Below are 56,028 nucleotides of genomic sequence, written 5' to 3'. Positions count from 1 at the left end.
GCGTCGGCATAGCCGCCGGCAACGGTCTGGTGCTGGCCCTGGCGGACACGGTCGCAGCAGCCGAGGGCGAGGTTCTGTCGGTCGCGCTGCGGCCGGAGAAGATATCGGTGTCGCCAGCCGAGGTGGCCGATGCCAAGCGGACGGGCATGTCCGTGCGCGGCACCGTCGAGAGCTCCAATTTCCTCGGCGGCGCGGTGCTGTACCGCGTCGCCCTGGAGAGCGGACAGCACGTGCTGGCGCAACAGCCGAATTCCGGGGCTGGTCCGCTCCACGCGCCCGGTCAAACGGTCACGCTCGACTGGCGTCCGGCCGATCTCGTCATTCTCGAGGATTGATATTGTGAACGTTAGATTCTTATTCCCGCAGCAGTACCGTGCGCCGCAGTCACAGAGCACCGTCGAAGAGCTCGTGCCGTGAGCGCGGCCGGCATGGAGACGATCAGCCTCGACGACATCGAGGCGCTCGCGGTCGGCGCCTGGATCCTCGGCACCGGCGGCGGCGGCAGTCCCTATCTCGGCCTGCTCAACCTGCGCCGGCTCTATGCGGAAGGACATCGCGTGCAGATGATGTCGCCGCTCGACCTCGCAGACGACGACTGGGTCGCGGTGGTCTCCAACATGGGCGCCCCCTTGGTCGGGCAGGAACGGCTGGCCGACAGCCGCAGCATCGCGCGTGCGGTGCGCATGCAGGAGGAGATCAACGGCATCACATTTCGCGCCGTGATGTCGGTCGAGATCGGCGGCGGCAACGGCATGCAGGCGCTGATGGCGGCGGCGCATCTGAACATCCCCGTGGTCGACGCCGACTGCATGGGCCGCGCCTTTCCCGAGGCGCAGATGACGTCGGTCGCGATCGGCGACCTCAAGCCCTATCCCTGCACGCTCTACGATCCGCGCGGCATCGAGGCCGTCGTGACCAAGGTGCCGAGCTGGAAGTGGATGGAGCGCGCCAGCCGCAAGATCTGCGTCGAGATGGGCTCGATCGCCTCGACCAGCAAGGCGCCGCGCACGGGCCGCGAGGTCAAGGACTGGGGCATCCATTTCACCACCACCAAGGCCATCGCCATCGGCCGCGCGGTCGAGGCCGCCAACAGGAGCCACCACGATCCGATCGCGGCGATCCTCGATTGCGAGGGCGGGCAGCGGCTGTTCAGCGGCAAGATCGTCGACGTCGAGCGCCGCACCACCGAAGGATTTCTGCGCGGCAGCGCCGTGATCGAGGGCAGCGACGACGATCGCGGCACGCAGCTCAAGCTGTCGTTCCAGAACGAATGGATCGTGGCTTGGCGCGATGGCGAAGCCATCGCGATGTCGCCGGACCTGATCTGCGTGCTCGACAGCGTCAACGGCCACGGCATCGGCACCGAGACGGTGCGCTACGGTCAGCGCGTTACCGTGATCGCGCTGCCCGCACCGGCCGTGCTGACCAGCCCGCGCGGGCTCGAATTCGTCGGCCCGCGCGCCTTCGGCTATGACCTCGATTTCCGGTCGCTGTTTGCGACCCCTGGAGCTCCCTGAGAATGAAGCGGATTGGCATTGACGTCGGTGGCACCAACACCGACGCCGTCCTGATTGCCGACGACGAGGTCGTCCACTCCGTCAAGAGCGCAACCACCGCCGACGTCACCTCCGGCATTCTCGCCGCGCTCAAGGCGCTGCGAGAAAATCCCGCGGCGGCCGTGCCGGTCGACGCGGTCGTGATCGGCACCACGCATTTCATCAATGCGGTGGTGCAGCGGAGGCACCTGCAGAGGATCGGCGCCATCCGAATCGGGATGCCCGCCTCCGCCTCGCTGCCGCCGTTCTGCGACTGGCCGGCCGATCTCGCCGCGCTGGTCAGCGCCGAGACCTTCATGCTCGAAGGCGGCCACGATTATGATGGCCGCCCCTTCATGCCGCTCGACACGGCCGGACTGAGGGCCGCCGCGTACGCGATCAAGGCCAAGGGCCTGCGCGCGGTCGCGGTCGCCTCGTCGTTCTCGCCGCTCGACCCGAGCTGCGAAAACACTGCGCGCGAGATCCTCGCCGAGATCTGCCCCGAGGTCGCCGTCACCCTGTCGCACGACCTCGGCCGCATCGGACTGCTGGAGCGCGAGAACGCCGCCCTGCTCAATGCCGCGCTCCACGACCTCGCGGTCACGACGGTCGCCGCCTTCCGCAAGGCGATCGCGGAGTCCGGCATCGATGCGCCGCTGTTCCTGACGCAGAACGACGGCACCGTGATGCAGGCGGAGATCGCGACCGCCTTTCCGGTCATGAGCTTCGCCTCCGGCGCCACCAACTCGATGCGTGGTGCCGCGTATCTCTCCGGCCTCGACGACGCCATGGTGGTCGACGTCGGCGGCACCACCAGCGACATCGGCCAGCTGCGCCACGGTTTTCCGCGCGAGGCCAACGCCGTCGTCGAGGTCGGCGGCGTCCGCACGCTGTTCCGCATGCCCGATTTGCTCTCGATCGGGCTCGGTGGCGGCAGCCATGTCGAGCAGGATCCGGTCCGCGTCGGCCCGCTCAGCGTCGGATACCGGCTGACATCGGACGCGCTGGTATTTGGCGGCGACCGTCTGACCGCGACCGACATCGCGGTCGCGGCGGGGCTGATCGACATCGGCGACAGATCGCGCGTCGCGCATCTGCCGAAAGGCCTGATCGACGCCGCGCTCGCCGACGCCCACCGCAAGCTCGAGGGCGACATCGACCGCATGAAGACCGAGGCCGGCGACGTGCCGCTGCTCGCGGTCGGCGGCGGTGCCTTCCTGGTGCCGGAGCGCCTCGCCGGCATCTCCAACATCGTCCGCGTTGACCATGGCGACTGCGCCAATGCGGTCGGCGCCGCCATCGCCCAGGTCTCCGGCGAGGCCGACCAGGTCTTCCGCGACCTCACCCGCGACGAGGCCATCGCCGCCGCGCGCGGCATCGCCGAGGCACGCGCCGTGCAGGCCGGCGCCGACCGCGACACGCTCAAGACGGTCGACGTCGAGGACATGCCGATCGCCTACCTCCCCGGCAACGCGCTGCGCGTCCGTGTTCGCGTCGCCGGCGCCATCGCCGAGCCGACCATCGGCGCGGCGGCGTAGTCCATTGTCATCACGCCAGCTCGGCGATCCGCTCGACCCCGGCCTCCGCGCCTTGCGCCTTGGCCGCCGCCATCGAGCCGCCGAGGTCAATGCCCCGGCAGCCGTTGTCGACGACGATGGCCGCGAAGCCGAGCCGCCGCGCATCGACCGCCGAATAGTGCACGCAGAAATCGGTGGCGAGACCGACGAGAAAAACCCGCTTCAGGCCGCGCTCGCGCAGATAGCCGGCGAGGCCGGTGGGCGTGGTCTTGTCGTTCTCGAAGAACGCCGAGTAGGAATCGATCGCGGCACGAAAGCCCTTGCGGATGATGAGCTGCGCCTTGTCGGTCGCAAGATCGGCATGGAAGGCCGCGCCCGGCGAGCCTTGGATGCAATGGTCCGGCCACAAGGTCTGCGGTCCGTAGGGCATCGTGACGGACTCGAACGGCGTCTTTCCCGGGTGGCTCGAGGCGAACGAGCTGTGTCCCGCCGGGTGCCAGTCCTGGGTCAGGACGATGTGATCGAACTTCCCGCTCAGCCGGTTGATCACCGGCACCACGGCATCCCCGTCGGCCACGGCGAGCGCGCCGCCGGGGCAAAAATCGTTCTGCACATCGATGATGAGCAGCAAATCCTCGTTGGCCTTGATCTGCATTCCGGTCTGCATCCGTTTCACGCGTACTCCGTCAAGGATGGCCCCAGCCCGCGGCAATCTCAAGCCGGACCGCCGAACAATCCGCGGCAAGCCAGCCCCTCCATTTTGGAATCCCTGCCCTGCAGGATGGGCCTGGAAACACCCGCCGATTCATGGATTCTCCCGGCGGGAGAGCGTGGCCGATGCAGACTGCCGTCACACACCATTCCAAGAGCCAGCGTCTCGAGCGCTGGGCGGTCGCCACCCTGCGCGAGGCCGGCGCGATCGTCGAATGCGAACAGCACGGCTGGATGCGCGAGCGCGGCGATCCGCATGCGCTGTCTCTTGCGCTTCGCATCGCACGCGACGATCCGCCACGCGGCTTGTGTAGCTCGGAAGCGGTCGCGGCGATCGAGGACGTCCTGGCCGCGACCGGCGACACCTGCCCTGATTGTTCACGGCACGGAGAGCCGGAAGATCCGCCGCGATTCAAATAAGTGATTCCGCAGCTACCCCAAGATGCCCTAGCCTGAGGCCTCCAGCGGGAGACGCCATCATGCCGAATCATCCGGTCCCGTGGCTGCTGCGCAAGCCATGCCCGACCTGCGGTCGCGCGCTCGCGGTGCGCGAGGGCAAGGGCGGGCGCCGCGAGCTTACTTGCCCGACCTGCGATGGGCCCGATCCGCTGCACTCGCCCAAGGCGCTCCGCTGGGCGAGGGGATCGCTTCGGCCGCCGGAGCGGCCGAAGCAACATTGACGTCATTGGCGCGTAAGCTTGCGCTCGACTTTCTTCCGGCTGTTGCCGACCTTCTTGACCGCCTTCTTCACTGCGGACGCCGAGCGGCCGCCTTTCTTGGCTTCGTAGCGGACTTCGTAGTCCTGTCCACCCGCGACGCGGGCGCGATCCTGCTTGCGTCCGCGCGCGGACTTCGCGGTGGATGTCTTCTTCTTCGCTGCCATGGTGCATCTCCTTCTCAGCGCGCAACGCGCGACCCATCGAAGCGGTTCCGCCGACGAGGAAGGCCCATCGCATCGATCAGCCGACGTCGAACTTGACGCCCTGCGCCAGTGGCAGGCTGCGGCCGTAGTTCACGGTGTTGGTGGCGCGGCGCATATAGGCCTTCCATGAATCCGAACCGGACTCGCGGCCGCCGCCGGTCTCCTTCTCGCCGCCGAACGCGCCGCCGATCTCGGCGCCCGAGGGACCGATATTGACGTTGGCGATGCCGCAATCGGAGCCGCGCGAGGACACGAACAATTCGGCCTCGCGCAGATCATTGGTGAAGATCGACGACGACAGGCCCTGCGGCACGGCGTTGTGCAGCTCGATCGCGGCATCGAGATCACGATACGGCATCACGTAGAGGATCGGCGCAAAGGTCTCGCGCTCGACCGGGCCTGATTGCGCTTCGATCTCGACCAGCGCCGGCCGGACGTAATAGGCCTGCTCGAAGCCGCCGACGGCGACGCGCTCGCCGCCGAACACGCGGCCGCCGTGATCGCGCGCGGCGCTCAGCGCGTCCTGCATGGCGTCGTAGGCGCCGCGATCGATCAGCGGGCCGATCAGGGTGCCCTGCTCCAGCGGATTGCCGATCGCCACCGAGGCGTAGGCCTGCTTCAGCCGTGGCACGAGCTGGGCGTAGACGTCGGCATGCACGAACAGGCGGCGCAGGCTGGTGCAGCGCTGGCCCGCGGTACCCATCGCCGCGAACGCCACGGCGCGCAGGGTGAGATCGAGGTCGGCCGTGGGCGTGACGATCGCGGCATTGTTGCCGCCGAGCTCGAGGATGGCGCGGGCAAAGCGGCCGGCAAGGCAGGCGCCGACGACGCGGCCCATGGCGGTCGAGCCGGTCGCCGACACCAGCGGCACCCTGGCATCGTCGACCAGCATCTCGCCGACCGTGCGGCCGCCGAGCAGCAGGCCGGCAAGCCCCTCCGGCGCCTCACCGCCCTCGCGGCGATAACGTTGCAGCGCGCGCACCAGCAGCGCGTCGGTCGCGAGCGCGGTCAGCGGCGTCTTCTCCGACGGCTTCCAGACGACGCTGTTGCCGCACACCAGCGCAATCGCCGCGTTCCAGGCCCACACCGCCACCGGGAAGTTGAAGGCGGAGATCACGCCGGTGACGCCGAGGGGATGCCAGGTCTCCATCATGCGATGCTCGGCGCGCTCGGTCGCGATGGTCAGCCCATAGAGCTGGCGCGACAGGCCGACGGCGAAGTCGCAGATATCGATCATCTCTTGGACCTCGCCGAGCCCCTCGGAGACGATCTTGCCGGCCTCGATCGAGACCAGGCGACCGAGCGCAGCCTTGTGGGCGCGCAGCTCCTCGCCCAACAGCCGCACCAGCTCGCCACGCTTCGGCGCGGGCACGAGGCGCCACTGCAAGAACGCGGCATGGGCGCGCGCGATCACCGCGGTCGCATCCGCCCTGGTGTCGTCGTGCACATGGGCCAACACCTCGCCGGTCACGGGCGAACGCGCGGCGCGCGTCCCACCGCGCAGCCGATCCGGCGCAACGCCGAGCGAGGTCAGGATCTCGGCCGTTTCCGCAACGAGGGTCAGGGGCGATGCTTGGCTGGGCGACATATGCAACTCCGGATTGTCCCCCGCACCGGTGCGCGCGAGACGTCATGAATGGTCCATCATAAACGCCCCCGTGTAGATCAAATCCGGCTGCGGCGCGAGCACCCGCGCGCTGGGCAAACCGCCACTGGGCAGGTCGCTCGTCAGCGCACGGAGGCGTCCTCCCGCTCGTTCTGTTTCTCGCGCGCCGGCTGAGCCTTCTGGCGCGCAGCGGCGAGATCCCGCGACGCAACGCGCCCGGGCTGATGGGATCGATGAGCCCTCGCGAAACACGAGGGCGCAGGGAATGCCGGGAGCTGGCCGCCCCCATGGCCCGCCTGCGAAAAAAAATGCAGGCGGCAGGAACCACAGGTTCAGCCGAGACATCCCGGCATTCCCCGCGCGATGGTCTTCACGATTATATCGTGATCTCCCCGGTGTACGGCTCTTTAGCCACCGTCGCCCTCGGGATCATCGCCCGAAAGCTTGGCGCCAGCGTCGCGGCGCCAGGACCACACGACTTCTCGTCCGCCAGTTGCCGTTCGTCCGCGTGCAAGCACGCTGCGGCAGACAAGCGGCCATCGCCTCCCCGCCTCACGTGTCGTGACGATCGCGATACGCCCCTCGTGGCGAAGCAGGATGGACGCAGTAGAGCACATCTTCTGGAAAAGCGAAAGATAAATCTTCGGTGAGCGCGGGCGATGTTGGGCGCCGTGCTGACGTTGATGGCGGCGCCGTATCGGCTCGAACGGTCCGCACCGGCCAGGAGCAGCCGTCGGGGCCGACGGGCCGGACGTCACCCGCGCGTCATCAGACGATGCGTTCGGAGAGGCCACGCAGCCAACCGACGGCTCATCGCTGGAGTTTCCTTCGCATCATCACGTGCGGTATGCCCGCATCGTCGAATGCTGATCCTTCCGCGCTGTACCCCAGTCGTTCATAGAATCCGCGTGCTGTGACTTGCGCCCCGAGAACGATCTCGTCGGCACCGCGGCGAGATGCGGTCGCAGCCGCAAACTCCATCAACTCCCTCCCAACGCCCCTTTTTCGCGATGATGCCGATACCGCCATCCTGCCGATTTTCGCAGCGCGGTCATGAAGCAGGATGCGTAACGTCCCTATGACGAGGCCATCCGAAAGCGCGGCAAGATGGATGGCGCGCCTATCGTCATCGTCGACTTCAAGTTCCTCAGGGACTCCTTGCTCGACGACGAACACACGGCGTCGTAAGGCGTAAACCTCCGACATGAGCAGGTCTGTTGCTTGGACCTCGAAGATCGTACTCAATCCTGTCTCCTCGGACCGGAGCCGATGCATCCCATCGAACGCAAGCGGTAACTCTCTTTCCCTAACAATTGCACTGTCGACCTCGCCTCGTAGTTTCGGCGGCAGCGCACGAGCTCAGATGCGCCTGCGCGCTGCCAGCCGAATTTATTGTAATTGCACCAAACTCCCAAAACGATGCCTTTCCCGAACTGACGGTCGACGCGTTGTGCGTTCCAACATGTCCGTATTCACCGCCGAAGATTTGATGGCCCGAGTTTCGTCGAGTTTCGCGGAGAAGGCATGTAAGCTTCGCTATCCTCGACTCGGAGCGAACCGGACATGCTCGATCTTCACACACTCGCGCTGTTTTCCCTCGCGTGTCTGGCGCTGACCGTCACTCCGGGCCCTGACATGCTCCTGATCGCCAGCCGCAGCATCGCGCAGGGGCGGTCTGTCGGGTTTGCGACGCTGATGGGAATTCAGGCTGGGACCTATTGCCATGCGCTTGCTGCGGCCTTCGGCCTCTCCAGGCTGTTTCTACTGGTCCCCGTCGCCTATGACGCGGTTCGCTACGTGGGCGCCGCCTATCTCCTGTTTCTGGCGTGGCAGGCTTTGAGCTCGAATCGTCCGCTCGCGCCGGTCTCCGGCGAGAGCGACCGGCGCTCGACCTTGGCAGCTGTCCGGCAAGGGCTGGTGACGAACCTGCTCAATCCAAAAATGGCCCTGTTCGTTCTGGCGCTGTTCCCCCAGTTCGTCACGGCCGATGCCGGATCGGTCGGGCTCCAGATCATGACGCTCGCGACCGTGCTCAACGCTATCGGCCTCGTCGTGAATGGAGCCGTCATTGCTGTCGCGAGCCGCGTCGGCGCCAACATCTTCAGAGGTGGCCGCCTCGGCCGCTGGCCGCAATATCTGCTGGGAACGGTGTTCGGCGCGCTCGCCCTGCGGCTGGCGTTCGAGGGGAAACGTTAGTCGTCAGACATCCGCAACATTCGCTGAAGCGGGGACCCGACAGCCCCGGACGATCGTGTTGCGGAGCAGTCCGGCGCCGTCGCGGTCCTGACACCCGTCACGCCCGGTCAGCACAGAACCGAGGACGAGAACACGATTTCAGGCTCGACGAACCCGTATGCGATATGCGTTCATGATGGGGACGACAAGAGAGGGTCAGCATGACGATCGAGACTTGGCTCGCGTTTGCAGCGACGTCCATCATTCTCCTTGTGATCCCGGGGCCGACGGTTCTGCTGGTGGTCTCCTATGCGCTGGGCCAAGGATGGCGAACCGCGCTGCCGACCGCCGTCGGCGTCGCGCTGGGCGACTTCACCGCCATGACCTTGTCCATGCTGGGCGTCGGTGCGTTGCTGGCGACCTCGGCGCTGCTGTTCACCGTGCTGAAATGGATCGGCGCGGCCTATCTCGTCTGGCTCGGGATCAAGCTGTGGCAGGCCGGCGGCGCGCTGAACGCCGTGCCGCGGACCGACAGGACCTCGGCGCTGAAGATGCTCGGTCACGCCTGGATCGTCACGGCGCTGAACCCGAAGAGCATCACCTTCTTCGTCGCGTTCCTGCCGCAGTTCCTCAGTCCGAACGGCAGCTTCCTCAAGCAGATGATCGTGTTCGAATCGACCTTCGTCGTGCTCGCCTTCGCCAATGCCGTCGGCTATGCGCTGATCGCCTCGCGCGCCCGCGCGCTCGTAGGGAGCGCGACGGTGATCAGCATCTTCAACAAGGCGGGCGGCACCCTTCTGATCGGTGCGGGCGTCGCCGCCGCGGCGGCGCGGACGGCGCAGAACTGAACGGGCTGCGACCTTCGGCCGGGATTGTCGCCGGCCACATCGGATGACAACGCCCGCGAGGCGTCGTCCGAGTTTCTGCAACGCGCAGGTCAGGCTATATTGTCGCCGTCACCTGTTATCGAGCAGGCTTTGCCATGGCCGACACACACCCTTCCAGCCCCGAGCTCTGGCCGTCGATCCAGCACGAGGCCCGGCGCATCGCCGCGGCCGATCCCGTGTTCAGCCGCGCCCTGTCGGCTGCAATCCTCGACCATTCCGATCTCGGCAGTGCCGTCGCGCAGCAGATTGGCATCCGCCTCGGCAGCGGCGACGCCGCGCGCGCCCGATTTGCCGCGGTCGCGCGCGAGGCGTATGCCGTCGCGCCTGAGCTCGTCGAGGCGGCGGGTCGCGACCTCGGGGCGATCGCGGCGCAGGATCCAGCGACGACGGCGCTGCTGCCGCCGCTGCTGAACTACAAAGGCTACGTCGCGCTGCAGGCGCATCGCGTCGCGCACTGGCTCTGGAGCAACGGGCAGCCCGACCTCGCGCTCCTGATGCAGGCGGACTCGTCAACATCCCTGCAGGTGAGCATCCATCCCTCGGCGCGGCTCGGGACCGCGGTGTTTCTCGATCATGCCACCGGCATCGTCATTGGCGCCCACAGCAGCATCGGCCACGACGTCACCATTCTGCAGAACGTTACGATCGGGCGACACGACGCGCTGCCCGGCCGCGCCCCGCGGATCGGCCGCGGCGTGCTGCTCTCCTCGGGCGCGACCGTGCTCGGCGACGTCGCGATCGGTGATTTTGCCAAGATCGGCGCCGGTGCCGTCGTCACCACCGATGTGCCGTCGGGCTGCACTGCCGTGGGCGCGCCGGCGCGCCTGACGAACTGCCCGGAGCAGCCGATGGCCGTCGGCGCGTGAGGGCGGACGCGACAACCGGCCCCCCTGCCACTTCGTCTGATGTCCCGCGCGGCGCGCCGGATTGCCACCTCGACGTGAGGACTAGGCCGCGGGCTGAACCGCTGCGACGACGCGCGCCGTCAACTCCGGCACGGGACGCGCGCCATCGAGGCGCAGCACCGGACAGGGCAGCGTCGTCAGCCAAGCCTCGTGTTTCTCGCGTGTGCGGCTGACCCCGCCCCGGTCATAGCCGGCTGCCCAGGCGATGAACGCCTCGGCGTCCTGGTGGCGCGGGCCGCCCGGAGCCACTGCCTCGGCACCATAGCGCAGCGCCTCGCGCGCGCGCAGCCGCTGCAGCCGGAGATCCTGCGCGGTGGAGACGAACACCACGAGGTCGAAATGCGCGATCAGCGGATCGCCCCAGCCCTGCAGCGATCCGCTCAGGACCCACCGCGCGCGCGGCACGAACATCTCGTCCATCAGGCGCAACCGCTCCGCCGCCGCACGCATCTCGACGTAAGGCGGCTCGGTCGGTTGCCAGAAGTAGTCGTCCGTATCGTGATGCGGGATGGCGAGCGCAGAGGCCACGGCGCGGCCGAGCGTCGTGGTGCCGGAGGCGGAAGCGCCGGTGATGTGAATGCGGCAGGAATTCATGGCGAGCGACGAAGCGACAGGAGCGCGAGACCTGAGAGCGTAGCACGACGCGATGACGGCTGCATGCCGGCCTGCGCGGTACCGTATGCGCGAAAGCCGCCCATGGGCGGCTCTCGTGTCCTGATCGCGATCCGTGTTCGATCTCGTCGGCCTCTCCGAGACCGCAGGATCGATCTGAGGGTCAGGCCGCAGCGCTCGCCGGCAGGGCTCGGGCGCTCGGCTTTGCCTGCGCGAGAGGCGTCTTCCACGCCTCGATGGCGACAACGAGCGAGGTGATCGCCCAGAACACGGGATACTCGTAGCCGCCGGTGTTCCAGGTCCAGCCGAAGCCCTTCACGACCTGCAGCGCGTAGACCGCAAATAGCAGCAGCGCGGTCGCGCCGAGCGCGGCGAAGCGCGTGCAGATGCCAAGCACCAGGGCAATGCCAGCGGCCGACTCGGAGGCGGCCGCGACCGCGCCGGTCCCGGGCTGACCACGACTGCTCGGCCGCAAGGCTCTACGGCAATGTTTCGAGCTTGGCCGCGGTGACGGAGATCAGTTCACGGATCTTGTCGCATTCGGCCGCAAGCGATGCGAGAGCCGGATCCGACCTGATGCACCGGTCCAGATTGTCGACGGCGCTTCGCCAAGCCTCCAATTCGCGCCGCAGCCCTCTGATCTCGCTGGTGACCACCGCATCGGGCTGCCGCTCTGCTTTCGCGCCGATGATACGCAACGGGGCTTGCCTGCAACCGCGCGGCGGCCTGGATTGACAGGCCGCCGCGCGATCGGTGCTTCCGATCCGGCCTCAAGCCGCCGCGCGCTCGGCCAGCGCCTGAGCTTCGGCCGCGGCACGCGCCATGCTGGACGACATCTCGCTCGTGACGGTGCTCTGCTCCTCGACGGCGGCGGCCGTCGACGTCACATACTCGCTGACGTTCTGGATCGCCTGCTTGATCGAGCCGAGAGACGTGACGACGCCCCCGGAGATATTGTTGAGACTGTCGATCTCGGTCGCGATCTTGTCGGTGGCGGTCTTCGCCTGGGTGGCCAGGTTCTTGACCTCGGATGCAACGACGGCAAAGCCCCTGCCCGCTTCGCCGGCCCTGGCGGACTCGATGGTGGCATTCAGCGCCAGCAGATTGATCTGGCCGGTGATGTTGTGGATCATCTCGACGATGCCGCTCATCGACTGAGCGGCATCGGAGAGCCGCTGCGCCTGCGCGTCGGCTGCGGTGACCCGGTCCACCGCGCCCATGGCGGTCTCGCGCGACTTCGTCATCGCTTCGGAAATCTCGCGCACGGACGCGTTGAGCTCCTCTGCGCCCGCCGCCACCGATTCCATCATGGCCCGCACGCGCTCGTTGCCCATGCGAACGAAGACCTGCCGGGTGACGTCGGTCGCATATTTGACCACCTTGAACGGCTTGCCGTTGAGGTCGAGGATCGGATTGTAGGAGGCCTGGATATAGACTTCCCTGCCGCCCTTGCCGATGCGCTTGTACTCGGCCGACTGGTACTGGCCGCGGTTCAGGCTCGTCCAGAAATCGCGATAGGCAGCGCTCTCCCGCTCGGACGCTTCGACGAACATGCTGTGATGCTTGCCCTGGATCTCGGCCAGGGTGTAGCCGAGCGCGCGAAGGAAGTTGTCGTTCGCGGTGATGATCGTGCCGTCCATGTTGAACTCGATCACCGCCTGGGACTTGCCGATGGCCTCGATCTGCCCGGCGAGGTCGGCGTTCTTCAGCTTCTGCGCGGTGACATCGGTCGCGAACTTGACGACCCCGATCGGCCTGCCCGTCGCATCGAGCACCGGATTGTAGGTGGCGAGGATCCAAACTTCCTTGCCGCCCTTGCCGATGCGCTTGTATTCGCCGCCCTGGTATTCGCCGCGATTGAGCGCAGCCCAGAACTCGCGGTAGGCCGGGCTGTCGCGCAGCGCGGGTTCGACGAACATGCTGTGATGCTCGCCCTGGATCTCGTCGAGGCGGTAGCCCAGCGCATCGAGGAAGTTCTTGTTGGCACTGACGATGGTGCCGTCGAGCTTGAACTCGATCATGGCCTGCGCGCGATCGATGGCGGCAAGCTTGGAGCCGTCGGCCATGCTGCGCAGCTTCTTCTCGGTGACGTCGGTCGCGAACTTGACGACCTTCACCGGCTTGCCGGCGCTGTCGAGGACGGGATTGTAGGACGCCTCGATCCAGACTTCGCGACCGCCCTTGCCGATCCGCTTGAACTCGGCAGCCTTGAACTCGCCCTGGCGCAGTGCGGCCCAGAACTCGCGGTAGGCGGCACTGTCGCGCTCCGAAGGATCCACGAACATGCTGTGGTTCCTGCCCTGGATTTCCTGCAACTGATACCCGACCGCGTTCAGGAAGTTCTGGTTGGCGGTGATGATCGTGCCATCGAGCTGGAATTCGATCACGGCCATCGCACGACTGATTGCTGCAAGCTGCGCTTCGGCGTCCGAGCGGCTATTCGATCGAAACAACAAGGTGACCTCCAGATGATGAGTACGTTTTCAGATGATCGGCGACGGTGACGGTTGCCCATGCGACCGACGACATGTCTGCGCAAAGATTGATGCAACTTGTTCCACTCTCGTTAAAGCGCGTTGAGAAATCCGGTTTTTCCGTAGTTCTACCGTTGTGGCATGATGTCAGACATACAATGACGCCGCGCGGAAGCTGCGCTGCGGCGCCCCAACATCAAAGGTGAAGCGTACGATGCTGCATCCAGAGATCGCGGGCGGAAGGATCCGGCGATCCGCACTGACAGGGCGGACCGCCGCTCCCGTCATATTCATTTTGCAGGCGCACCCGGTCGGAAAGATTGCCGCAGCCCATCTCGTTGGCCCTTGGGCGCGTCAGGTCGGGATCGCGGCAGGCGCCGATCAGCGGATCGCCGCCGCGGGAGCGGACCTGGAACGTGCAGCAGATATCGCCCGCGTCGACGACCAAGCTGACGTCATGGTGACGGAGATGCTGGTTGGCGCCCTCGATATGGTCGCACAGCCACGAGCGGGCGGACGGCGGTGCGGATCACCCGGCGCCGTCCTGAAATGATAGATGATCAACTGGCTCCGTCCACCCGACCTGCATCGATCAGGTATTCCTCAGGAGATGTGCGCCTGCGACCAGACGTTTTCCATCTTCACCGCGTCGAGCGCGGCCGCCGGCTCATCGATGCGATACGGCTTCGACAGGATGCGGACGTCCCGCGGTGCCGGTGATGGTGTCACGCAGAGTCTGATGCTCCAATTCGGCATCGAGCTCGGCGCCGATCAGGATCACGATGGCGGAGATCCAGATCCAGGTCATGAAGCCGATGGCGGCGCCAAGCGAGCCGTAGGTCGCGTTGAAGCTGCCGAAATTGGCCGCATACCAGGAAAACAGCGCCGAGCCCGCGAGCCACAGCGCCGCCGCCAGCGCGCCGCCCCAGCTGATCCAGCGCCATCTCGGCTCCTCGCGGTCCGGCCCGTAGCGGTAGATCAGAGCCAGTCCGAGCGCGACGCAGATGAAGATGACCGGCCAGCGGCCGATCCGCAACACCAGGTCGCCGGCCTCGGACATGCCGAGATAGTTCAGCAGCACCGGGAGCACGACGACGGCTCCGATCGCGAGCAGCGCGAACAGGATCGCGCCTCCGGTGAACAGCAGCGAAATCGCGTTCAGCTTGATGAAGCCACGCCTCTCCGGCTCGCGATAGACGACGTTGAGCGTATCGAATAGCGACTTCATCGCGGCATTGGCGCTCCATAGCGAGATCGCGAGGCTGACCAGGAAAGTGATGCCGAGCGCCTGAGTGCCGTTGGCGGAGACGCGCGTCAACTGGTCGCGCGCGATGTCGATGGCGCCGCCCGGCATCACGCCCTGCAACTGCTCCAGATGTCCGGTGATCCTGGCCGGATCGGAAAACAGGCCGTAGATTGCCACCAGCGCGGCCAGCGCCGGAAAGATCGCCAGCAGGGTGTAGAATGTCATGCCTGCGGCGAGCGCAACGATTCTGTGCTCGGTGACGTTCTCGTAGACCCGGAACAAGACGTCCTTCCAGCTGCGCACGGGACTCTCCGAGGGCGAACGCGCCAACCGGCCGTGTCCATCGTCGACCCTGCTCGCGCGTCCCGTGCGCCCGGCCTGTTCGGGCCGCTGATCGAAATAGTGGATCAGGAACGCGAACCCGAGCAGAGCCAGCATCCCGCCGGTGCCAGGTGCGCGCGGGCTGCTCGCGAAAACGCTCGGGGAGTCGCGATGGGCGGCGTCTGACGTCCTGGATCGGCGAAACATGGGATCGGTCCATCACTAGCGGCGAAAAAGGCAACCGGGGCGATGGACGAATGTTCCGGCATCACGCATGACGCGCGTTGCCGAGCTCCGCGACGGTGGGGCTGCCTCAGATCTTCAAAAGGCCAACTCGGGCAAGCGCCAACATGCAGATATTTTCGTTCGTCGGTGAACGCGAAGCTGCGACGCCGACACAACAGTTAATGTTGCGCGTGAGGAACGGGCCTGCGCACCGTCGCGTTGCAACGGTACCTTTCAACGCAAGGATAAACGCATGCGCCGCCTGCTGTTTGCTTCGCTGTCTGCCACCGCCGTCCTCGCGGGCTTCGCCGCGATCTCGCCCGCCTCCGCCGCGCAGGACCGCTACTGCCTGCAAGGCAGGATCTGGGGCTATCCGGGCAACTGCCAATTCTCCACCTATCGCCAGTGCCTGGCTGCGGCCTCCGGCACCGATGCCGGCTGCGGTATCAACCCCACCTACGCCTATGCCCGGCAGCGCGGCTACGACCGACGCTATTGAGCGCGGGTCATTGCATCAGCCTCTCGCGCGGTGAACGGGCAGCGCCATCGATCGAGACATGGCTGCGATCGGAAGGTGGCTGCGATTGAAACATGGCTGGCGGCGACATCTCTGGCCGCCACGCCCCCTGGCCCTGCCCTATTGCGTCGCGCAACGGCACCATGATCCGTTAGCTGTTGCGGCAACTCCCATCTGAGGCCGGCAGCCGCGCGTCCTCTCCTCCTCCGCCGCTCCGTGCGCGGAACATTGCGCCTCGCTGTCGCTTATACGGCGACCAATGTCGAACCGGAGGAGGACCATCATGGACGGACTGATTTATCTCGTGGGGTTGATCGTGGTCATCATGGCCGTTCTGTCGTTCTTCGGCCTGCGCTGAGACGGCATCATGGCCATGGAAACCGCGCCGGTCGTCACGTCACCCGTTGCAAGCGCGACGGCCGATAGCTGGACCCTGCAATGGACGCCGGTCGTTGCAGGAGCCATCACCGCCGCTGCGGTCTCTTCGATCCTGATCGGCTTTGCCATGTCGGTCGGCCTCGGTGTCAGCTCCACCGCGCCGACGTGGCGCGACGCCTCGGTGGCGCTCTGGCTCCTGTCAGGGCTGTATCTGGTGCTGCAGGCGCTGATCAGCTTCGGCTGCGGCGGCTACATGGCGGGCCGCCTGCGCGCGCCGCACGGGCTTGCCGAAAGCGAAGAGATCGAAAAGCGCGACGGCCTGCATGGCGTCGCGGCCTGGGCGCTGGCGGTCGTGCTCGGCGTCACCCTGGCCGTGCTCGGCGCGTCCGCGGCGACACGGACCAATCCGCTGGCTGCGCCGGCGACGGCCAATGAGCCGTCGGTCCTGAGCTATGAGCTCGACCATCTGTTCCGCGCGCCGCGGCGGGCGCCCAGCCCGGATCTCGCACCCGCGCGCAGCGAAGCCGGACGCATCCTGCTCACGGCGTCGAGCCACAATGGCGTCAGCCCGGAGGATCGCGGCTATCTCGTGCAGATGGTCAGCGGCACGACCGGTCTCGCTGCTCCCGATGCCGAGCGGCGGGTGGACAGCGTGATCGCACAAGCCAAGAGCGCGATCTCGCGCACGCGCGCCGGCACCGTCATCCTGGCGTTCTCGGTTGCCACCGCGCTGCTGCTCGGCGCCGTCGCCGCCTGGGCGGCCGCGGAGAGCGGTGGCCGTCACCGCGACGGCAAGCCCGTCACCGGATGGATGCTGCACGCCAACCGCTTCAGCCGGCGGCGCGAGATGTGGCGCCGGCCGATGTCGATGCCGGAATAGAGCACGTCATGAACCGCAAGTGGCCCGGCCCATCGCCGGGCCGCTTCGCATGGCACCGCCGCCGCGAAAGAAGCGTGCAATTCAGGCGAGCCGCAGAATCATCAGGTTCGCGTCGCCGCCATAGCTGCCGGTCGGATCGGTGGCGGCGGCTGCCTTGTCGACTGCAAATCCTTGCCTCTCCCAGAATTGCGTCGAGCCGTTGACGGCGATCAGCGACAGCGACGTCAGGCCGAGCGCACGCGCGTGTCGGATCAGCTCCTCAACGATCACTGTCGCCGAGCCGCTGCCGCGGACCTCGGGCAGCAAGGCGAGATCGTGGATGTAGTAGGTCGATGCGGGCGACGGAATGCTTCCGATCAGCACGTTCAAGGCCGGCGGCCGGCCGAGCTGCCAGGGATGGCTGAGCACATAGCCGGCGATCCCGGCGCCAGCCGCGAGCAGCACGCGGCATCCATCGGGGTGGAGACGCAGGCGCTCCGCGAAAACACGCCTGTCCTCGGGATAGTTCGGGTGCAGGCGGGCCGCGATCCCATCGACATCAGCAAGATCGCCTGGCGCCATTGCACGCCAACTCATGCGGCCCGCGCCGGGCTGGTTCTCGCTCACTCGTCCTTGCTCACTTGTCGTTGCTCACTTGGCGAGCGCCAGCCAGCGCTCGCCGGCCGACAGCGCCGCCGGCCACAGCGCCTCCGTCGGCTGCCCGCGATGCAGCGCCTTGCCGACCTCACAGATCGACATGAAGGCCGCCGAGCGCGCCTCCTCCACCTCGAGCGGCTGCTCCGCGCTCGGGCTGCGGACCAGGCCCATCAGGCCGTTCAACGTCTGCAGGGCCGCTTCCGGCGGGCTCGCCTCCGCCGCCCTCAGCGCAGCCACGATCTGCTGCGCCTTTTCCGATTCGGTCATCACGTCGGTCATCGTCGCTTCGTTCGCCCGTGCCTCACGGGAGAACGCTAGCAGCCGGACGAAGGTCGGGCAATGCTTGGGCAGACGGCGCCCCAATGCCGAACGCGCAGCGCCGACGTGCTCCTCAGCTCAACCCTGCCGATGACGTTGGTGTCGATGACGCGCCGGATGTCCAAGAGGTTCTGATCGTGAGGGCGTAGAAGCCGATCGGCGGCGCGCCGCCGCGGGTCCATTTCGCCCCGCACGACCGAGAGCTCAGGGAGTGCGTGCATCCCCTCCGAGTGCCCGAGCCAGCACGCTGCCAAGCATGCCGGCCTGCGCAGCGCTCCCGCGCCAGGCCACGATCTGATCGGGACGGATCAACGCGAGGTCGGCCTCGTAGAGATCACGCAAGGCCCGCGGCAAGGTGACGATCTCGACGTCGGCACGCAGCGGCCCCATGGCCTCACGGAGTTGATCCTCATCGAGGTCGCTGCCCTCACAACGCAGCAGCGTCCATTCGAAGCCGAAGCGGTCGTACAGCGAGATACCGTGCTCCAGCCAGGCATGCGGCGCGCGGCCGCCGGGACAAGCGCTCGGCACGTAGACGTTGGCCGCATCCGGCGGCGGTCGAGTGCCATCGGGGACGATGATCGGTGAGCCGTCGTAGCGGCCGCCGAAGGTGATGCCGGGGATGTTGAACTCGGCGCGCGCATGCCGATCGAGATAGGCGCTGGCGATGCGCCGAGCCTCGTCGCCGGCCGCTGTCGCGTCCTCGATCTCGGGCACCGCGGCAAACAGGCCGAGCGAATCCGCAAATCGGCGTGCGTAGTCGGTGTTGCGCAGCGCCACCGGACGGCGCTCGGCCTCGTAGCTGTCGAGCAGCGAGACGGGACTCGTTCCCTTGACGACGCTCGCCAGCTTCCAGCCCAGATTGACCGCGTCCTCGATCGCGGTGTTGTAGCCGAGTCCGCCGGTCGGCGTGAACAGATGCGCCGCATCACCGCCAAGCAAGACCCGGCCGCGCTGCATGCTCTCGGCGACCAGCGCATGACCCGCGGTCCAGGTGAGGTGCGACAGCACCTCGCAGGGAATGGGCGCACCGCAGGCACGCTGGAACGCTGTCCTTGCGTCCTCGGCAGTGATCGCGCTTTCGTCCTCGCCTGGCCGCAGCTGGGTGTGGAAGGCAAACTCGTCGCGGCCGTTCACCGCGGCCATGAAGGCGCGGCGGTCGCGGTTGAAGCAGACATACATCCAGGCTCGCGCATGGGGGATGCTGGCGTAGAACTCCGGCGAGCGGAGATAGACCGCGAGCATGCGGCCGCCCATGAAATCGCGCTCTATTCCCGTCGTTCCGCCATAGGAGATTCCGAGCGATTGTCGCACCGGGGAGCGCGGACCGTCGGCGCCGATCAGGAAATCAGCCACGACCTCGCAGCGCGCACCATCGCTGACACGCTCGACGTCGGCGGCAATGCCGCCGTCATCGGCGACGTAACCGATCAACCGATGCCCGTAGTGCAGCTGAATGCCTGCAAGCCGCGCTGCGTGCCGGCGCAGGATCGCCTCGACGAACTTCTGCGACACCCGATGCGGCAGCTCGGCCGCGCTCCATGAGCCGGACAGACCCTTCACCAGTTCCGTCGCGCGTGCTGCGGACGGCAATTGAAAACGTGCCAGCTCATGCGCCGTGTAGCGCGTGAAATAGGCGACGTCGGTCGGATAGTCCGCGGGCAGGCCGGCGCGCCGGATCTCGTCGGCGAATCCGAGCCGGCGGAAATGCTCCATCGTCCGCGCCTGCGTCGCGTTGGCCTGCGGGTTGAAGGCCGTTCCCGGCTTCTCGTCGACCAGGATTGCGGACACGCCGCGGCGGCCAAGCTCGTTGGCCAGCATCAGCCCGCACGGCCCGCCGCCCACGATCAGCACCGAGGCGCTCAGACGTTCGATCACGGCGCTTCTCCTCGCAATGGAGGAAGGCTACCGCGCCCCGCAAAATAGTCAAGCAACCTGACTATCTGGCGTCGCTGAGCGTATCGAAGCGGGCGCCGTAGGCCTGCAATCCCTGCAGGATCGCGTCCATCGCCGCCTTGCCGAGCTCCTTGCGCATCTCGGCTTCGGCCACATCGACGGCATCGCCAAACGCCTCCAGCCATTTCAGTCCGGCCGGCGTGAAGCGGACGAGGCGCGCGCGCCGGTCGCTCGGATCGGCCTCGCGCGACACCAGCCCCAGCTCGGCGCATTGATCGACCAGTTCGCCCATCGCCTGCTTGCTCATCGAGGCCCGCCGCGCGAGCTCGGTCAGCCGCGTGCCCTCGACGTCGAGATTGCGCGTGAGGCTGATATGAGCGATCCGCGTTTCGCCGTGACCGCTCTCCGCCATCAGCTGGAGAACCCGGGATTCGAACCGGCGCACCGCATTGTTGAGCAACCGGCCGACATTGGCGTGCCGCCAGGCCGTTCCGGTTCGTCCCGCAAGCGGCGCCGTGCGTGGAGATCGCGCTGTCATGTCGGGAACACCTCGCTTCATCGAGCTACGCTGGACCAGGGTAGCAGGCGCAAGGTGACATCGGGAAAAGCGTGAGTTGTCACGCCAAGAAATGGTCGGAGCGGCAGGATTCGAACCTGCGACCCCTGCGTCCCGAACGCAGTGCTCTACCGGGCTGAGCCACGCTCCGACTTGGGAAGCCGGCTTATAGCGTTGGGTTTCCGTCTTCGCAAGGACACAAGGCAGGAAATCGCATCGAAATCGCTGATCGTCGGCAGAGGGGTTAACCGCTTGAGGCCGTGGGGCTTTGTCCGGCGGCCATGGCGCGAGCGCAATGCGACAGGCGATTTGCGCGCTTCATTCGAACGTCCGCGCCCGCTATAGCCGAGCGCGGAAGCCACTGCCGTCCCGTACCATCGATGCCCACCCCAGACATGCAAGCGATCGAGACCAGGATCCTGCCCGCCGACGCGGCTGGAATCGCGCAAGCCGCGGCGACGTTCGCGCGCGGCGGACTGGTCGCGTTCCCGACCGAGACCGTCTACGGCCTCGGCGCCGATGCGGCCAATGCCGCGGCCATCGCCCGCCTCTATCAGGCCAAGGGCCGGCCCGCCTTCAATCCGTTGATCGCCCATGTCGCCGATATCGCGGCGGCGCAGCGTATCGGCCGCTTCGATGCCACCGCCGAGCGTCTGGCCGCCGCGTTCTGGCCGGGACCGCTGACTTTGGTGGTGCCGCAGGCCGCGGGCTGCACGGTCGCAGATCTCGCGACGGCTGGTCTCGACACGGTCGCGATCCGCATTCCCTCGCATCCGATCGCGCGAGCGCTGCTCGCGGCGTTCGCCGGCGCCGTGGTGGCGCCCTCCGCCAACATCTCCGGTCACGTGTCGCCGACCACCGCGGCTCATGTCGCGGCAGATCTCTCGGGACGAATCGACCTGATCCTGGACGGCGGGCCGGTCGAGGTCGGTGTCGAATCGACCATCGTCGGCTGCTTCGACGAGCCGACCTTGCTGCGCCCGGGCGGGGTTCCCAGCGAGGCGATCGAGGCCGTGCTCGGCCGTGCGCTGGCGCGGCCCGCCGCAGAGACCGATACGTCCGAGCAGCCGCTGGCGCCGGGCATGCTGGCCTCGCACTATGCGCCGCGCGCCGCCGTCCGCCTCGACGCCAGCGAGGTCGCGGCCGGCGAGGCGCTGCTCGCCTTCGGACCCACCACCTTGCCCGGAGCCCACGAGGCCGCCGCGATCCTGAACCTGTCGCCCTCTGGCGATCCGGCAGAGGCGGCGACGCATCTTTTCGGCTATCTTCGCAGCCTCGATGCCAAGGGTGCGCGCAGCATCGCGGTGATGCCGATCCCGAACGACGGACTGGGCGAGGCCATCAACGACCGGCTGCGCCGCGCCGCCGCGCCGAGATAACACTGGAAGCGACTGACCATGAACATCAGCCAGCCTGCCCTGCCGCCGCTGCCGCCCGATTTGATCGCGCAATTCGCCGCCATCGTCGGCGAGCGCCAGGCGCTGACCGCGGAGACCGACGTCGCGCCTTACGTCACCGAGGAGCGCAACCTGTTCCACGGCCGCTCGCCGCTGGTGCTGCGCCCAGGCTCGACGGCCGAGGTCGCGGCAATCTGCAAGCTTGCCAGCCAGCATCGCATCGCGCTGGTGCCGCAGGGCGGCAACACCGGTCTCGTCGGCGGCCAGACGCCGCACAATGGCGAGGTGGTGGTGTCGCTGAAGCGCATGGACAAGATCCGCGAGGTCGACACCGCCTCGAATACGATGATCGCCGAGGCCGGCGTGGTGCTGCAGGTGGCCCAGCAGAAGGCCGCCGAGGTCGACCGCCTGTTTCCGCTGTCGCTCGGCGCGGAAGGCAGCTGCACCATCGGCGGCAATCTCTCGACCAATGCCGGCGGCACCGCCGCGCTGGCCTATGGCGTGGCGCGCGAGATGGCGCTCGGGGTCGAGGTGGTACTGGCCGACGGGCGCGTGCTCAACGCTCTGTCGAAATTGAAGAAGGACAACACCGGCTACGATCTGCGCAATCTGTTCATCGGCGCCGAGGGCACGCTCGGCATCATCACCGCGGCGAGCCTGAAGCTGTTTCCGAAGCCACGCGCGATCGAGACCGCCTTCGTCGGCCTCAAGTCGCCGGAGGACGCGCTCAAGCTGCTGGCGATCGCGCAACGCGAGGCCGCCGGCAACCTGACGAGCTTCGAGCTGATCGCCGCGATCGCGCTCGACTTCTCGATCCGCCACGCCGCCGGCAACCGCGCGCCGCTGTCGGGCGCCCATCCCTGGTTCGTGCTGATGGAATTGTCGTCGTCGCGCGACGATGCCCGCGCCACGCTGGAGACGATCCTGGAAAAGGGTCTCGAGGACGGCATCGTCGACGACGCCGCGATCGCCGACAGCCTCGCCCAGCGCATGGCGTTCTGGAAACTGCGCGAGGACATCTCTGCGGCGCAGAAGCCGGAGGGCGGCTCGATCAAGCACGACATCTCGGTGCCAGTCGCCGCGGTGCCCGCCTTCATTGCCGAGGCCAACGCCGCCGTGGTGAAGCTGATGCCCGGCGCGCGGCCGGTGCCGTTCGGTCATCTCGGCGACGGCAACATCCACTACAATGTCAGCCAGCCGATCGGCGCCAACACCGCCGACTATCTCGCGCGCTGGCACGAGGTCAACGCGGTCGTGTTCGAGATCGTGCTGCGCATGGGCGGCTCGATCTCGGCCGAGCACGGCATCGGCGTGCTCAAGCGCGACGAGCTGCCTGACGTGAAGGACCCGACCGCGATTTCGCTGATGCGCGCGATCAAGGCGCAATTCGATCCGCTCGGGATCATGAATCCCGGCAAGGTGCTCTAGGCTTTCGACGCTCCCATGGACAGTGCCCCTGCTCTCGCGATTTCCGACATCACCGATGCCGACGTGCCAGCCATCATCGCGCTGTGGCAGCGCTGCGGCCTGACGCGGCCGTGGAACGATCCGGCCGCCGACATCGCGCTCGCCCGCCGCGGCGACAATGCGACCGTCCTGGTCGGCCGCAGCGGCGGCGCGATCGCAGCCTCCGTCATGGTCGGCCATGACGGCCATCGCGGCTGGGTCTACTACGTCAGCGTCGATCCCGAGCATCGCGGCCGCGACCATGGCCGCGGCATCATGGCCGCCGCCGAAGACTGGCTGCGGGCGCGCGGCATCGCCAAGCTGATGCTGATGGTGCGCGGCGACAACACCAAGGTGCAGGAATTCTACCAGGCGCTCGACTATGCCGTGCAGGACAGCATCGTGTTCTCGAAATGGCTCGACGGGCGCCCGCCGACGCCCGGCATGAAATAGAGGTTCAGCATGAGCATCTCCGACCGCATCCGCGTGCACGAGACGCGCGTGCTCTCCGACCATTACGGCACGCTGACCTCGACCAGGTTCGAATGGCGGCGCGACGACGGCACCTGGCAGATGCAGAGCCGCGACGTGTTCGAGCGCGGCAACGCGGCGGCGATCCTCCCCTACAACCTCGCCCAGCGCAGCGTCATCCTGGTCAAGCAGTTCCGCTATCCCGCCTTCCTCAATGGCTACGACGATCTCCTGATCGAGGCCGCCGCCGGCCTGCTCGACGATGTATCGCCGGAGGAGCGCATCCGCCTCGAAGCCGAGGAGGAGACCGGGTTCCGGCTGCACGACGTCAAGTTCGTGTTCGAGGCGTTCATGAGCCCGGGCGTCGTCACCGAGAAGATCCATTTCTTCGTCGCCGAATACGAGCCTCACATGCGCGTCAGCGCCGGCGGCGGGCTCGCGCATGAGGGCGAGGAGATCGAGGTGCTGGAACTCTCGATCGACGAGGCGCTCGCGATGATCGCCGACGGCCGCATCCAGGACGCCAAGACCATCATGCTGCTGCAGCACGCGGCGCTGAGGATCTTTGGCTGAGCGCGGCCAACGCTCGGTCGCGGGTCGTGCTCCTCTGTCGTCCTCCGCGAAAGCGGGGGACCCAGTCTTCCACCGGCAGCCGTTTCAGTACGAGAGGCCACGGCGTACTGGATCCCCGCCTTCGCGAGGATGACGATCTTCTCTGTCGATATATCCCGCCTCAGAACAAGCTCCCCTGCCCGTCATCCGCGGGCGCAGGCGAAACTTTGCGGGATGCAACCTTCTTCGCCGGCTTGCGCTGCGCGTCCTCGGCGGCGCGCATCTCCGCGGTCATCGGCAGCAGCAGCTGCTCGTCGTCGTTGGCCACCGTGTTGACGCGCGTGGACACCTCGTACCACGCGAACTCGCCCTCGCGAGGCGGGATCAGCAGCCGCATGGCCTCGTCAGGATCATCGGAGCGGCAGTCGAGCCACAGCGCGAAATCATCCGGCCTGATCGTCACGGGAACACGATGATGCAGCGTGGCGAGATCGCGGCTCGCAGCCGCGGTGACGATCGCCACCGTATCGACCTCCTCGCCGTTCGGCCCCATCCAGGTCTCGGCGAGGGCCGCGAAACCGAGCGGCGCGCCGTCACTGCGATGGATGAAGAACGGCCGCTTGCGACCATCGATCACCTGCCACTCGTAATATCCATCAGCGGGCACTAGCACGCGGCGCCGCCGAATCGCATTCTTGAACGCCGGCTTCTCGCGTACGGACTCCGAACGCGCATTGATCAGCAGCGTGAAATTACGGGGATCCTTGACCCAGGCCGGAATGAATCCCCAGCGCATGAGCCGAAAATGCCTGATGTCCTGATCCAGAAGAACTACGGGAATCGGCTGCGTCGGAGCAATATTGTGCCGCGGCGGAAAGTTCGGCTGTTCCTCGTAGCCGAAAATCTGCCTGAGAGCCGCGGGTGGTGAAGTGATCACGAAGCGTCCACACATAATCTCACTCAAATCGTCGTGTGTTCAGCACCTTTTAACTTGGGTTGCCAACACTGCAGCGGATGACCGCAGCGGCGACCCATTCCGTGCCTACCGATCGCACGACCCAACGACCGGCGGGCAGCGCCATTGACCCGGCGCGGGCCGCGATGCTGCGCGCCGCCAACATCAATCCGCGCACCGGGCTCGCCACCGACTATCTGAATCATTTCAACGAAGCCGTGATGCTGCTCGAAATGATTCCCGATATTCCGGAATGCGCCGAGGATTTTCTGGCGTGGTCGCCGCTGACCTATCCAGAACATTTCACGCACACCAATTTCAAGGCCCGCGATCTCGTCATCGAGGCCTATGAGCAGGCCGACCCGGCGATTCGCGACAAGTTCGATCATCTCACGAAGACCATGACCGACATCCTGCTCGCGGTCGGCAGCGCGATGCGCGCTGCCAAGCAGGACGCCACCAAGGCCAAGCTCGCCGAGCAGGCCGCGGCGTGGGTCAAGCCGCTGGTGACGCAGGCCGGCGGCATCATCAATGGCGACATCGAGGTCGACCCTGACCCGGTCGACGAGGTCGACGCCGTCGACGCCATCATGGCAAGCTTCTGAGCAGCACGGGCTACCGGCCCGGTCGTCTTCACTCTACGGTGCAGACCACGCCTGGAGCCATTGGCATGACCGCCCCGACGCCGCCCCGCCACCCCCAACTCGCCGTCAGCGCCGCCATCTTCCGCGACGGCAAGCTCCTGCTGGTGCGCCGGGCGCGTTCCCCCGCCAAAGGCGTCTACACGCTGCCCGGCGGCCGGGTGGAGCTCGGCGAGACCCTGCACGAGGCCGTCGCGCGCGAGGTCATGGAGGAAACCGCACTCTCGATCGCAATTGTCGGGCTGGCCGGATGGCGCGAGGTCCTGCCGGCCCAGGGCGGCGGCGGCCACTATGTGATCCTTCCCTTTGCGGCCCGCTGGCAGGCCGGAGAGCCCCGGCTCAACCCGGAACTGGACGACTTTCAGTGGCGCCTCCCCGATGCGCTCGAGGGCCTCACGCTGACCGACGGACTGCCGGAGATCATCGCCGCCGCACGGACCCTGGTGTAGGCGCCTTGCGTCCGCCGTCCGGCAAAGGCATATGACGTCGGTGTTCCCCATGATCCCCAAGCGCCTCCTGGCCGTCCTCATGCTCGTTGCCGCCTGCGCCATTGTGCCCGCGCGCGCGCAGGATGCGGCGGCGCCGTTCGATGGCGATCTGCAGCGGCTGGCCGAGATCCTCGGAACCCTGCATTACCTCCGCGGCATCTGCGGCAGCAATGAAGGCGCCAAATGGCGCAACCAGATGCAGGCCCTGATCGATGCCGAGACGCCGTCGGGCGAACGCCGCGCCCGGATGATCGCCGGCTTCAACCGCGGCTATAACGGCTTTCAGCAGACCTACCGGACCTGCACGCCGGCGGCGATGGTGGCGATCCGCCGCTACATCGACGAGGGCTCGAAGATCTCGCGCGACCTCACGGCGCGCTACGCCAACTGACGGCTCATGGTTGACGGCGCGCGGGCGTTATCCACGTTTGCGTTAACCTTGTTAACCTTTCCTAAAGAACTGGCCTAGGCGTCCGCCGCCTGCGTGGTAAACCTCACTGGTCCGGCGCGTCCGCGTTCGGAATTCAACGCGCCTCGCGGCCCCGCCAGACTGAATTCAATGAGCTTTCCCGTCACTTTCAGCGCCCTCCCCGCCGTCCTGCCCGACCACGAGCAGAAGCAGGCCGCGCTCAGCTACCTCAACGAAGCCTGGGCGGAAGCGCGCCATGACGGCGTCGACGGCGACTGCCTGGCGCAGGCCAGCCTGTTCGCGGCGCTGGCCGAACTCGTCACCACCTATGGCGAGGACGCGGTGGCGACCTTCGTCGAAGGCCTGCCGGAGCGCGTCCGCAACGGCGAGTTCTCGCTGTCGCGCGCGACGCAGTAGGTTCTCCCGCTCCTCGCGGGTAGCCCGGATGAGCGCAGCGACATCCGGGGTCTCATCCGCAGCCTCGTTGAACCCGGATATCGCTGCGCTCATCCAGGCTACGACAACTACGTCGACAAACTCCGCGTCATTGCGAGCGCAATGACGGAGCCAAAACGAAGAGCCCATCGGGGCCGAGAGCCGTCTTCACATCTCAAACAGCATCGAGACACGCATCATCGTCCTCGCGGCGCGATGCGTCCGAGCGATGACCGACGTTCGGCCCTCATTCAATCGAGGGCGCAGGGAAGGCTGGGCGTCGGCTGACGCCCATGGCCCCCGTGCGAACAAAAGTGCACGGGGCAGGAACCACAGGTGCAGCCGGATGAGCCCAGCCTTCCCTGCGCGATGGTTTTAACGCTTCTTTCGCGCTCTCCCTGGGGACCGGCTTGATTGCCCCCATCGCCTGCGCCGATGCTCTCGCATCACGCTCAGGCTTGACCTCGGCATCGGGAGGCCAGGACCACGCGACTTCACGTCCGCATCGAAGGTTGTCCGTCCGCGCAGCCAAAGCCACGCTGCAACCCGACACGTCCACCGCCTGCCCGCCTCGCGTCTCGTGACGACCGCGCGTACGCCCCTCTCGTTGAGGCGGGATGGGTGGAGGATAGACACGTATTCTGGAAAAACGAAAGTTAAATCTTTCGCCCGGAAGGTGCTGCGGGCGCGATCACGTTGAGACAATGCGCAAAATTGCCGTTTCGGCACAGGCGTTTCGTGTAGTTGCGGCGAGCCCGAACGACGGCGTTGCAAACAAGATCGCGCGACTGATTCGCCCGACGGGCTTTGTTGTCCTTGCGTTGATTGCGGCGCTTCAGTCCCAATCCATTCCGCCGATGACGCCAAGAAACCAGCCGCCGATAAAAGCGGCCGTAAGCGCCATGAGATGGATCGTCACGGAGGGACCAAGGTCCTGGTTGTCTTGAACATGACTAAGTCCAATCAACCCAAACTCAAAAATTGCCGCGCAGAATACAGGCCAAAGCGCCCGCCGCCGCGCTGCCAGCCGCTGGGCCGGGCCAGCCCCCCGAGCGTTCCGTGATAGAGTCATGGATCGGCGAAGCGACACCACGGCAGTCAAGACGACCACGATCACAAAGGCGATGAAGTACACCAGACATTATCCTTGGGGCCAGCCGTACCGTCTTGAAGGTCACAGGCGAATAGCGCGAACCGGTTTCCTCAACCCTAAGAAGACCACAAGATACAGCCGTGTCGGAGCGCTGTTCCCAGGCCCCTGCTTCCGGTTGAGCATCAGAAGCAGACCTTCACGCGAGCCGGCGACCAGATCCGTTATGGGCCTTTTCACACAGCCAGGGCCACAAGCGGACATTTGTCTCGTGTTGAGGGATCGAGCTACGTTAACGTCGGCTGCCTAGAGGTATCAACCGATGATTGTGATACGGTTTTGCTTGCTGACCGCTCTACTGTGTCTCGGCGTACTGTTGTGGCGATCAGAAAAGATTGAGGCTCAGGGGATGATCTCGCCCGAAATCCAGCGTCGAATCGATGATGTCTGCGCGTGCCTCAGGACGAAGGTGGTGGAGAAGGACGATCCTCACATTTGTCAAAGGCTCCCGGACCGCATGGCCGCTGATCGAGTGCCGGGCGTCAGCATTGCGGTGATCCATAATGGCGCCGTCGAATGGGCGCAGGGATTTGGCGTCGCACAACTCGGGGGCGGCCCCGTGACGGCCGATACCCTGTTCCAGGCCGGTAGCATCAGCAAGCCGGTCGCGGCGATGGCTGCGCTTCATCTCGTCGAGCAAGGCAAGCTGGCGCTCGACTCGGACGTCAATCAGGCACTGACCTCGTGGAAGATCCCCGCAAGCGCAGCTGCGCCAGGCGCCGTGGTTACGCTGCGTGAGTTGCTCAGTCACACTGCCGGGCTCACGGTGCACGGATTCCCGGGCTACTCGGCGGGTGCTCCGATTCCCTCGCTCGTCCAAGTCCTAGATGGAGAGAAGCCAGCCAACACCGCCCCCGTTCGCCTGGAGGCTGCTCCGGGAAGCCGTTGGAAATACTCCGGCGGTGGCTACACGGTGATGCAGCAGTTGCTGCTCGACGTCTCGCATCAACCGTTCCCTAAGCTCATGCATGACACAGTGCTTGCGCCTATCGGCATGACCCGCAGTACCTACGAACAGCCGCTGCCGGTGGAACTGCGCTCCAGCGCTGCGACGCCCTACAAGGCAAACGGCGCTCCTGTAGAGGGCGGGTCCCACATCTATCCGGAAATGGCGGCTGCAGGACTTTGGACGACGCCGACTGACCTCGCGCGATACGCGATCGAGATTCAGCGTTCGCTGCTGGGCGATTCAAATCGAGTGCTTTCGACTGAGATGACCAAGCAGATGCTCGTTGCCGGTCAAGGCAATCACGGTTTGGGTTTTCCGATCGGGGGCTCGCAGGAAAATCCCTTCTTTTCGCACGGTGGTATCGACGAGGGTTTCGAAGCGGTGCTCGTCGCCTATCAGCATAGTGGCGATGGAGCGGTCATCATGACCAACGCGCAAGGCGGCCAGCTACTAGCGACCGAGATCTTGCGCAGCATCGCTTCGGTCTACGGCTGGCCGGATTTTCATCCGATCGTCCGCACGAGCGTAGAGGTCGATCCCGCTATTCTCGCGACATACACTGGCGTCTATGACTTTACGCCGACGTTCTCGATCACCATCACTCTGGAGAATGGGCAACTGATGTCGCAAGCGACCTATCAACGCAAAATCCGGCTATTTCCCGAGTCGCAGAGCAAGTTCTTCGCGAAAGTCGTTGACGCCCAGTTGGAGTTTTTCTCGACGGACGCCGGGCAGATCTCCCATCTAGTTCTTCATCAGAATGGCAACGACGCGCGGGGCGAGAGAAGGCATTAGCGCGTCAGACCTGACCACATTCCTGGGCTGACCATGCACCGCGAACAACGTCGGCCTCGGGTCACAAGCGGCCCCTGCGCTTCCACGGTCGTTAACTTCCGGTGCACCCCGACAGCGGACGTCGCGGGGGCGGGCGGAAAGGTCCGAGATGGGCTCACAAGCAGACACAGGCGGAGAGCGACGGCACCACGTTCGTCCGTCAGCCCCCGGGGCCGTCCTTCATGATGTAGCCCATCAGGTCGTCCACGTTGTGCTCCAAGTCCCGGATGATGTTCTTGACGACGTCTCCGACCGAGATCACGCCCACGACCTTGCCCGCGTCCAGCACCGGCAGATGGCGAAAGCCACGTTGAGCCATCATCGCCATGCAACTGTCCAGCCGGTGGTCCGGCTTGACCGTCACCGGGTTGCCCGTCATCACCTGGCCCACCGGCGTCTGCTTGGCGTCGAGCCCGGGCAGCAGCACCTTGATGGCGCAGTCCCCCTGGGTCACGATGCCGACCAGCGCGCCGTCGTCGATGACGAGCACCGACCGGACCCGGTTGTCGCGCATCTGGCGCAAGGCTTCGACGACCATGTCGTCGGAACGAACATGGATCAGGGCGCCATTCTTCTGGGCCAGCGCGCTTCTTACTGTGCTCATCGATGTCCCCTCCTGGACCCCGTCCTGCCCCGCCTTGATGGTCCGGATGGCAGGATAGTCGAAATATCCGGCTTCGTCAGCGCCTCGCCGATGCGGTGCGCCTAGCCGTGGACCGAACGATGGTTGGGTCACAGGCGGCTTATCGATCCCCTGGATTGCAGACGTCAGGTCGTCCCCGAGAGCGGAACCATCGGGTGCCGGCAAAAATGTTGCTCGGCAAAACGCAAGTCGATCGACGATCGCGGTCAGTAGAGAGCTCTGGGTCAAGAGGCGGCGTACTGGAATTTCTCCCCCACGTCCGCGTCGTCCCTGGCAGCGGACATTCGCATTCATTTTGGCCGGCCGACGCCGCCTGCCTCCTGTCGTGACGCCCGCTCGCTCATCCAGGCTCCAAGGGCCGTCCCGGCGTCGCGGAAACCGACAGCAGACCGAGCACTGCCCAACGGCCCCCTCGGCAGCCATGTCGCTCGGAAACTCTTCACAAAGCAATTTGAAGGCTTTGACGGGAATGAACATGCGCCCTTAACGAAAACGGGCAAAAATAGGTCGCTGATCTTCACCTACCTGACCACAGTGCCGTTTCGAGCTTACGCGAAATCTCGATAGCCGCGTCGCGAGCCGGTCACCGCCGAAGCGAAATCCGAAATGCCTTCACAGAAGCGCAGGCCGGGGTTTGCAACTGCCGCGTGAAGAATTGGTAAGGAAACGTTAAGGAAAAGTCGGGGATTTCTGATGATTGCGCCGGAAGAAGAGAGGTTGCTGAAAACCTACCTGGTCGAGATGTTCGGCCAGATTAGCAGCATGCGGCGCGAACTCGCCGCTCTTCAAGGCGACGGCAAGGGCAGTTTCGCGACGATGACCGACACCCTCGACGCGATCGTCGAGAATACGGAGGTGGCCGGGAACGCGATCCTCGAAAGCATGGAGGCGATCGGCGCCAGCGTTGCGAAGTTGCAGAGCGTCAAAGACCCGACGGCCGCGGCGGTCAGCGACGAGATCGTCGACAGCACGAACAAGGTGTTCGAGGCGTGCGCGTTCCAGGACCTCACAGGGCAGCGGATCACGCGGGTGGTCAAGTCGCTGCAGTTCATGGAGGACCACATCAACAAGCTCGTCCGCATCTGGGGAAAAGAGGAGCTGGCGCGGCTGGCCACCGAGCTTGCTGCCCCCTCGAGCGTCCCAGACTTGCTGGAGGGCCCGAAGCGGCCCGGCGTGGCGATTTCCCAGGACGACATCGACAAGCTGTTCGCGTGAACGACGGCCGGGCGTGATGCCCGCTCCGCGTCATTGCGAGGAGCAGAGCGACGAAGCAATCCAGGGCCGCGCAAGGACTCTGGATTGCGTCGCTGCGCTCGCAATGACGGAGCAAACTAACGCGTAGCGCCGTTACGGCCGCAGCGTCTCCGTGAAGCGTACCGGCTCGCCGATCGCTGGCGTCAGCAGCTCGCCCTGCCACATCACGCGCTGGCCGCGGACGAACGTGCCGACCGGCCAGCCGGTGACGCGTAGGCCATCATAGGGCGTCCAGCCGGCTTTCGAGGCGACCCATTCGTTGGTGATGGTCTCGCTGCGCTTCAGGTCGACGATGGTGAGGTCGGCGTCGTAGCCGGCGGCGATGCGGCCCTTGCGGGCGATGTTGTAGATGCGGGCGGGGCCGGCGCTGGTGAGGTCGACGAAACGTTGCAGCGACAGCCGGCCGGCATTGACGTGGTCGAGCATGATCGGCACCAGCGTCTGCACGCCGGTCATGCCGGAGGGCGAGGCCGGATAGGTCTTGGCCTTCTCCTCCGCGGTGTGCGGCGCGTGGTCGGAGCCTAAGATGTCGACGATGCCCTGGTGGACGCCCCACCAGATCACGTCGCGATGATCGACTGATCGCACCGGCGGATTCATCTGCGCGTAGGTGCCGAGCCGCTCGTAGCACTCCGGCGCCGCCAAGGTGAGATGATGCGGCGTCGCCTCCACGGTGGCGACGTCCTTGTGGTCGCGCAAATACACGATCTCTTCTTTCGTCGAGATGTGCAGCACGTGGATGCGCTTGCCGGTCTCGTGCGCGAGGGTGACGAGACGTTGCGTGGCGCGCAGCGCCGCCTCCTCGTCGCGCCACACCGGGTGTGAGCGCGGATCGTTCTCGACGCGCAGGTCCTTGCGCTCGTTGAGGCGGTACTCGTCCTCGGCGTGGAACGCAGCACGGCGGCGGATCACCTGGAAGATGCGGCGCAGGCTGTCGTCGTCCTCGACCAGCAGCGAGCCGGTGGAGGAGCCGACGAACACCTTCACGCCGGCGCAGCCCTCGGCGCGCTCCAACGCCGGGAGCTGCTCGACATTCTCGCGGGTGCCGCCGATGAAGAAGGCGAAATCGCAATGCATCCGATGGCGGCCGGCAGCGACCTTAGCGGCGAACGCCTCTTCGGTCACCGTCAGCGGATTGGTGTTGGGCATCTCGAACACGGCGGTGACGCCGCCCATCACGGCGCTGCGCGAGCCGGTTTCGAGGTCCTCCTTGTGAGTGAGGCCAGGCTCGCGGAAATGCACCTGGGTGTCGATCACGCCGGGCAGCACGTGCAGGCCTTTGCAGTCGATGATCTCGGCGGCCGAGGCTGTGCCGAGATCGCCGATCTCGACAATGCGTCCGCCTGAAATGCCGATGTCGCGGACGCCCTCGCCGTCCTGATTGACCACGGTGCCGGATTTCAGAATGACGTCGAAGCGCGCGCTCATGAAGCCCTCATAGGATTTCATTCTCCTGACCGCCCCAAGACAGATCGATCATGCTGCGCGCCTGCCCATTTGCTGGCCTCCGGTGGCACGCGAGTCTCGATCTTTAGAATGAAGCCACCGCGCGGCGGCGTTTCAGCCTTGTGGTTTATGCCAGGGCGGCTTACGTTTCAGTGCGGCCTGTCGCAAGAGGTTTTTCGGATGAAGGCGACGTTTCTCGACGACCGGGGCGTGGTCCAGGTCAGCGGCGACGATGCACGCAAGTTCCTCAACGGTCTCTTCACCACCGACGTCACCAAGCTCACGCCCGGCGATGCCCGGTTCGGCGCGCTGCTGACGCCGCAGGGCAAGATCATCGTTGATTTCCTGGTGGCGCAGGTGCCGGCGACGGACGCCGGCGAGCGCTTCCTGCTCGACTGTCCGCGCGCGCTGGCGCAGGCGCTCACCGACAAGCTCAACCTCTACAAGCTCAGGGCCAAGGTCGCGGTCAGCAATCGCTCCGGAGAGCTCGGCGTGATCGCGGTCTGGGATGGCGCCATCGGCGCCACGCCGGAGCCGAGCTTCGTCGATCCGCGTCATGAGCGCCTCGGCGCGCGCGTCATTGCGCCGCAGGAGGCGCTCGCGGAGATCGCCGCACGGCTCGGGGCCGAGATCGTCGAAACCGACGCCTATGAGGCGCATCGTATCGACTGCAGCGTGCCGCGCGGCGGGCTCGACTTCACGTATGGCGATGCCTTCCCGCACGAGACCAACATGGACCGGCTGCACGGCGTCGACATCGGCAAGGGTTGCTATGTCGGCCAGGAGGTCGTGAGCCGCATGCATCATCGCGGCACCACGCGCACGCGCGCGGCGAAGGTGCTGCTCGACGGGCCGAGTCCCGAGCCGGGCACGCCGATTCTGGCCGGCGACAAGTCCGTCGGCACCATGGGCTCGGCCGCCGCGCAGAAGGGCATGGCGCTGCTGCGCATCGACCGCGCCGCCGAAGCGTTGGAGGCGGGAACGCCGCTTACTGCCGGCGGCCTCGTTCTGCGCATCGCTGATCCCGACGCGCTGCAGGGCGCGCCGAAGCAGACGGTCGCCTGAGCCGGTCTCATGGGTCGCGCTGCTGTCGTCCATCCCGATGGCCTGACGCGCTGCCCCTGGCCGGGCAGCGATCCGCTCTATGTCGCCTATCACGACACCGAGTGGGGCGTGCCGGAATATGACGACCGCGCGCTGTTCGAGAAGCTGATCCTCGACGGCTTCCAGGCCGGGCTGTCGTGGATCACGATCCTGCGCAAGCGTGACAATTTCCGCCGCGCCTTCGATGATTTCCAGCCGGAGAAGATCGCTGGTTACACCGACAAGAAGATCCACGCGCTGATGAACGATGCCGGCATCGTGCGCAACCGCGCCAAGATCGAAGGGACGATTCTCAGCGCGAAATGCTGGCTCGACATCCAGGACAAGGGTCCCGGCTTCTCGAAGCTGCTGTGGAACTTCATGGACGGGGCGCCCAAGGTCAATCAGTTCAAGACCACCGCGAGCGTGCCGGCCTCGACGCCGCTGTCGATCAAGATCTCGAAAGAGCTGGCCTCGCGCGGCTTCAAGTTCGTCGGTCCCACGATCGTCTACGCCTTCATGCAGGCAACCGGGATGGTCAACGACCATCTCGTCACCTGCTTCTGCCACGAGACCTGCAGCGGCAAGCGCCGCACCCCACGCCTCAAGCCTCCCAAATGACGACTGACAAGGCCCCGAGCGGGCACGACCGCGTCTGGCAGCGCATGCTGTCCGGCCGGCGGCTCAACCTCATCGATCCCTCGCCGCTCGATGTCGAGATCGCCGACATCGCCCATGGGCTCGCGCGTGTCGCGCGCTGGAATGGCCAGACCACCGGTGCGCACATCTTCTCGGTGGCGCAGCACACGCTGCTGGTCGAGACGGTGATGCGCGCGCGCAAACCGAACATCGATGCGAAGCTGCGGCTCGCCGCGCTGCTGCACGATGCGCCGGAATACGTCATCGGCGACATGATCTCGCCATTCAAGGCGGTGCTCGGCGACGGCTACAAGAGCGTCGAGAAGCGGCTGCTCGGGGCGATCCACATCCGCTTCGGCCTGCCGGCCGAGATTGCTCCGGAGATCGAGCGCCAGATCAAGGCGGCCGACCGCGGCGCCGCTTTTCTGGAGGCGACCCGGCTGGCCGGCTTCTCGGAGAGCGAGGCGAAGAAGCTGTTCGGTCGCGACCCCGGCCTGCCGGATGCCACCGTGACGGACTATCTGACGCCCTGGAGCGCGGCCAAGGCCGAGAAGCAGTTCCTGACCCGCTTCAACACGGTGCTGGGGTCGTGCTGAGATGCCGCTGACGCCGGACGAGCGCCGCAACGAACGGCTGAAGTTGGCGGCCAACTGGGTCAACACGCTGGCGACGGCCATCGTCACCGCCGGAACGTTCGTGCCGCTTGCCCAGTTCGTCTATGGGGTGCTGCCGCCCAGCACCCCCGCGGGCTTGATCTACGGGTCGGGCGTCGTTTGCATTATCACCGGAGTGCTCATACATTTGCTCGGTCAGTGGATCCTGGGAGGTCTTCGATGACCCTGCACCAGCTCGTTGCCCTGAGCTTTCCGCTTCTGACCGCCTTGGCCGTCGCCATCGTGGCCCTGTTCGTGCGCCGGCCCTGGTCCGAGAAACCGGTCGAGATCGCCCCCCAGAACCGTGAGCGGCTCCTCGACCATCTCGAGCGACTGAACGCGGAGATCGAAGGCAAGGCCCATCTGGTTCGCCAGGAGCTGCGGCAGCTCAAGAACACGCGCTGAGGGCTGTCGGCGCATATATGCGCCAGCCCGACAGCAGACATCCAAATCCCGCTTTTGCCCTTGTGCCCCCATTCGTATAATCGGGCCTCCAAAGGCTCGCCATGATCCACGTCTGCTCACTCGCCGCCCTGCCCGAGACCGTGCGCCTGACCGGCGCCAGCCACGTGCTGACCATCATGGCCAATGTCGAGCAGGTGAAGCGGCCGGAGACGATCCGCCCCGAAAACCATCTGCGGGTCTCGGTCGACGACATCACCGAGCAGCTTCCGGGCTTCATGGCGCCGAGCGAGGATCACGTCGCCCAGGTGCTGGAGTTCGTGCGCGGCTGGGATCGTGCGGCGCCGCTGGTGATCCACTGCTATGCCGGCATCAGCCGCTCCACCGCGAGCGCCTTCGCCACGGCCTGCGCGCTCAACCCCAATCGCGACGAGCTCGATATTGCCTGGGCGATCCGCCAAGCCTCGCCGATCGCCTCGCCGAACCGGCTGATCGTCAGCCTGGCCGACAGGGCACTGGGCCGCCAGGGGCGCATGGTACGCGCGCTGGACGCGATCGGGCCCGGCGCCATGATGGTCGACAGCGCGCCGTTCCGGATCGATCTGGACTGAGTTGCGACGCGGCGGAGCCGCGTACCGGCGCGCCTTGAACTTTTGTTCCGCGGTTTGACACAGAGGGAACGACGGCCATCGGGTGACCCGCCGTGGGCCGTCGGCCGATTCGCTGCGCCAGCGGTCCACCCGCAGGCCGGCGCGTTCCACCCCTGACGCCCACCGGCGCCATCGATTGAGGAATCCCCGCGTGATGTTCGATTGGCCCCTGGATTGGATCGCGCTGCTGGTCGCGTTCGCGGCGCTCGCCTTCGCGCGCCGGATTTCCGATCGCCTGGCAGAGCTCCAGGCCCGGCTGGCCAAGCTCGAGGCGGCACGCCCGATCGCGGCTGCGCCGGTGGTCGCGCCGCCGCTCAGCCCGCTTCAGGAGCCCGCTGAAGCCCCGCCAATGCCGCCGCCATTGCCGGAGCTGACCGAGCCTGCTCTCCAGCCCGCGGCAATGGCGAGCGACGACGCGGCCGAACAGCCGCCGCCGCTCGCGTCCCCGCCACCCGTGCCGCAGCCTGCGGCCGGCTTCGAGGAGCGCATCGGCACCCGCTGGGTGGTGTGGATCGGCGGGCTGACCTTGGCGCTCGGCGGCTTCTTCATGGTGCGCTATTCGATCGAGGCCGGCCTCGTCGGCCCCGAGGTGCGCGTCGCGCTCGGCGCGCTGTTCGCCGCCGCGCTGCTTGCGGCCGGCGAATGGACCCGGCGCAAGGAGAGCATCTCGCAGATCGCAGCGCTGCCGATCGCCAACATTCCGGCGATCCTGACCGCGGCCGGCACGGCGGTCGCCTTCGCCACGATCTACGCGGCCTACGCGCTGTATGAGTTCCTGCCGCCCGCGATCGCCTTCGTGCTGCTCGGCATCGTCGCGCTGGGCACGCTGGCGGCGGCGCTGCTGCACGGCCCGGCGCTGGCCGGGCTCGGCCTCGTCGCCGCATTCACGACGCCGGTGCTGGTGTCGACCGGCGAGCCGAACTACTGGGCGCTCTACATCTACCTCGCCATCGTCACCGCCGCCGCCTTTGCGCTGGCCCGCGTGCGGCTGTGGCGCTGGCTCGCGATGACCACGATCGGGCTGTCGTTCCTGTGGACCTTGCCCGGACTCGACGCGGGCGTCGAGACGGTGGCGCCGCATGTCTTCCACGTCGCTGTTGGTTTCGCGCTGGCCGCGCTGATCGTGGTCTGCGGCTTCATGTTCGGACCCGCGGCCGAGAACGACGAGGTCGAGCCGATCTCATCCGTCGGCCTGGCGGTTTATCTGCTCGGCGCCATGCTGGTCGTGCTGGCGAGCTTCCATGACGGTCTGGCGCTGATCGGCTTCACCGTGCTGGTCGCGGCGACGCTCGCGGTCGCCTGGCGCGCGCCGAGCGCCGTCGGCGCGGTCGCCGCCGCCGCTGCGACCGTGTTCCTCGTGTTCGCCGAATGGGCGTTGCGCGACAATCCGGACCTGCTGGTGCTGCCGGGCGGCGCGTTGCCCGGGATGGGGCCGAACCCGCTCGGCGCATCGGTCACGTCGCATCTGGTGACGGCGGCGATCTTCGCGCTGGGCTTCGGCGGCGCCGGCTTCCTGGCGCAGGGCCGCTCGCACAACGCGGTCGTGCCGGTGGTGTGGTCGGCGGCCGGCGTGTTCACGCCGCTGGCGCTTCTTGTCGCGCTCTATGCGCGCATCGCCCATCTCGACCGCTCGATTCCGTTCGCGATCGTCGCCGTCGTGCTCGCCGCCGCGTTTGCCGTCGCCACCGAGGCGCTGACCCGGCGCGAGGAGCGCCCGGGCCTCAGCGCCTCGATCGCATTGTTCGCGACCGGCACGCTGGCCGCGCTGGCGCTGGCGCTGACCTTCGCGCTGGAGAAGGGCTGGCTGACGATCGCGCTGGCGCTGATGTCGCTCGGCACCGCCTGGATCTTCGAGAGCCGGCCGATCCCGTTCCTGCGCACGCTGGCGGCCGTCTTTGCCGGGCTCGTCGTGCTGCGCATCGGCTACGATCCGCGCATCGTCGGCGCCGATGTCGGCACCACGCCGATCGTCAACTGGCTGCTGTGGGGCTATGGCGTGCCGGCGGCGTCGTTCTGGGGCGCGAGCTATCTGATGCGCCGCCATGGCGACGACGCGCCGCTGCGCGCGGTGGAGGCCGCCGCCATCCTGTTCACGACCCTGCTCGCCTTCCTGGAGATCCGCCACGCCGTCAATGACGGCGACATGCTGGCGGTGCCATCGCTCGCCGAAGTGGGACTCGACGTCTGCGTGGCCCTGGCGCTGGCGATCGGGCTGGAGCGGCTCCGGGAGCGCAGCGGCAGCATCGTGCACAACATCAGCGCCGTGATCCTGACCGGCTTTGCCGGCGGTGCCACCGTGCTCGGGCTGCTGCTGCTCGAGAATCCGATGATCTCGGATGTCGCGATCAAGGGCGGCCTGCTCAACATCCTGATCCTGGCCTATGCGTTCCCGGCGGTGCTGATGCTGCTGTTGTCCTACGCGGTCGCAGGCCGCCGTCCGCCGGCCTATGGCAATACGCTGGCCGCGGGCGCACTGATCCTGGCGCTGTCCTATGTCAGCCTCGAGATCCGCCGGATCTATCACGGCCCCGATCTGACGGCAGGGCCGACCAGCGCGGCCGAGCAGTACACCTATTCGATCGCCTGGCTCGCCTTCGGCGTGGTGCTGCTCGGGATCGGAATCATCGTGCAGTCGCAACGCGCCCGTCTGGCGTCCGCCATCGTGATCGCGCTGACGATCCTGAAGGCCTTCCTGATCGACATGTCGGCGCTGACCGGCGTGTGGCGCGCGCTGTCGTTCATCGGGCTCGGGCTGGTGCTGGTCGCGATCGGCTGGCTGTACCAGAAGGTGCTGTTCCGACGGCAGCAGCAGGCGCCGCCGGCTCAGCCGGCGGCATAGCGCCATGTCGGATTAGGCCGCGCGCACCGACTCCAGGAACGACGCCACCTCACGCTTCAGCCGGTCGCTGTCCGAGGCCAGCGATTGCGCCGCGGCCAGCACATGCGTGGAGGCCGTTCCGGTTTCCGTCGCGCCGCGCTGCACGTCGACGACGTTCACAGAAACCTGCTGCGTGCCCTCCGATGCCTGCTGCACGTTGCGCGAAATCTCCTGCGTGGCGGCCCCCTGCTCTTCCACGGCAGCCGCGATCGCCGACGAGATTTCCGACAGCCGCTCGATGGTCGTGGAGATCGCCCGGATGGCGCCGACCGATTCCTGCGTCGCCGCCTGGATGCCCGACACCTGCTGGCCGATCTCGTCGGTCGCCTTGGCGGTCTGCTCGGCCAGCGCCTTCACCTCGGAGGCGACGACCGCGAAGCCGCGGCCGGCCTCGCCGGCGCGCGCCGCCTCGATGGTCGCATTCAGCGCCAGCAGATTGGTCTGGCCGGCGATCGTGTTGATCAGTTCGACGACGTCGCCGATCCGCGCCGCGGCCTTGCTCAGCTCGCTCACGCGATCGTTGGTCATGCGCGCCTGGTCGACGGCCTCGGTGGCCATGCGGGCCGATTCCTGCACCTGGCGGCTGATCTCGGTGATCGACGACGATAGCTCCTCCGTCGCGGACGCGACCGACTGCACGTTGGTCGAAGCCTCCTCCGAAGCAGCCGCAACCGCGGTCGAGATCTCCTGCGAGCGCGTCGCGGTGGATGACAGCGCGCCGGCGGAATGCTCGAGCTCGGTCGAGGCCGACGACACCGTCTGCACGATCTCGCCGATCGTCGCCTCGAACTGGCGGGTGATGTTGTCGACGCGCCGGCCGCGTTCGATCTTGACCTCGGCATCGTGGGCCGCGAGCTCGTCGGCCTCCTTCTTGGCGATCAGCGCTTCCTTGAACACCTGCAGCGTATCGGCCATGGCGCCGATCTCGGTCGGCTCGCCGCGATGCGTCACCTCCGCGCCGAGATCGCCCTTGGCGAGCTCCTGCATCGGCTTGATGATCGACGCAATGCCCGACGAGACGTTCTGCACGAGATAGAAACCGATGGCGATGCCGCCAATGACGGCCGCGGCAATGATCGACACCACCAGCCAGATCGCACGCGTGAAGCTCTCGGCGGCCTGCCGCGTCGCGTTGTCGGCGCCCTTGTTGTTGAACTCGATGTCCTGGATGAAATACTTGTCGGCGTCGCGCGCGATCGCCGCGGCCGATTTTTCCAGCATTTCGGTGGCTTCGTGCGGGATCTTTCCGACGCTCTTGTTGGATTCGTCCATCACCTGCTTGACGGCGACGACGTACTTCTCCCAGGACTGCACCCAGTTGTTGTAGATCGCGCGTTCCTCGGCCGAGGTGATCATCGGCTCGTAGGTCTTGCGGTCCTTGTTGATCGTCTCAAGGATTCCGTTGACGCGCTTCTCCGCGGCCTGCTTGGCCTCGGCCGTCTCCGACATCACATGCGCGCGCAAGGCGATGCGCAGCAGGTTGATGTCGGCGCGCAGCTCGCCGATCGCGCGCACGCTTGGCAACCAGTTGGTGGCGATGTCGACCGTGTTGACGTTGATCGACTGCATGCTGGTGACGGCGAGCACGCCGAGCCCGCACATGGTGAAGAGCATGAAGGCGATGACCGAAATGATCTTCGTACGAATGGACATTGTTGACACGGAGGACCCCAGCTGACTGCGTGGTTCGGCCGCGTTCTGCCAGCGCCAGAGACGGCCCGAACATCCAGGTCTGCGCTGCGCTGCGCGGTCGAGGTCAGAGGATCAGAGGGCTCCGAAAATTCCGAACCCGCATGTCGTCTCTGACGACCTCATTGGGCGCGAAACAGGCTTATCGGAGGTTAATGCTGGAACCGTAAGATTACTGACAATGCGCGTAAAATGATGGCCCTCAGGGACGGCGCGGTGCTCCTGAACCGGCGCCCGAGGCACCGGATCTCCCGATACCGTTGACGGATCGTGTGGAAGCAAAACCACGAACTGCGTTCGGCAACATCACAAACGCCGTCTGAGCGCGAGAAGTGTGACGGACGGAGAACACGCCCTCAGCGGATTGGCGCCACGGCGCACCGGACCTCGAATCCGATGGCCAGCGGCGCAATCACCCGGACAGTTGGAACTCAGCCGACCGCTTCGGACATCAGGCGGATCCGGAACACTGGCTGCTTGGCTTCGTCGAGCAGCTCCATCTGCCACTCGGCCCCCTGCTGCAACGACTTCGAGATGCCACCGATCAGGTCGGAGCAGACAGCCGTCAGCTCGTTCCAGGCGGTTTCCCGGTTGGCGAATTCATAAGGCTGATCAGCAGCGCCAGAATAGCGGCCCTGGCTGATTCGGAAGAAATAAAGCGACATAACGACCCTTTCTCGTGGGCCACCCCCCTGGTTGCAAACTGCACACGAGTCACTACCGAGGCATGAATTTAAGATTCCGTACGACTACGGCGCAATGACCACTAACGTGCGGTCAGCTTAAAATATTGCTCTATGTTAATAGGGGACTGGTTTTTCAATAGTCGGTGAACTAACAACTAATCGGTCGAGCGACGCAGCTCCGGCGCCGCATCCGACTTCGCGTTATCGGATCTGGTAATTTCGGTCTTCGCGTTTTCGGCCTTGGCGGTTTCGGGCTTCGCGCTTTCCGCCTTGGCGGCCTTCGCAGGATCCGCCTTCAGGGGTTCTACCTTGCTGCGCTCCACCCGCGGGGTCTCGACCCGCGCCGCCACTTCGGTGTGCAAGCCGTCGGCAGCGGGAACAGCAGCGCGCGCGGCGCGCGGCCGCGCCACGGCGCGCGCCATCAGCATGGTGGCTCCGCCCTGATGCTGGAAGTCGCAATAGGCGAAGGCGCCGAGCCCGGAGACCGAGCCGCGGAAGCTGCGGTCGTCCTTCTTGTCGAGGTTGAAGCACGGCTCGAACGGCATGCCCTTGATGGCAGCGCAAACGTTCTGGCCGCGAATCTGCAGGGTGTTGCCGGGCAGGCGGATATGACGCACCGGGCCAGAGCCGGAGAACTGCACCGCGCCCGCCGCGCCCATGTCGTCGAGGATGCGGCCCGCGCCACGGGTGCCGTCGACGCAGGTGAAGGCGAACACCTTTCCGGCGACGAATTTGCGGGCCTCGTCGGCTGTCATCGAACCCGCAACCGCAGGAGCAATCACGGCACCGGCGGTCACGGTCCCCAGCAATATACGCGCGAGCATGCATCAAACTCCCACTTAACCCAACGCAGCGGGTAAGGCGGTATCTTTACCCCATGCTTACCATACCAACCATGGCAACAATGGAGCAGCATGGTTTGAAAAGTCTGAACATCCTCAGGATATTCTTACCACCGTACGGCCGCGGACCTGGCCCGCGAGAATCTGCAGCCCCAGCGACGCCACTTGGTCCAAGGAAATTTCGTGAGTGATTTCAGCTAGTTTTGCGCGATCCAAATCAGTGGCGAGGCGCTGCCAGGCCGCCTTGCGCGCCGGCAGCGGGCACATCACCGAATCGATGCCGAGGAGGGATACGCCGCGCAAAATGAATGGCGCCACCGACGATGGCAAATCCATGCCGGCAGCGAGACCACAGGCGGCGATGGCACCGCCATATTGGGTCATCGCCAGCAGGTTGGCGAGCGTATGCGAGCCGACGCTGTCGATGCCGCCCGCCCAGCGCTCCTTCGCCAGCGGCTTGGCCGGCCCGGACAGCTCGTTGCGGTCGATGATTTCGGCGGCACCGAGCGACTTGAGATAGTCGGCTTCGGCCAGGCGGCCGGTCGAGGCGATCACGTGGTAGCCGAGCTTGGCGAGCACCGCCGTCGCCACCGAGCCGACGCCGCCGGCCGCGCCCGTCACCACCACTGCCCCGCTGGCCGGCGTCAGCCCGTGCTTCTCCAGGGCCAGCACGGCCAGCATCGCCGTGAAGCCGGCGGTGCCGATGGCCATGGCATCCCGGGCCGACAGGCCCTGTGGCAGGCCGACGAGCCAATCGCCCTTGACCCGCGCCTTCTCGGCATAGGCGCCGAGATGGGTCTCGCCCATGCCCCAGCCGGTACAGATCACGGCATCGCCCGGCTTCCAGGCGGGATGGCTGGACTGCTCGACCGTGCCGGCAAAATCGATCCCCGCGATCATCGGGAAGCGCCGGACCACCGGCGCCTTGCCGGTCAGCGCCAGCCCGTCCTTGTAGTTCAGCGCCGACCACTCGACCTTGACCGTGACGTCACCGTCCATCAGCTCGGCTTCATCGAACTGCGTCAGCGTCGCGGTCGTTCCCTTGTCCGCCTTGTCGATCCGGATCGCCTTGAACGTTCCCACAGCGGCACTCCCTGCGCTTTCTTTGTCTCACGCCATGTTTAGCCGATCGGGTCGGCCGCGCAACTCAGGTCGCGGGAACGGCACGCGCGACCGGCTTCTCGACGATCGGCAGGTTGATCAGCGCCGACAGCACGCCGAACAGGATCGAGAGCCACCAGATCGGCGTATAGGAGCCGTAGCGCTCGAACACGATGCCACCGAGCCAGACGCCGAGGAAGCCGCCGACCTGGTGGCTGACGAAGGCGAAGCCGTAGAGCGTGGCGAGCCAGCGGGTGCCGAACATGATCGCGACCAGCGACGAGGTCGGCGGCACCGTGGAGAGCCAGGCGAGCCCGGAGACCGCGCCGAAGGCGATCGCGGAGGCCGCCGTGACCGGGAACGAGATGAAGGCGAGCGTCGCCAGCGCACGGGTGAAATAGATGAAGGACAGGATGTAGCGCTTCGGCAGCCGGCTCTGCAGCCAGCCGACACTGAGCGAGCCGATGATGTTGAACAGGCCGATCGCCGCGATCACCCAGCCGCCAACCTGCGCCGACAGGCCACGATCGACCAGGAACGCCGGCAGGTGCACGGTGATGAAGGCGAGCTGGAAGCCGCAGGTGAAGAAGCCGAGCACCAGCAGCACGTAGGAGCGGTGGCCGAACGCCTCCATCAGCGCGGTCGTGAACGACTGCTGCTCGGCCTCCGACGGCTTGGCCTCGGCCGCCGGCGGCGTCGCCACGGCGAGCGACAGCGGCACGATGAACAGCATCAGCGTCGCGAACACCATCAGCGCGCTCTGCCAGCCGAACTGGTCGATCAGCGCGACGCCGAAGGGAGCGAACAGGAACTGGCCGAGCGAGCCGGCCGCCGTGCCGGCGCCGAGCGCGACACCACGGCGCTCCGGCGGCAACAGCTTGCTGAACGCCGACAGGATGAGATTGAACGAGCAGCCCGACAGGCCGAAGCCGACCAGCACGCCGGCGCCGATGTTCAGCGACAGAGGCGAGCTGGAATAGCGCATCATCAGCAGGCCGCCGGCATAGAGCAGCGCGCCGACACAGATCACGCGCATCACGCCGAAACGATCGGCGATCGCGCCGGCGAGCGGCTGACCGAGCCCCCACAACAGGTTCTGCACCGCTACCGCAAGCGCGAACACGTCGCGTCCCCAGGCGAATTCACGGCTCATCGGCTGCACGAAGAAGCCGAGGCTGGAGCGCGGACCGAAGCTCAGCAGCGCAATCGCGCAGCCGCACACGATGATGACGACCGGCGTCCGCCAGCTCTGGCTGCGGGAGGCCGTGCCGAGATCGCCTGCCTGTACCGACATCCGTGTCCTCCCCTGCTGCGGTCACTGTCCGCCGCACCCTTCCGATTAATGCATTTGCATTTAACTCCCAAGCTCAAAAGCGGAACCCAACCATGAAAAATTTCGATGCGGCGGCCACCCATGAGTCCATGTCATCCGAAGCGAGTTCCCGCAGCGGAACTCGCTCATACGTCCTTGTCCCGGCGCGAAACGTCCTGGTGCGCGAGTCGCAAACGACGTTTCATCCTGTGCGAGAGTGACCTTCAGAACAGCCGCTATTTGTCGCCAAACACCGATAAACAGCGAAGGAAGTCTCTGAAGAAGAACTAACAGGTACCGCGGTACACATGCGCACGGAATGTGGAATTTGGACATCACATGGACCACGATCAGATCGAGACATCCGGCCGCGTCGTGATCGTTGGTGCCGGAGTTGCCGGACTGTTCTGCGCGCTGAAGCTCGCACCGCAGCCGGTCACGCTGATCTCCGCGACCGCATTGGGTGAGGCCTCGTTCGGCGCGACGATGCAGGCCGACATCGCGGCAGCGGTTTCATCCGGCGACAGCCCCGATAGCCATGCCGCCGACATGATCGCTGCCGGTGGCGGCCTGGTCGACGCGACGGCTGCGCTGGCGCTCGCGCGCGACGCTTCGGCTGCAATCGAGGACCTGGTCCGCCTCGGCGTGGCTTTCGATCGTGATCACAGCGGCAGGCTGGCGACGTCTCGTGCGGCTGCGCACACCGCGCGACGGATTCTCAGCGTTCGCGGAGACTTCACCGGACAGGCGATCATCACCGCGCTGTCTCAAGCCGTGCGCGCAACGCCCTCGATCCGCATCATCGAGGGCCATGTCGCCGACGCGCTGCTGACGGAAGACGGCGCGGTGCGTGGCCTGCAACTGCGGCCGACCGACGACGATGCGGCCGCGCCGGTGCTGATCGCGGCGCCGGCAATCGTGCTGGCCACCGGCGGCATCGGCCGTCTGTTCGCCACGACCACCAATCCGCCGCACGCCACCGGCATCGGCCTCGCCATCGCTGCGCGCGCCGGCGCGGTCATTGCCGATCCGGAGTTCGTTCAGTTTCATCCGACCGCGATGATGACCGGTCACGATCCGGCGCCGGTTGTGAGCGAGAGCCTGCGCGGCGCCGGCGCCATCCTGGTCAACCGGCGCGGCCAGCGCTTCATGCTGCCGCGCCATCCGCTGGTCGATCTTGCCCCGCGCGACACGGTGGCGCGCGGCGTGATGGCCGAGATCATCGCCGGACGCGGCGCCTTTCTCGACGCACGCGACGTGCTCGATGACGACGTCGCCGAACGCTATCCGATGCTGCACCGGGCCTGTACCGCCGCGGGGCTCGATCCCACCCGGCAGCCGATTCCGGTGGCGCCGGCGGCGCATTTCCACATGGGCGGGATCGCGGTCGACGCGCAGGGCCGCAGCTCGATCGAGGGGCTTTGGGCGGCGGGTGAAGTCGCCGCGACGGCAACGGACGGCGCCAACCACATCGCCGGCAACGCGCTGCTCGCCGCGCTGGTGTTCGCCCAGCGGATCGCCGAGGATATCTCCGGCCGGACGTTCACCGCGCCCTCCACGCTACAGGACATTGCGTTCGCCGATCCGGCCGGCCCCTGTGCCGGCGCTGCGGCGAGCTCGCTGCGCGAGACGATGACGGCGCAGCTCGGCGTCATCCGCGACGAGGAGCGGCTGGCGGAGGCCATCGCCGCGATTGCCAGGATGGAGCGCGACGCCGGCAGCCCGAGGCTGCGCAACATGGCGAGCGCCGCGCTGCTGATCGCCACCGCGGCCTGGAGCCGGCGCGAGAGCCGCGGTGCGCATTGCCGCGCCGACTGCCCCGCGGAGAATCCGAGTTTCGCGCAGCGGACGATGACCACATTGGCCGCTGCCCGCGAGATCGCCGACGAGCTCGCGGCACGGCCGACGGCGCGGCAGTCGCGGCCGTTGAGCGCGTAGCAAGAGCTGATCCGACTGCGTCACGACGGAGCTCGGCAGTCGCGTTTTCACCGTCATTCGTGATCACCGTCATTCCGGGTTCAGGGCCTGCGGCCTTGTCCCGGAATGACGGTGCTCATGACGAAGCAGCCATCGTCGCCCAATAAAGATATTACGACTCGTTGTTATTTGCTGCCTCGCCGGTATTTGGGAGCAGGCACGATGTAATTAGTGCGTGCCGTGTCGGCCGCGTGCATCCATTGATCCGCGGGCGCTGGACGAACAAATCGGCCGTACCGTTGCGCTGGTGCTCGTAGTCATCACGCGCACGATCTGAGCGGCCCTCGCCAATGAGTTGGACGAGGCCTTTCGTCGAAGCAGATCACCGGCTGACGCTGATGCGAATCGCCGCACGGATCGAGCACATCCTCTACGCGCGCAACTAATTCGCATCGATCTGTGGGGATACGCCACATGCTCCTGCGCCATGGCTTCAGATCGTTCTCGGCCAGACGCCGCCGCACTATCTCGTGCGCCCCGGCGCCGACGGCATTTACCAGCACCAACTAAATGGCTGGACAGGTTCGCCATGATTTCGGCAAAAGAACCGCAGAACCTGTACAAATAAGAAAAAGAGATGGTCGAAATTTAGCGGTGCTCAAGTAGTAGCGCGCGTTTTGTCCGTCCTGCTGACGAGGAAATGGGAATTCACGGCTGCCAGATCGCCGATTCACCGCTTGGCATGGCCATAGATTCGGTCATCGGTCTCGCCGCCGGTTTGGAAGCCGAGTCGCCGAGCAGAAAGGCGCCAAACGGTCCAGGGAGTGTTGCGGGGCGACGCGATGGCGCGTGTCCGCAGGAGTAGTTGAGGATGAGTTCCTTATTGCGGAGTAGCGGATCGCGGATCACCGTGGGTGATGCGCAGAGCGAACGTTGGCGCCCGGCAAAGCCTGCCGCTTTGTCCAACAGCCTCGCGCATGCGACGTCTGCGCCTGATGAGGATGCGGCCACCGATCTCTCCCGGCCGTGGTGGCAAACCGCTTCAGCGGTTGACGATGCGCCGATGCCAATGGCGCCAGCAGAAGCGGACCGATCCTGGCAGATCCCTTCACTCGATCCCGTCGTGATGCCTCCACCTCCGCCCGAACGGCTCGAATTCGATTCTGTTTTCCGGTTCGGTGCCGCAGTGGCCGCGCTTGCGTGCCTCGCGTTCTTTGCGGTGCGCATCATGCAGGCTCCGAACATTGAAACAGTTACGAAGTCTGAAGCGACCGCTTCATCGTCTCCCCGAAACTTCGGGACAGCGGGGAAATCGAAATCCGATGACGGCCAAGCATCGCTGGACGCCGCGGCGCACACGATCGGACGGGCCGATTCGATCGTGGCGTCGGTCCCGATCGTCAAGCCGGCTCCGGGCGGAGGCGAGACCCCGCAGTCAATTCCGCCGAAAGCATCTCGGACCATCGCGACCAGGAGCCCTGCACCGGCGGCCGCGTCTGCGCTGACCAAGAACGAGATCAGCGAAATGCTGAAGCGCGGACGCGATCTCATCGGCGCGGGCGACGTTGCGAGTGCCCGCCTGATCCTGGCGCATGTCGCGGAAGCGGACGCCGAAGCATCACTGACGCTGGCCGGCACCTATGACCCCGCGATCTTGTCCAACCTGAAAGCCGTTGGCGTCGCGCCCGATCCGGCCAAGGCCCGCGCCTGGTACGCGAGAGCCGCCGAACTCGGGTCACTCGAGGCTCGACGGCGGCTCGAGTGACCCGAGCTTCGAAACCGGGTGATCCAGCGCGGTCTCACGCCGGTCGCTGCGCAGGAATTGCGGCGGGGCGCGGACCGCCGGATCCTGGTCGATGGTGTCGTGCGGGCGACGCGCGTCCCCGCAAAGTGTTGTGTTGCGTGATGAGGTCCATGATGGGAATGTTTGATCGTCTGTTGCAACCGGCCTTGTCGTCGGCGCCCCGTGGTCCTCGGCTGCTTGGCGCGCCGGGTTCTCCGACCGTGGCGTTGCTCCTCGTGCTTGCCGCCGTGCCAGGCCTGGCGCGTGCTGCCGAGGGCGAGATCCGGATCGGCAATACGACGCCCTACAGCGGGCCGGCGGCCGCCTACGGCAGCGTGAGCAAGGTCATCTCCGCCTATTTCCAGAAGGTGAATGACGAGGGCGGGATCAGGGGCCGCAAGATCACCTACATCTCCTATGACGACGGCTATAATCCGCAGAAGACGGTGGAGCTGACACGACGGCTGGTGGAGGAAGACAAGGTCGACGTCATCTTTGCGAGCGTTGGAACAGCGACCAGCGCGGCGGTGCGGCCTTATCTCAACGCGAACAAGATACCGCAATTGTTCGTCGGCTCCGGCGCCTCGATCTGGGATCAGCCTCGCGACTATCCTTGGACCATGGGAGCGCAACCCAGCTACCAGATTGAAGCTCATATTCACGCGCAATATCTGCTCGAGCAACATGCCGGTGGCACGCGCATCGGTGTGCTTTATCAAGACGACGAGTTCGGCAAGGACTATCTGAAGGGTTTGAAGGACGGGCTCGGCGGCAAGCTGCCGATCGTCGCGGAAGCGGCTTACGCGGTCACCGATGCCGACATCAATCAGCAGATCGCGAAGCTGAAGACCGCCGGAGCCAACATCCTGGTCGACGTCAGCACCCCGAAATTCACGGTGCTCGCGATCCGCCGCCTCGCCGAGCTCGGCTGGAGACCCGAGCACATCATCCCCACGGTTTCGGATTCGGTTGCCACCGTGCTGCAGCCTGCAGGCCTGCAGAACGCGGAAGGACTGCTTTCCGCCACCATCCTGTACGAGGGCGGTGTGCAGGGCGGCGATCCCGGCTTCGCCGAGTGGTCCGCGTTCATGGATCGCTACGCGCCTGCAATCAGCAAGAACAACAGCTTGGGAATCGTGGGCTACGCGCTTGCCAACCTGATGGTTGCGGTCCTGCGCAATTGCGGCGACGACTTCTCCCGCGACAACATCATGAGGCAGGCGCGTTCCTTGAAGGGGACGCCAATTCCCATGTTGATTCCCGGGATCGTCGCCAATACCAGCGCCAGCGACCACGCGCCGATCGAGCAGATGCAGATGAAGCGTTTCGTCGATGGCCATTGGGAACGGTTCGGGCCGGTGCGCAGCGGAATCGACCCGGGGGCGGTCAGCGATTCCTTCAAGGCGATCTTCCGCTATGCGTCGGCCAAGCGGGACCTCGCGAGCCAGCTCAACGCCAATACGGTGAGCCTGATGACGGGCTCGTATGGCAGCACCTATTCCCAGATGGGCGCCGACGTCGCCTCGGTCCTCAATGACGGCATCAACCTGCGGGTCATGCCGGTCCTCGGCAGCGGCTCGGTTCAGGCGGTGGCCGACATCCTCATGCTCAAGGGCGTCGACGTGGGAATCGTGCGCAAGGACACGCTGTCCTATCTCGAACGCAAGGACTTCGCGAGCAACATCCGCAATCAGCTCGTCTACGTCACCAAGATGTTCAACGAGGAAATGCATGTTCTGGCACCGCGATCGATCCGCACCATGCGGGAGCTCGACGGCAAGACCGTTGCGGTCGACCTGCCGGACGGCAGCACCTTCGTGACCGCGATCAACGTGTTCGAGCGGCTCGAGATCAAGCCGCATCTGCTCTATATCGAGCCGCGCATCGCGCTCGAAATGTTGCGCAAGGGGGAGATCGACGCGATGATTGCGGTCGACGGCAAGCCGGTGCCCTGGCTCAGCCAGATCACGGATGCCAATCTGCACCTCGTCCCGGTCGGCTACGACAAGACCTTGCGCGAGGATTACCTTCCATCCAAGCTCACCGCGGACGACTACCCCAACCTGATCTCCAATTCCGAGTCGGTGGAAACGATCGCAGCAGAGGCAATCCTGGCGTCGTATAATTGGCAGCCGGGAAGCGACCGCGATCGCCGGCTGTCGCTGCTGGTCGAGTCGCTGTTCTCGCGCATGTCGCAGCTGCAGCGGCCTCCCTTCCATCCGAAATGGCAGGAGATGGCGCCGCGCGCGCCGGTCGCCGGCTGGACCAGGTTCCGGGCCGCGCAGGAATGGCTCGATGGGACGACACGGATTCCGGCGGCCACTACGGCCACCGTTAAACCGTCGAAGCCGGTCGCGGCCGCCGCACCGTCCCCGCGCATTCCTGTCACGGCAAAGCCGGCGGCCGCAACGCCGCCGGACCAGGCGCGCCAGACCGAGTTGTATCGCCGCTTTCTCGAGTGGAATGCGACGCGTCGCTAGATGATTAGCGCCGCGTCCAGTTCGGATTGCTCTCGGCCTCGCTCTTGGCGGCCTCGGTGAGCTCGGCCGAAATGGCCGCGGTCTGCTGCGGCGTGCCCCAGCTCGGCGCGTCGCTGCCGTCGCCCCATTTCTTCGGCCGGTAGAAGGTGTGAACGCCGAACTTGTACATGCGCTTCATCTCGGCGACCCAGGACGGCCGCACCCAATAGGCATGATAGTGGGTCGACTTGCCCACCTCCGGCAGCCAGATCAGCCCGTCCAGCATGGCCTTCGCGATCTTCTTGGCGCGATCCCACATCTCGGGCTCGCGGATCACATCCGGATTGTTGTCGCAGGCGAAGGTGAACTGGCAGGCGAAGTGGCGGTATTTGTTCTGGTAGACGACGCCGCACACCGTCGTCGGATAATAGCCGGAGAACGCCCGGTTCAGCACGACCTGCGCCACGGCCATCTGGCCGCGCACCGCCTCGCCGCGGGATTCGAAATAGATCGCTTCGGCAAGGCACTTCTCGGACTTGAAGCGCGCCTTCTCGTCCGTGAGGCTCAACCGTTCGGCCGGAGTCCTGTCGCGCTGATTGTCGGTGTTGACCTCGCCTTTCGGCGCGATGCTCTCGCCGCCATCGCCGGCCTTGGCGGCATCGTCGGCCGGATGTGACAGCACCGCCATCGGCTTGAGGTCCGGATTCGGCATCACGATCAGCGGCGCCTCGCCCGGCAGCCATGTCTCCATGGTTCCGGCGGCAACGCCCAGCGACGACGTGCCGAAATAGAGATTGGACGTCTTGATGTTGAGGCCGTCATAGCTGACGGCGCCATCTGCCAGAATTTGGTCGGCTGCAGGCTTCAGCTCGCCCGATGGCTGGATCTCGGACTTCGCCGCGTCGTACTGCACGAGCGGCGGCGCGCTCAGCGCCTCCTGCAATTCGGGATCGAGTGCAGAACGCTGCGGGAGTGGCGCCTGCGCCGGTGCTTCCGTCGTCTTGGCGCCGAACACCGAGGAGTTCGAATTGGGTTGCGTCGAGGGCGTGGGTGCAGGCTCGGAGGGCGCAGGCTCGACGGGCGCGGCCGATTCGGTCGGCTGCGCCGACGGCGTCGGGGGGCGCACGACGAGACGATCGCCCTTCAGCGTGCGATCGACCTTGGGGAAGTCGGAGGCCTGATAGCGTGGCGGAACCTGCAGCGCCGGATTGCGCGGCGTCGATCCGGTGATGTCGAGATTGCGCCCGTCGAGGCTTGCGAGGCGGATGCTCACCGCCTGCGGCGCCGAGGTTCCGATCGGACGACCGAAACTATAGGTGGCGAGCTGAATGGAGGCCGCAGCCGAGAACACACGCTTCTGCCAGCGTTCGGCGACGCCCGGCTGGCGGGCGAGCAGAGAAGCGATGTCTTGATACCCGGTCTCTGTCGGCATCAGAGCGAAGACGCAGAGACCGAGTCCGAAGGACGCAAATCGCGCGCCCTTCGGATCGGGACGCAGAACTAACATCGATACGCTCAACGCAACGCTTACTGGATCGACCGAACAACAGTGCTTCCGTGCAATTCGATCTTCTCTCTTCGTATCGGGTTTAGGTTGCCGAGGAGTTAATCCGCGTTGCAATTGTGAAACAGGCAAGCGGGGAAGTTGCAGAGCGCCGAGCGATCGAGATGCTTGGTAAACAGCGCACCGACGAGAACGGGTGAACATTCAGTCAACAGATGCGGTGAATGAAAATCATCTGCACATCATGAGGCGGAGTGTTCCATCGGAACTGCAACGTTCGCTCTCTCCACTCGTCATTCCGGAGCGCCCCCGGAATGACGGCGGTGGTGGAGAAGAAGTGCACCTTGCGTCACGTGCGCGCCGCATCGCGACGAACCCTTACCAATGAAAAAGGCCGGCAACATGTGCCGGCCTTCATCAGGATTAGATCGATCGCAGCAGGATCAGGCCTGGCTCGCGATCTCCTTGCCGAGCGCGGATTGCGCGGCGGCGAGGCGCGCGATCGGCACGCGGTAGGGCGAGCACGACACGTAGTTCATGCCGACCTTGTGGCAGAACGCGACCGAGGCGGGATCGCCGCCATGCTCGCCGCAGATGCCGACCTTGAGGTTGGGTCGCGTGGCGCGGCCGCGCTCGACGCCGATCTTGACCAGTTCGCCGACGCCCTCGCGGTCGATCGAGATGAACGGATCGATCTCGAGGATGCCCTTGGCGACGTAGGCGCCGAGGAAGCTGCCGGCGTCGTCGCGGCTGATACCGTAGGTCGTCTGCGTCAGGTCGTTTGTGCCAAACGAGAAGAACTCGGCGGCCTCCGCGATCTGGCCGGCCATCAGCGCAGCGCGCGGCAGCTCGATCATGGTGCCGACCTGGTACTCCAGCTTGGCGCCGGTCTCGCGGATCACGGCCTGCGCCATCGCGTCGATGCGCGCCTTGACCAGGTCGAACTCCGCCTTGGTGGCGATCAGCGGCACCATGACCTCGAGGCCGACGGCCTCGCCAGTGCGCTTCTCGGCCTCGACCGCGGCCTCGAAGATCGCGCGCGCCTGCATCTCGGCGATCTCCGGATAGGCGATGGCGAGACGACATCCGCGGAAGCCGAGCATCGGGTTGAACTCCGACAGCTCGCGGGCGCGGTCGGCCAGGCGCCGCGGATCGGTGTTCATCGCGCGGGCGACTTCCTCGACCTCGGCCTGGGTGTGCGGCAGGAACTCGTGCAGCGGCGGATCGAGCAGGCGGATCGTGACCGGCAGGCCCTTCATGATCTCGAACAGCTCGACGAAGTCGGCGCGCTGCATCGGCAGCAGCTTGGCGAGCGCGGCGCGACGCTCCTGCTCATCCTCGGAGAGAATCATCTCGCGCACCGTGCGGATGCGCGTCTCCTCGAAGAACATGTGCTCGGTGCGGCACAGGCCGATGCCCTCGGCGCCGAACTTGATCGCGGTGCGCGCATCCTCCGGCGTATCGGCATTGACGCGCACGCCGGTCTCACGCACGGCATCCGCCCAGCCCATCAGGGTGCCGAACTCGCCGGACAGCTCCGGCTCGATCATCGGCATGCGGCCGGCCAGCACCTGGCCAACGGAGCCGTCGATGGTGATGACGTCGCCGGTCTTGAAGGTGCGGGAGCCGATGCTCATCGTGCCGCGGCCGTAGTCGACGCGGATGGTGCCGCAGCCGGACACGCAGGGCTTGCCCATGCCGCGCGCGACGACGGCGGCGTGCGAGGTCATGCCGCCGCGGGTGGTGAGGATGCCCTCGGCGGCGTGCATGCCGTGGATGTCCTCCGGCGAGGTCTCGATGCGGACCAGGATCACCTTGCGACCGTCGGCCTGCAGCTTGGTGGCCTCGTCCGAGGAGAACACGATCTCGCCGGATGCAGCGCCCGGCGAGGCCGGCAGGCCGGTGGCGACCACGTCGCGCTTGGCGGAGGGATCGATGGTCGGATGCAGGAGCTGATCGAGCGAGGCCGGATCGACGCGGAGCACGGCGTCGCTCTGCGAGATCAGGCCCTCATTTGCAAGCTCGACCGCGATGCGCAGCGCCGCCTTGGCGGTGCGCTTGCCGCTGCGGGTCTGCAGCATCCACAGCTTGCCGCGCTCGACCGTGAACTCCATGTCCTGCATGTCACGGTAGTGCTTCTCGAGCAGCGTGTAGATGCGGGTCAGCTCGTGGAAGGCGTCGGGCATCGCGACTTCCATCGACGGCCGGTCCGAGCCGGACTCCCGACGCGCGTCCTCGGTGATGTCCTGCGGGGTGCGGATGCCGGCGACGACGTCCTCGCCCTGCGCGTTGATCAGGAACTCGCCGTAGAGCTTGCTCTCGCCGGTCGAGGGATTGCGCGTGAAGGCGACGCCGGTGGCCGAGGTGTCGCCCATGTTGCCGAACACCATGGCCTGGACGTTGACGGCGGTGCCCCAGGATTCCGGAATGTCATGCAGCTTGCGATAGGTCACCGCGCGCGTGTTCATCCAGGATGAGAAGACGGCGCCGATCGCGCCCCACAACTGGTCGTGCGGGTCCTGCGGGAAGTCCTTGCCGGTCTCGTGCGCGACCGCGTCCTTGTATTTGCCGACCAGCATCTCCCAGTCCTCGGAGCTCAGATCGGTGTCGAGCTGATAGCCCTGGGTGTCCTTGAAGCTGTCGAGGATGTCCTCGAAATGATGGTGCTCGAAGCCGAGCACGACATCCGAATACATCGTGATGAAGCGGCGATAGCTGTCGAAGGCGAAGCGGCGATCGCCGGACAGCTGTGCCAGCGCTTCCACCGTCTGGTCGTTGAGACCGAGATTGAGCACGGTGTCCATCATGCCCGGCATCGAGGCGCGGGCGCCGGAGCGCACCGAGACCAGCAGCGGGTTCTCCGGATCGCCGAACTTCTTGCCGGTCAATTTGCCGATGTAGTCGAGCGCCTTGTCGACCTGCGACTGCAGCTCTTTCGGATAGGTCTTGTCGTTGGCGTAGAAGTAGGTGCAGACTGAGGTCGGAATGGTGAAGCCCGGAGGCACCGGCAGGCCGAGATTGGCCATCTCGGCCAGATTGGCGC

At 66.1% G+C, this 56,028-nt stretch carries 55 protein-coding genes and 1 tRNA gene (2 of these 56 only partly in view); 30 read left to right on the top strand and 26 right to left on the bottom strand.

Going from position 1 to position 56,028, the window contains the following annotated elements; all coding sequences use genetic code 11:
* The 3 genes from QX135_RS06880 to QX135_RS06870 all read left to right on the top strand — a co-directional run.
* A protein-coding gene (locus QX135_RS06880) for an ABC transporter ATP-binding protein (RefSeq protein ID WP_316176793.1) crosses the window boundary here: on the top strand, positions 1-335 show its final stretch. It extends 754 nt beyond the left edge of the window; 335 of the gene's 1,089 nt are visible here — the last part of the coding sequence; its start codon lies beyond the left edge, outside the window; its stop codon occupies positions 333-335.
* A gap of 93 nt (positions 336-428) precedes the next feature.
* On the top strand, positions 429-1,517 hold the full coding sequence (locus tag QX135_RS06875; RefSeq protein WP_410052013.1) for a DUF917 domain-containing protein: 1,089 nt from the start codon (positions 429-431) through the stop codon (positions 1,515-1,517).
* A gap of 2 nt (positions 1,518-1,519) precedes the next feature.
* On the top strand, positions 1,520-3,073 hold the full coding sequence (locus QX135_RS06870) for a hydantoinase/oxoprolinase family protein (RefSeq protein WP_316176795.1): 1,554 nt from the start codon (positions 1,520-1,522) through the stop codon (positions 3,071-3,073).
* Between the two features lie 10 nt (positions 3,074-3,083).
* Here the strand turns inward: QX135_RS06870 and pncA are convergent, their stop codons facing one another.
* The gene (gene pncA / locus QX135_RS06865) at positions 3,084-3,719 is read right to left on the bottom strand and encodes a bifunctional nicotinamidase/pyrazinamidase (RefSeq protein ID WP_316177266.1); all 636 of its coding nucleotides are present in this window, start codon (positions 3,717-3,719) and stop codon (positions 3,084-3,086) included.
* A 170-nt stretch (positions 3,720-3,889) separates the two neighbouring features.
* Here pncA and QX135_RS06860 point away from each other — a divergent pair, with 170 nt between their 5' ends.
* Positions 3,890-4,183 (top strand): hypothetical protein, encoded by a 294-nt coding sequence (locus tag QX135_RS06860; RefSeq protein WP_316176796.1) that lies wholly within the window; start codon positions 3,890-3,892, stop codon positions 4,181-4,183.
* Between the two features lie 59 nt (positions 4,184-4,242).
* Positions 4,243-4,443 (top strand): hypothetical protein, encoded by a 201-nt coding sequence (locus QX135_RS06855; RefSeq protein WP_315740927.1) that lies wholly within the window; start codon positions 4,243-4,245, stop codon positions 4,441-4,443.
* Between the two features lie 2 nt (positions 4,444-4,445).
* Here QX135_RS06855 and QX135_RS06850 read toward each other — a convergent pair whose 3' ends face one another.
* From QX135_RS06850 to QX135_RS06840, 3 genes are all read right to left on the bottom strand, one after another.
* Positions 4,446-4,646 carry a DUF3606 domain-containing protein gene (locus QX135_RS06850; protein WP_316176797.1) on the bottom strand — a complete coding sequence of 67 codons (201 nt, stop codon included), beginning with the start codon at positions 4,644-4,646 and terminating at the stop codon, positions 4,446-4,448.
* Positions 4,647-4,722: 76 nt separating this feature from the next.
* The gene (locus QX135_RS06845) at positions 4,723-6,273 is read right to left on the bottom strand and encodes an aldehyde dehydrogenase family protein (RefSeq protein ID WP_316176798.1); all 1,551 of its coding nucleotides are present in this window, start codon (positions 6,271-6,273) and stop codon (positions 4,723-4,725) included.
* Positions 6,274-7,101: 828 nt separating this feature from the next.
* Positions 7,102-7,536 (bottom strand): GNAT family N-acetyltransferase, encoded by a 435-nt coding sequence (locus tag QX135_RS06840; RefSeq protein ID WP_316176799.1) that lies wholly within the window; start codon positions 7,534-7,536, stop codon positions 7,102-7,104.
* 318 nt (positions 7,537-7,854) lie between these two features.
* Between QX135_RS06840 and QX135_RS06835 the strand changes: the two genes are divergently transcribed.
* The 3 genes from QX135_RS06835 to QX135_RS06825 all read left to right on the top strand — a co-directional run bounded on the left by QX135_RS06835 (position 7,855) and on the right by QX135_RS06825 (position 10,219).
* Positions 7,855-8,487 carry a LysE family translocator gene (locus QX135_RS06835; RefSeq protein ID WP_316176800.1) on the top strand — a complete coding sequence of 211 codons (633 nt, stop codon included), beginning with the start codon at positions 7,855-7,857 and terminating at the stop codon, positions 8,485-8,487.
* 200 nt (positions 8,488-8,687) lie between these two features.
* Positions 8,688-9,314 carry a LysE family translocator gene (locus tag QX135_RS06830; protein ID WP_316176801.1) on the top strand — a complete coding sequence of 209 codons (627 nt, stop codon included), beginning with the start codon at positions 8,688-8,690 and terminating at the stop codon, positions 9,312-9,314.
* Positions 9,315-9,448: 134 nt separating this feature from the next.
* The gene (locus QX135_RS06825; protein ID WP_316176802.1) at positions 9,449-10,219 is read left to right on the top strand and encodes a serine O-acetyltransferase; all 771 of its coding nucleotides are present in this window, start codon (positions 9,449-9,451) and stop codon (positions 10,217-10,219) included.
* Positions 10,220-10,300: 81 nt separating this feature from the next.
* Here the strand turns inward: QX135_RS06825 and QX135_RS06820 are convergent, their stop codons facing one another.
* The 6 genes from QX135_RS06820 to QX135_RS06795 form a co-directional block, all read right to left on the bottom strand.
* Complete coding sequence (locus QX135_RS06820) at positions 10,301-10,852, bottom strand: hypothetical protein (protein ID WP_316176803.1); 552 nt, start codon at positions 10,850-10,852, stop codon at positions 10,301-10,303.
* A 181-nt stretch (positions 10,853-11,033) separates the two neighbouring features.
* Positions 11,034-11,267 (bottom strand): hypothetical protein, encoded by a 234-nt coding sequence (locus tag QX135_RS06815; protein WP_410052007.1) that lies wholly within the window; start codon positions 11,265-11,267, stop codon positions 11,034-11,036.
* Positions 11,268-11,349: 82 nt separating this feature from the next.
* Positions 11,350-11,568, bottom strand: coding sequence for a hypothetical protein (locus QX135_RS06810; protein WP_316234000.1), 219 nt, complete (start codon positions 11,566-11,568; stop codon positions 11,350-11,352).
* A gap of 72 nt (positions 11,569-11,640) precedes the next feature.
* The gene (locus QX135_RS06805; RefSeq protein WP_316176804.1) at positions 11,641-13,263 is read right to left on the bottom strand and encodes a PAS domain-containing methyl-accepting chemotaxis protein; all 1,623 of its coding nucleotides are present in this window, start codon (positions 13,261-13,263) and stop codon (positions 11,641-11,643) included.
* Between the two features lie 277 nt (positions 13,264-13,540).
* Complete coding sequence (locus QX135_RS06800) at positions 13,541-13,792, bottom strand: hypothetical protein (protein ID WP_316176805.1); 252 nt, start codon at positions 13,790-13,792, stop codon at positions 13,541-13,543.
* A gap of 219 nt (positions 13,793-14,011) precedes the next feature.
* Complete coding sequence (locus QX135_RS06795; RefSeq protein ID WP_316176806.1) at positions 14,012-15,028, bottom strand: YihY/virulence factor BrkB family protein; 1,017 nt, start codon at positions 15,026-15,028, stop codon at positions 14,012-14,014.
* A 361-nt stretch (positions 15,029-15,389) separates the two neighbouring features.
* Between QX135_RS06795 and QX135_RS06790 the strand changes: the two genes are divergently transcribed.
* Positions 15,390-15,635, top strand: coding sequence for a DUF3551 domain-containing protein (locus QX135_RS06790; protein ID WP_315773929.1), 246 nt, complete (start codon positions 15,390-15,392; stop codon positions 15,633-15,635).
* 385 nt (positions 15,636-16,020) lie between these two features.
* Positions 16,021-16,911 carry a hypothetical protein gene (locus QX135_RS06785; RefSeq protein WP_316176807.1) on the top strand — a complete coding sequence of 297 codons (891 nt, stop codon included), beginning with the start codon at positions 16,021-16,023 and terminating at the stop codon, positions 16,909-16,911.
* Between the two features lie 81 nt (positions 16,912-16,992).
* Here the strand turns inward: QX135_RS06785 and QX135_RS06780 are convergent, their stop codons facing one another.
* The 5 genes from QX135_RS06780 to QX135_RS06760 form a co-directional block, all read right to left on the bottom strand.
* Positions 16,993-17,487: a GNAT family N-acetyltransferase gene (locus QX135_RS06780; protein ID WP_316176808.1), complete on the bottom strand. Its 495-nt coding sequence runs from the start codon at positions 17,485-17,487 to the stop codon at positions 16,993-16,995.
* Positions 17,488-17,541: 54 nt separating this feature from the next.
* Complete coding sequence (locus QX135_RS06775; protein WP_315740183.1) at positions 17,542-17,814, bottom strand: hypothetical protein; 273 nt, start codon at positions 17,812-17,814, stop codon at positions 17,542-17,544.
* A gap of 255 nt (positions 17,815-18,069) precedes the next feature.
* Positions 18,070-19,743, bottom strand: a complete 1,674-nt coding sequence (locus QX135_RS06770) for an FAD-dependent oxidoreductase (RefSeq protein ID WP_316176809.1) — start codon at positions 19,741-19,743, stop codon at positions 18,070-18,072.
* A gap of 61 nt (positions 19,744-19,804) precedes the next feature.
* Positions 19,805-20,299: a MarR family winged helix-turn-helix transcriptional regulator gene (locus QX135_RS06765; RefSeq protein ID WP_316176810.1), complete on the bottom strand. Its 495-nt coding sequence runs from the start codon at positions 20,297-20,299 to the stop codon at positions 19,805-19,807.
* 92 nt (positions 20,300-20,391) lie between these two features.
* Positions 20,392-20,468 (bottom strand) — tRNA-Pro (locus QX135_RS06760).
* 229 nt (positions 20,469-20,697) lie between these two features.
* Here QX135_RS06760 and QX135_RS06755 point away from each other — a divergent pair.
* The 4 genes from QX135_RS06755 to QX135_RS06740 are packed head-to-tail and all read left to right on the top strand — an operon-like array spanning position 20,698 to position 24,204.
* Complete coding sequence (locus QX135_RS06755) at positions 20,698-21,696, top strand: L-threonylcarbamoyladenylate synthase (protein WP_316176811.1); 999 nt, start codon at positions 20,698-20,700, stop codon at positions 21,694-21,696.
* An 18-nt stretch (positions 21,697-21,714) separates the two neighbouring features.
* Entirely contained in the window at positions 21,715-23,142 is a 1,428-nt protein-coding gene (locus tag QX135_RS06750) for an FAD-binding oxidoreductase (protein WP_316176812.1), read from the top strand.
* A gap of 15 nt (positions 23,143-23,157) precedes the next feature.
* On the top strand, positions 23,158-23,613 hold the full coding sequence (locus QX135_RS06745; protein ID WP_316176813.1) for a GNAT family acetyltransferase: 456 nt from the start codon (positions 23,158-23,160) through the stop codon (positions 23,611-23,613).
* Between the two features lie 9 nt (positions 23,614-23,622).
* Positions 23,623-24,204, top strand: coding sequence for an NUDIX domain-containing protein (locus tag QX135_RS06740; RefSeq protein ID WP_316176814.1), 582 nt, complete (start codon positions 23,623-23,625; stop codon positions 24,202-24,204).
* Positions 24,205-24,364: 160 nt separating this feature from the next.
* Here QX135_RS06740 and QX135_RS06735 read toward each other — a convergent pair whose 3' ends face one another.
* Complete coding sequence (locus QX135_RS06735; RefSeq protein ID WP_315796875.1) at positions 24,365-25,135, bottom strand: SOS response-associated peptidase; 771 nt, start codon at positions 25,133-25,135, stop codon at positions 24,365-24,367.
* Between the two features lie 86 nt (positions 25,136-25,221).
* On the opposite strand from QX135_RS06735, the gene QX135_RS06730 reads away from it, so the two are divergent.
* The 4 genes from QX135_RS06730 (at position 25,222) to QX135_RS06715 (ending at position 27,093) form a co-directional block, all read left to right on the top strand.
* Positions 25,222-25,743 carry a hypothetical protein gene (locus QX135_RS06730; RefSeq protein WP_315717204.1) on the top strand — a complete coding sequence of 174 codons (522 nt, stop codon included), beginning with the start codon at positions 25,222-25,224 and terminating at the stop codon, positions 25,741-25,743.
* Positions 25,744-25,808: 65 nt separating this feature from the next.
* Positions 25,809-26,228 carry an NUDIX hydrolase gene (locus QX135_RS06725; protein ID WP_315754043.1) on the top strand — a complete coding sequence of 140 codons (420 nt, stop codon included), beginning with the start codon at positions 25,809-25,811 and terminating at the stop codon, positions 26,226-26,228.
* Between the two features lie 31 nt (positions 26,229-26,259).
* The gene (locus QX135_RS06720) at positions 26,260-26,658 is read left to right on the top strand and encodes a TIGR02301 family protein (protein ID WP_315717206.1); all 399 of its coding nucleotides are present in this window, start codon (positions 26,260-26,262) and stop codon (positions 26,656-26,658) included.
* Between the two features lie 168 nt (positions 26,659-26,826).
* Entirely contained in the window at positions 26,827-27,093 is a 267-nt protein-coding gene (locus QX135_RS06715) for a hypothetical protein (RefSeq protein ID WP_315717207.1), read from the top strand.
* An 853-nt stretch (positions 27,094-27,946) separates the two neighbouring features.
* On the opposite strand, the gene QX135_RS06710 is transcribed toward QX135_RS06715, so the two are convergent.
* Complete coding sequence (locus tag QX135_RS06710; RefSeq protein ID WP_315813695.1) at positions 27,947-28,246, bottom strand: hypothetical protein; 300 nt, start codon at positions 28,244-28,246, stop codon at positions 27,947-27,949.
* Positions 28,247-28,610: 364 nt separating this feature from the next.
* On the opposite strand from QX135_RS06710, the gene QX135_RS06705 reads away from it, so the two are divergent.
* The gene (locus QX135_RS06705) at positions 28,611-30,005 is read left to right on the top strand and encodes a serine hydrolase (protein WP_315776187.1); all 1,395 of its coding nucleotides are present in this window, start codon (positions 28,611-28,613) and stop codon (positions 30,003-30,005) included.
* A gap of 199 nt (positions 30,006-30,204) precedes the next feature.
* On the opposite strand, the gene QX135_RS06700 is transcribed toward QX135_RS06705, so the two are convergent.
* Positions 30,205-30,648, bottom strand: coding sequence for a CBS domain-containing protein (locus QX135_RS06700; RefSeq protein ID WP_315776186.1), 444 nt, complete (start codon positions 30,646-30,648; stop codon positions 30,205-30,207).
* Positions 30,649-31,380: 732 nt separating this feature from the next.
* On the opposite strand from QX135_RS06700, the gene QX135_RS06695 reads away from it, so the two are divergent.
* Complete coding sequence (locus QX135_RS06695; RefSeq protein WP_315739983.1) at positions 31,381-31,902, top strand: protein phosphatase CheZ; 522 nt, start codon at positions 31,381-31,383, stop codon at positions 31,900-31,902.
* Between the two features lie 132 nt (positions 31,903-32,034).
* Here the strand turns inward: QX135_RS06695 and QX135_RS06690 are convergent, their stop codons facing one another.
* Positions 32,035-33,369 (bottom strand): dihydroorotase, encoded by a 1,335-nt coding sequence (locus tag QX135_RS06690; protein WP_316177268.1) that lies wholly within the window; start codon positions 33,367-33,369, stop codon positions 32,035-32,037.
* A 198-nt stretch (positions 33,370-33,567) separates the two neighbouring features.
* Between QX135_RS06690 and QX135_RS06685 the strand changes: the two genes are divergently transcribed.
* From QX135_RS06685 to QX135_RS06655, 7 genes are all read left to right on the top strand, one after another.
* Complete coding sequence (locus QX135_RS06685) at positions 33,568-34,452, top strand: folate-binding protein (protein ID WP_315782179.1); 885 nt, start codon at positions 33,568-33,570, stop codon at positions 34,450-34,452.
* A gap of 9 nt (positions 34,453-34,461) precedes the next feature.
* Positions 34,462-35,091, top strand: a complete 630-nt coding sequence (locus QX135_RS06680; RefSeq protein ID WP_316176815.1) for a DNA-3-methyladenine glycosylase I — start codon at positions 34,462-34,464, stop codon at positions 35,089-35,091.
* Positions 35,088-35,705, top strand: a complete 618-nt coding sequence (locus tag QX135_RS06675) for an HD family hydrolase (protein ID WP_316176816.1) — start codon at positions 35,088-35,090, stop codon at positions 35,703-35,705. Before QX135_RS06680 ends, QX135_RS06675 begins: the two co-directional genes overlap by 4 nt.
* A 1-nt stretch (position 35,706) precedes the next feature.
* A complete protein-coding gene (locus QX135_RS06670; protein WP_315717219.1) occupies positions 35,707-35,946 on the top strand; it encodes a hypothetical protein in 240 nt (79 codons plus the stop codon).
* Entirely contained in the window at positions 35,943-36,167 is a 225-nt protein-coding gene (locus tag QX135_RS06665; protein ID WP_315739979.1) for a hypothetical protein, read from the top strand. Before QX135_RS06670 ends, QX135_RS06665 begins: the two co-directional genes overlap by 4 nt.
* Positions 36,168-36,268: 101 nt before the next feature.
* Positions 36,269-36,775 (top strand): tyrosine phosphatase family protein, encoded by a 507-nt coding sequence (locus QX135_RS06660; protein ID WP_315739978.1) that lies wholly within the window; start codon positions 36,269-36,271, stop codon positions 36,773-36,775.
* Between the two features lie 193 nt (positions 36,776-36,968).
* Positions 36,969-39,653 carry a DUF2339 domain-containing protein gene (locus QX135_RS06655; protein WP_316176817.1) on the top strand — a complete coding sequence of 895 codons (2,685 nt, stop codon included), beginning with the start codon at positions 36,969-36,971 and terminating at the stop codon, positions 39,651-39,653.
* A gap of 12 nt (positions 39,654-39,665) precedes the next feature.
* Here the strand turns inward: QX135_RS06655 and QX135_RS06650 are convergent, their stop codons facing one another.
* The 5 genes from QX135_RS06650 to QX135_RS06630 form a co-directional block, all read right to left on the bottom strand.
* Positions 39,666-41,354: a methyl-accepting chemotaxis protein gene (locus QX135_RS06650; RefSeq protein ID WP_315813698.1), complete on the bottom strand. Its 1,689-nt coding sequence runs from the start codon at positions 41,352-41,354 to the stop codon at positions 39,666-39,668.
* Positions 41,355-41,812: 458 nt separating this feature from the next.
* Positions 41,813-42,046, bottom strand: coding sequence for a DUF6894 family protein (locus QX135_RS06645; protein WP_315739975.1), 234 nt, complete (start codon positions 42,044-42,046; stop codon positions 41,813-41,815).
* A gap of 176 nt (positions 42,047-42,222) precedes the next feature.
* Positions 42,223-42,891, bottom strand: coding sequence for a hypothetical protein (locus QX135_RS06640; RefSeq protein ID WP_316176818.1), 669 nt, complete (start codon positions 42,889-42,891; stop codon positions 42,223-42,225).
* Between the two features lie 114 nt (positions 42,892-43,005).
* Positions 43,006-43,992, bottom strand: coding sequence for an MDR family oxidoreductase (locus QX135_RS06635; RefSeq protein WP_315813699.1), 987 nt, complete (start codon positions 43,990-43,992; stop codon positions 43,006-43,008).
* Between the two features lie 64 nt (positions 43,993-44,056).
* Complete coding sequence (locus QX135_RS06630; protein WP_315757070.1) at positions 44,057-45,304, bottom strand: MFS transporter; 1,248 nt, start codon at positions 45,302-45,304, stop codon at positions 44,057-44,059.
* Positions 45,305-45,661: 357 nt separating this feature from the next.
* Between QX135_RS06630 and QX135_RS06625 the strand changes: the two genes are divergently transcribed.
* The 3 genes from QX135_RS06625 to QX135_RS06610 all read left to right on the top strand — a co-directional run bounded on the left by QX135_RS06625 (position 45,662) and on the right by QX135_RS06610 (position 51,502).
* Positions 45,662-47,260, top strand: coding sequence for an L-aspartate oxidase (locus QX135_RS06625; RefSeq protein ID WP_315739971.1), 1,599 nt, complete (start codon positions 45,662-45,664; stop codon positions 47,258-47,260).
* 850 nt (positions 47,261-48,110) lie between these two features.
* Complete coding sequence (locus QX135_RS06615) at positions 48,111-49,004, top strand: hypothetical protein (RefSeq protein WP_315739970.1); 894 nt, start codon at positions 48,111-48,113, stop codon at positions 49,002-49,004.
* Between the two features lie 152 nt (positions 49,005-49,156).
* Complete coding sequence (locus QX135_RS06610; RefSeq protein ID WP_315757114.1) at positions 49,157-51,502, top strand: ABC transporter substrate-binding protein; 2,346 nt, start codon at positions 49,157-49,159, stop codon at positions 51,500-51,502.
* 4 nt (positions 51,503-51,506) lie between these two features.
* On the opposite strand, the gene QX135_RS06605 is transcribed toward QX135_RS06610, so the two are convergent.
* The gene (locus tag QX135_RS06605; protein ID WP_316176819.1) at positions 51,507-52,988 is read right to left on the bottom strand and encodes a cell wall hydrolase; all 1,482 of its coding nucleotides are present in this window, start codon (positions 52,986-52,988) and stop codon (positions 51,507-51,509) included.
* Positions 52,989-53,428: 440 nt separating this feature from the next.
* Positions 53,429-56,028: the 3' portion of a pyruvate, phosphate dikinase gene (gene ppdK / locus QX135_RS06600; protein WP_315773951.1), read on the bottom strand. It continues 364 nt past the right edge of the window; 2,600 of the gene's 2,964 nt are visible here — the last part of the coding sequence; its start codon lies off the right edge, out of view — the gene reads right to left on this strand; its stop codon occupies positions 53,429-53,431.

It is taken from the genome of Bradyrhizobium sp. SZCCHNR1098 (assembly GCF_032489375.1).
Classification (GTDB): domain Bacteria; phylum Pseudomonadota; class Alphaproteobacteria; order Rhizobiales; family Xanthobacteraceae; genus Bradyrhizobium.
The sequence above is the reverse complement of the archived record's forward strand: the minus strand, read 5'-3'. Positions and strand labels throughout refer to the sequence as shown.

Excerpts from the sequence above, each read along its gene's own strand:
- QX135_RS06875 (WP_410052013.1), top strand. The coding sequence starts at position 429 with ATGGAGACGATCAGCCTCGACGACATCGAGGCGCTCGCGGTCGGCGCC.
- QX135_RS06870 (WP_316176795.1), top strand. The coding sequence starts at position 1,520 with ATGAAGCGGATTGGCATTGACGTCGGTGGCACCAACACCGACGCCGTC.
- pncA (WP_316177266.1), bottom strand. The coding sequence starts at position 3,719 with ATGCAGACCGGAATGCAGATCAAGGCCAACGAGGATTTGCTGCTCATC.
- QX135_RS06860 (WP_316176796.1), top strand. The coding sequence starts at position 3,890 with ATGCAGACTGCCGTCACACACCATTCCAAGAGCCAGCGTCTCGAGCGC.
- QX135_RS06855 (WP_315740927.1), top strand. The coding sequence starts at position 4,243 with ATGCCGAATCATCCGGTCCCGTGGCTGCTGCGCAAGCCATGCCCGACC.
- QX135_RS06850 (WP_316176797.1), bottom strand. The coding sequence starts at position 4,646 with ATGGCAGCGAAGAAGAAGACATCCACCGCGAAGTCCGCGCGCGGACGC.
- QX135_RS06845 (WP_316176798.1), bottom strand. The coding sequence starts at position 6,273 with ATGTCGCCCAGCCAAGCATCGCCCCTGACCCTCGTTGCGGAAACGGCC.
- QX135_RS06835 (WP_316176800.1), top strand. The coding sequence starts at position 7,855 with ATGCTCGATCTTCACACACTCGCGCTGTTTTCCCTCGCGTGTCTGGCG.
- QX135_RS06830 (WP_316176801.1), top strand. The coding sequence starts at position 8,688 with ATGACGATCGAGACTTGGCTCGCGTTTGCAGCGACGTCCATCATTCTC.
- QX135_RS06825 (WP_316176802.1), top strand. The coding sequence starts at position 9,449 with ATGGCCGACACACACCCTTCCAGCCCCGAGCTCTGGCCGTCGATCCAG.
- QX135_RS06820 (WP_316176803.1), bottom strand. The coding sequence starts at position 10,852 with ATGAATTCCTGCCGCATTCACATCACCGGCGCTTCCGCCTCCGGCACC.
- QX135_RS06805 (WP_316176804.1), bottom strand. The coding sequence starts at position 13,263 with ATGGCCGTGATCGAATTCCAGCTCGATGGCACGATCATCACCGCCAAC.
- QX135_RS06795 (WP_316176806.1), bottom strand. The coding sequence starts at position 15,028 with ATGCTGGCTCTGCTCGGGTTCGCGTTCCTGATCCACTATTTCGATCAG.
- QX135_RS06790 (WP_315773929.1), top strand. The coding sequence starts at position 15,390 with ATGCGCCGCCTGCTGTTTGCTTCGCTGTCTGCCACCGCCGTCCTCGCG.
- QX135_RS06785 (WP_316176807.1), top strand. The coding sequence starts at position 16,021 with ATGGCCATGGAAACCGCGCCGGTCGTCACGTCACCCGTTGCAAGCGCG.
- QX135_RS06780 (WP_316176808.1), bottom strand. The coding sequence starts at position 17,487 with ATGAGTTGGCGTGCAATGGCGCCAGGCGATCTTGCTGATGTCGATGGG.
- QX135_RS06775 (WP_315740183.1), bottom strand. The coding sequence starts at position 17,814 with ATGACCGAATCGGAAAAGGCGCAGCAGATCGTGGCTGCGCTGAGGGCG.
- QX135_RS06765 (WP_316176810.1), bottom strand. The coding sequence starts at position 20,299 with ATGACAGCGCGATCTCCACGCACGGCGCCGCTTGCGGGACGAACCGGA.
- QX135_RS06755 (WP_316176811.1), top strand. The coding sequence starts at position 20,698 with ATGCCCACCCCAGACATGCAAGCGATCGAGACCAGGATCCTGCCCGCC.
- QX135_RS06750 (WP_316176812.1), top strand. The coding sequence starts at position 21,715 with ATGAACATCAGCCAGCCTGCCCTGCCGCCGCTGCCGCCCGATTTGATC.
- QX135_RS06745 (WP_316176813.1), top strand. The coding sequence starts at position 23,158 with ATGGACAGTGCCCCTGCTCTCGCGATTTCCGACATCACCGATGCCGAC.
- QX135_RS06740 (WP_316176814.1), top strand. The coding sequence starts at position 23,623 with ATGAGCATCTCCGACCGCATCCGCGTGCACGAGACGCGCGTGCTCTCC.
- QX135_RS06735 (WP_315796875.1), bottom strand. The coding sequence starts at position 25,135 with ATGTGTGGACGCTTCGTGATCACTTCACCACCCGCGGCTCTCAGGCAG.
- QX135_RS06725 (WP_315754043.1), top strand. The coding sequence starts at position 25,809 with ATGACCGCCCCGACGCCGCCCCGCCACCCCCAACTCGCCGTCAGCGCC.
- QX135_RS06720 (WP_315717206.1), top strand. The coding sequence starts at position 26,260 with ATGACGTCGGTGTTCCCCATGATCCCCAAGCGCCTCCTGGCCGTCCTC.
- QX135_RS06715 (WP_315717207.1), top strand. The coding sequence starts at position 26,827 with ATGAGCTTTCCCGTCACTTTCAGCGCCCTCCCCGCCGTCCTGCCCGAC.
- QX135_RS06705 (WP_315776187.1), top strand. The coding sequence starts at position 28,611 with ATGATCTCGCCCGAAATCCAGCGTCGAATCGATGATGTCTGCGCGTGC.
- QX135_RS06700 (WP_315776186.1), bottom strand. The coding sequence starts at position 30,648 with ATGAGCACAGTAAGAAGCGCGCTGGCCCAGAAGAATGGCGCCCTGATC.
- QX135_RS06695 (WP_315739983.1), top strand. The coding sequence starts at position 31,381 with ATGATTGCGCCGGAAGAAGAGAGGTTGCTGAAAACCTACCTGGTCGAG.
- QX135_RS06690 (WP_316177268.1), bottom strand. The coding sequence starts at position 33,369 with ATGAGCGCGCGCTTCGACGTCATTCTGAAATCCGGCACCGTGGTCAAT.
- QX135_RS06685 (WP_315782179.1), top strand. The coding sequence starts at position 33,568 with ATGAAGGCGACGTTTCTCGACGACCGGGGCGTGGTCCAGGTCAGCGGC.
- QX135_RS06680 (WP_316176815.1), top strand. The coding sequence starts at position 34,462 with ATGGGTCGCGCTGCTGTCGTCCATCCCGATGGCCTGACGCGCTGCCCC.
- QX135_RS06675 (WP_316176816.1), top strand. The coding sequence starts at position 35,088 with ATGACGACTGACAAGGCCCCGAGCGGGCACGACCGCGTCTGGCAGCGC.
- QX135_RS06670 (WP_315717219.1), top strand. The coding sequence starts at position 35,707 with ATGCCGCTGACGCCGGACGAGCGCCGCAACGAACGGCTGAAGTTGGCG.
- QX135_RS06665 (WP_315739979.1), top strand. The coding sequence starts at position 35,943 with ATGACCCTGCACCAGCTCGTTGCCCTGAGCTTTCCGCTTCTGACCGCC.
- QX135_RS06660 (WP_315739978.1), top strand. The coding sequence starts at position 36,269 with ATGATCCACGTCTGCTCACTCGCCGCCCTGCCCGAGACCGTGCGCCTG.
- QX135_RS06655 (WP_316176817.1), top strand. The coding sequence starts at position 36,969 with ATGTTCGATTGGCCCCTGGATTGGATCGCGCTGCTGGTCGCGTTCGCG.
- QX135_RS06645 (WP_315739975.1), bottom strand. The coding sequence starts at position 42,046 with ATGTCGCTTTATTTCTTCCGAATCAGCCAGGGCCGCTATTCTGGCGCT.
- QX135_RS06640 (WP_316176818.1), bottom strand. The coding sequence starts at position 42,891 with ATGCTCGCGCGTATATTGCTGGGGACCGTGACCGCCGGTGCCGTGATT.
- QX135_RS06630 (WP_315757070.1), bottom strand. The coding sequence starts at position 45,304 with ATGTCGGTACAGGCAGGCGATCTCGGCACGGCCTCCCGCAGCCAGAGC.
- QX135_RS06625 (WP_315739971.1), top strand. The coding sequence starts at position 45,662 with ATGGACCACGATCAGATCGAGACATCCGGCCGCGTCGTGATCGTTGGT.
- QX135_RS06615 (WP_315739970.1), top strand. The coding sequence starts at position 48,111 with ATGAGTTCCTTATTGCGGAGTAGCGGATCGCGGATCACCGTGGGTGAT.
- QX135_RS06610 (WP_315757114.1), top strand. The coding sequence starts at position 49,157 with ATGGGAATGTTTGATCGTCTGTTGCAACCGGCCTTGTCGTCGGCGCCC.
- QX135_RS06605 (WP_316176819.1), bottom strand. The coding sequence starts at position 52,988 with ATGTTAGTTCTGCGTCCCGATCCGAAGGGCGCGCGATTTGCGTCCTTC.